The sequence below is a fragment of the Bradyrhizobium sp. LTSP885 genome (genome assembly GCF_000938305.1).
In the GTDB taxonomy this organism is placed as follows: Bacteria; Pseudomonadota; Alphaproteobacteria; order Rhizobiales; family Xanthobacteraceae; genus Bradyrhizobium.
Genome location: NZ_JYMT01000024.1, coordinates 1 through 51,815, shown reverse-complemented (window position 1 = coordinate 51,815; position 51,815 = coordinate 1). Strand labels below are relative to the sequence as shown.

At 64.5% G+C, this 51,815-nt stretch carries 52 protein-coding genes and 2 tRNA genes; 21 read left to right on the top strand and 33 right to left on the bottom strand.

The features are described from left to right. The 5 genes from UP09_RS16725 to UP09_RS16705 form a co-directional block, all read right to left on the bottom strand. On the bottom strand, positions 1-521 hold a 521-nt coding region (locus UP09_RS16725; protein ID WP_044539340.1), incomplete at its 3' end, for a phosphatase PAP2 family protein. Between the two features lie 39 nt (positions 522-560). Further along, positions 561-1,049: a hypothetical protein gene (locus UP09_RS16720; protein ID WP_044539339.1), complete on the bottom strand. Its 489-nt coding sequence runs from the start codon at positions 1,047-1,049 to the stop codon at positions 561-563. Between the two features lie 120 nt (positions 1,050-1,169). Continuing rightward, the gene (gene rlmN / locus UP09_RS16715) at positions 1,170-2,366 is read right to left on the bottom strand and encodes a dual-specificity RNA methyltransferase RlmN (RefSeq protein WP_044539351.1); all 1,197 of its coding nucleotides are present in this window, start codon (positions 2,364-2,366) and stop codon (positions 1,170-1,172) included. A 139-nt stretch (positions 2,367-2,505) separates the two neighbouring features. Then, positions 2,506-3,114 (bottom strand): invasion associated locus B family protein, encoded by a 609-nt coding sequence (locus tag UP09_RS16710; protein WP_044539338.1) that lies wholly within the window; start codon positions 3,112-3,114, stop codon positions 2,506-2,508. Positions 3,115-3,251: 137 nt separating this feature from the next. After that, positions 3,252-4,091, bottom strand: coding sequence for an SDR family oxidoreductase (locus UP09_RS16705; RefSeq protein ID WP_044539337.1), 840 nt, complete (start codon positions 4,089-4,091; stop codon positions 3,252-3,254). A gap of 104 nt (positions 4,092-4,195) precedes the next feature. Between UP09_RS16705 and UP09_RS16700 the strand changes: the two genes are divergently transcribed. Continuing rightward, on the top strand, positions 4,196-5,176 hold the full coding sequence (locus UP09_RS16700) for an NADPH:quinone oxidoreductase family protein (RefSeq protein ID WP_044539336.1): 981 nt from the start codon (positions 4,196-4,198) through the stop codon (positions 5,174-5,176). 104 nt (positions 5,177-5,280) lie between these two features. On the opposite strand, the gene UP09_RS16695 is transcribed toward UP09_RS16700, so the two are convergent. Then, positions 5,281-5,658 carry a YkvA family protein gene (locus tag UP09_RS16695; protein WP_044539335.1) on the bottom strand — a complete coding sequence of 126 codons (378 nt, stop codon included), beginning with the start codon at positions 5,656-5,658 and terminating at the stop codon, positions 5,281-5,283. Positions 5,659-5,747: 89 nt separating this feature from the next. After that, a complete protein-coding gene (locus UP09_RS16690) occupies positions 5,748-6,053 on the bottom strand; it encodes a 4a-hydroxytetrahydrobiopterin dehydratase (protein ID WP_044539334.1) in 306 nt (101 codons plus the stop codon). 287 nt (positions 6,054-6,340) lie between these two features. On the opposite strand from UP09_RS16690, the gene UP09_RS16685 reads away from it, so the two are divergent. Beyond that, a complete protein-coding gene (locus UP09_RS16685) occupies positions 6,341-7,678 on the top strand; it encodes a TAXI family TRAP transporter solute-binding subunit (RefSeq protein ID WP_349643913.1) in 1,338 nt (445 codons plus the stop codon). 357 nt (positions 7,679-8,035) lie between these two features. Beyond that, a complete protein-coding gene (locus UP09_RS16680) occupies positions 8,036-9,598 on the top strand; it encodes an alkaline phosphatase D family protein (protein ID WP_044539349.1) in 1,563 nt (520 codons plus the stop codon). A 175-nt stretch (positions 9,599-9,773) separates the two neighbouring features. Here UP09_RS16680 and UP09_RS16675 read toward each other — a convergent pair whose 3' ends face one another. Next, positions 9,774-10,163 carry a response regulator gene (locus UP09_RS16675; RefSeq protein WP_044539332.1) on the bottom strand — a complete coding sequence of 130 codons (390 nt, stop codon included), beginning with the start codon at positions 10,161-10,163 and terminating at the stop codon, positions 9,774-9,776. Positions 10,164-10,367: 204 nt separating this feature from the next. Here UP09_RS16675 and UP09_RS16670 point away from each other — a divergent pair, with 204 nt between their 5' ends. From UP09_RS16670 to UP09_RS16645, 6 genes are all read left to right on the top strand, one after another. Then, positions 10,368-11,132, top strand: coding sequence for a Crp/Fnr family transcriptional regulator (locus UP09_RS16670; RefSeq protein ID WP_044539331.1), 765 nt, complete (start codon positions 10,368-10,370; stop codon positions 11,130-11,132). A 179-nt stretch (positions 11,133-11,311) separates the two neighbouring features. Beyond that, positions 11,312-12,031 carry a prolipoprotein diacylglyceryl transferase gene (locus tag UP09_RS16665; RefSeq protein WP_044539330.1) on the top strand — a complete coding sequence of 240 codons (720 nt, stop codon included), beginning with the start codon at positions 11,312-11,314 and terminating at the stop codon, positions 12,029-12,031. Further along, on the top strand, positions 12,012-13,457 hold the full coding sequence (locus tag UP09_RS16660) for a radical SAM protein (RefSeq protein WP_044539329.1): 1,446 nt from the start codon (positions 12,012-12,014) through the stop codon (positions 13,455-13,457). The genes UP09_RS16665 and UP09_RS16660 overlap by 20 nt, the downstream gene beginning before the upstream one ends. Further along, complete coding sequence (locus UP09_RS16655) at positions 13,454-13,741, top strand: hypothetical protein (RefSeq protein ID WP_044539328.1); 288 nt, start codon at positions 13,454-13,456, stop codon at positions 13,739-13,741. Before UP09_RS16660 ends, UP09_RS16655 begins: the two co-directional genes overlap by 4 nt. A gap of 295 nt (positions 13,742-14,036) precedes the next feature. Then, positions 14,037-15,863: a translational GTPase TypA gene (gene typA / locus UP09_RS16650; protein ID WP_044539327.1), complete on the top strand. Its 1,827-nt coding sequence runs from the start codon at positions 14,037-14,039 to the stop codon at positions 15,861-15,863. 98 nt (positions 15,864-15,961) lie between these two features. Then, positions 15,962-17,209, top strand: coding sequence for a flavin monoamine oxidase family protein (locus tag UP09_RS16645; RefSeq protein ID WP_044539326.1), 1,248 nt, complete (start codon positions 15,962-15,964; stop codon positions 17,207-17,209). 94 nt (positions 17,210-17,303) lie between these two features. Here the strand turns inward: UP09_RS16645 and UP09_RS16640 are convergent, their stop codons facing one another. The 4 genes from UP09_RS16640 to UP09_RS16625 are packed head-to-tail and all read right to left on the bottom strand — an operon-like array spanning position 17,304 to position 20,399. Next, positions 17,304-17,711, bottom strand: a complete 408-nt coding sequence (locus UP09_RS16640; RefSeq protein WP_044539325.1) for a thiol-disulfide oxidoreductase DCC family protein — start codon at positions 17,709-17,711, stop codon at positions 17,304-17,306. Beyond that, entirely contained in the window at positions 17,708-19,027 is a 1,320-nt protein-coding gene (locus UP09_RS16635) for an SDR family oxidoreductase (RefSeq protein WP_044539324.1), read from the bottom strand. The genes UP09_RS16640 and UP09_RS16635 overlap by 4 nt, the downstream gene beginning before the upstream one ends. A gap of 8 nt (positions 19,028-19,035) precedes the next feature. After that, complete coding sequence (locus UP09_RS16630) at positions 19,036-19,503, bottom strand: DUF2269 family protein (protein ID WP_044539323.1); 468 nt, start codon at positions 19,501-19,503, stop codon at positions 19,036-19,038. Continuing rightward, positions 19,500-20,399, bottom strand: coding sequence for an alpha/beta hydrolase family protein (locus tag UP09_RS16625; protein ID WP_044539322.1), 900 nt, complete (start codon positions 20,397-20,399; stop codon positions 19,500-19,502). The genes UP09_RS16630 and UP09_RS16625 overlap by 4 nt, the downstream gene beginning before the upstream one ends. Positions 20,400-20,675: 276 nt before the next feature. Here UP09_RS16625 and UP09_RS16620 point away from each other — a divergent pair, with 276 nt between their 5' ends. Further along, on the top strand, positions 20,676-21,185 hold the full coding sequence (locus UP09_RS16620; RefSeq protein ID WP_044539321.1) for a GNAT family N-acetyltransferase: 510 nt from the start codon (positions 20,676-20,678) through the stop codon (positions 21,183-21,185). A 140-nt stretch (positions 21,186-21,325) separates the two neighbouring features. Next, complete coding sequence (gene ppa, locus UP09_RS16615; RefSeq protein WP_044539320.1) at positions 21,326-21,856, top strand: inorganic diphosphatase; 531 nt, start codon at positions 21,326-21,328, stop codon at positions 21,854-21,856. A gap of 116 nt (positions 21,857-21,972) precedes the next feature. Here ppa and UP09_RS16610 read toward each other — a convergent pair whose 3' ends face one another. Genes UP09_RS16610 through UP09_RS16600 form a run of 3 tightly spaced genes read right to left on the bottom strand, consistent with a single transcriptional unit; the run spans position 21,973 to position 23,506 of the window. Next, on the bottom strand, positions 21,973-22,857 hold the full coding sequence (locus UP09_RS16610) for a bifunctional methylenetetrahydrofolate dehydrogenase/methenyltetrahydrofolate cyclohydrolase (RefSeq protein WP_044539319.1): 885 nt from the start codon (positions 22,855-22,857) through the stop codon (positions 21,973-21,975). Position 22,858: 1 nt separating this feature from the next. Beyond that, entirely contained in the window at positions 22,859-23,206 is a 348-nt protein-coding gene (locus UP09_RS16605) for a DUF167 domain-containing protein (protein ID WP_044539318.1), read from the bottom strand. A 9-nt stretch (positions 23,207-23,215) separates the two neighbouring features. Further along, a complete protein-coding gene (locus tag UP09_RS16600; RefSeq protein ID WP_044539317.1) occupies positions 23,216-23,506 on the bottom strand; it encodes a YggT family protein in 291 nt (96 codons plus the stop codon). Positions 23,507-23,695: 189 nt separating this feature from the next. Here UP09_RS16600 and UP09_RS16595 point away from each other — a divergent pair. Beyond that, positions 23,696-23,771: transfer RNA gene (locus tag UP09_RS16595), tRNA-Ala, on the top strand. 140 nt (positions 23,772-23,911) lie between these two features. On the opposite strand, the gene UP09_RS16590 is transcribed toward UP09_RS16595, so the two are convergent. From UP09_RS16590 to UP09_RS16560, 7 genes are all read right to left on the bottom strand, one after another. Beyond that, positions 23,912-24,721 carry an enoyl-CoA hydratase gene (locus UP09_RS16590; RefSeq protein WP_044539316.1) on the bottom strand — a complete coding sequence of 270 codons (810 nt, stop codon included), beginning with the start codon at positions 24,719-24,721 and terminating at the stop codon, positions 23,912-23,914. A gap of 120 nt (positions 24,722-24,841) precedes the next feature. After that, positions 24,842-25,645 (bottom strand): glutamine amidotransferase, encoded by an 804-nt coding sequence (locus UP09_RS16585; RefSeq protein WP_044539348.1) that lies wholly within the window; start codon positions 25,643-25,645, stop codon positions 24,842-24,844. 132 nt (positions 25,646-25,777) lie between these two features. Next, entirely contained in the window at positions 25,778-26,557 is a 780-nt protein-coding gene (locus UP09_RS16580; protein WP_044539315.1) for an SDR family NAD(P)-dependent oxidoreductase, read from the bottom strand. Positions 26,558-26,895: 338 nt separating this feature from the next. After that, the gene (locus UP09_RS16575; RefSeq protein WP_044539314.1) at positions 26,896-27,399 is read right to left on the bottom strand and encodes a tellurite resistance TerB family protein; all 504 of its coding nucleotides are present in this window, start codon (positions 27,397-27,399) and stop codon (positions 26,896-26,898) included. Positions 27,400-27,624: 225 nt separating this feature from the next. Further along, a complete protein-coding gene (locus UP09_RS16570) occupies positions 27,625-29,034 on the bottom strand; it encodes an adenylate/guanylate cyclase domain-containing protein (RefSeq protein WP_044539313.1) in 1,410 nt (469 codons plus the stop codon). Positions 29,035-29,103: 69 nt separating this feature from the next. Beyond that, entirely contained in the window at positions 29,104-30,489 is a 1,386-nt protein-coding gene (locus UP09_RS16565; protein WP_044539312.1) for a cytochrome P450, read from the bottom strand. A gap of 57 nt (positions 30,490-30,546) precedes the next feature. After that, positions 30,547-31,908, bottom strand: a complete 1,362-nt coding sequence (locus UP09_RS16560) for a hydrolase (protein WP_044539311.1) — start codon at positions 31,906-31,908, stop codon at positions 30,547-30,549. 138 nt (positions 31,909-32,046) lie between these two features. On the opposite strand from UP09_RS16560, the gene UP09_RS16555 reads away from it, so the two are divergent. Continuing rightward, entirely contained in the window at positions 32,047-33,726 is a 1,680-nt protein-coding gene (locus tag UP09_RS16555; RefSeq protein ID WP_044539310.1) for an MFS transporter, read from the top strand. Between the two features lie 36 nt (positions 33,727-33,762). On the opposite strand, the gene UP09_RS16550 is transcribed toward UP09_RS16555, so the two are convergent. Together UP09_RS16550 and UP09_RS16545 are read right to left on the bottom strand one after the other, a co-directional pair. Continuing rightward, on the bottom strand, positions 33,763-33,975 hold the full coding sequence (locus UP09_RS16550; protein WP_044539309.1) for a cysteine rich repeat-containing protein: 213 nt from the start codon (positions 33,973-33,975) through the stop codon (positions 33,763-33,765). A gap of 161 nt (positions 33,976-34,136) precedes the next feature. Beyond that, positions 34,137-34,418, bottom strand: coding sequence for a hypothetical protein (locus tag UP09_RS16545; protein ID WP_044539308.1), 282 nt, complete (start codon positions 34,416-34,418; stop codon positions 34,137-34,139). 216 nt (positions 34,419-34,634) lie between these two features. Between UP09_RS16545 and UP09_RS16540 the strand changes: the two genes are divergently transcribed. Continuing rightward, complete coding sequence (locus UP09_RS16540) at positions 34,635-35,687, top strand: polysaccharide deacetylase family protein (RefSeq protein WP_044539307.1); 1,053 nt, start codon at positions 34,635-34,637, stop codon at positions 35,685-35,687. Between the two features lie 255 nt (positions 35,688-35,942). On the opposite strand, the gene UP09_RS16535 is transcribed toward UP09_RS16540, so the two are convergent. The 3 genes from UP09_RS16535 to UP09_RS16525 form a co-directional block, all read right to left on the bottom strand. Further along, positions 35,943-36,347: a hypothetical protein gene (locus tag UP09_RS16535; protein WP_044539306.1), complete on the bottom strand. Its 405-nt coding sequence runs from the start codon at positions 36,345-36,347 to the stop codon at positions 35,943-35,945. 64 nt (positions 36,348-36,411) lie between these two features. Then, entirely contained in the window at positions 36,412-37,524 is a 1,113-nt protein-coding gene (locus UP09_RS16530) for a metallophosphoesterase (RefSeq protein ID WP_044539305.1), read from the bottom strand. Between the two features lie 359 nt (positions 37,525-37,883). Further along, entirely contained in the window at positions 37,884-38,114 is a 231-nt protein-coding gene (locus UP09_RS16525) for a hypothetical protein (protein ID WP_044539304.1), read from the bottom strand. 73 nt (positions 38,115-38,187) lie between these two features. Here UP09_RS16525 and UP09_RS16520 point away from each other — a divergent pair, with 73 nt between their 5' ends. Both UP09_RS16520 and UP09_RS16515 read left to right on the top strand, forming a co-directional pair. Further along, entirely contained in the window at positions 38,188-38,559 is a 372-nt protein-coding gene (locus UP09_RS16520; protein WP_044539303.1) for a hypothetical protein, read from the top strand. 157 nt (positions 38,560-38,716) lie between these two features. After that, positions 38,717-39,490 carry a hypothetical protein gene (locus UP09_RS16515; protein ID WP_044539302.1) on the top strand — a complete coding sequence of 258 codons (774 nt, stop codon included), beginning with the start codon at positions 38,717-38,719 and terminating at the stop codon, positions 39,488-39,490. A gap of 183 nt (positions 39,491-39,673) precedes the next feature. Here UP09_RS16515 and UP09_RS16510 read toward each other — a convergent pair. The 4 genes from UP09_RS16510 to UP09_RS16495 form a co-directional block, all read right to left on the bottom strand. Beyond that, positions 39,674-39,749: transfer RNA gene (locus UP09_RS16510), tRNA-Thr, on the bottom strand. 100 nt (positions 39,750-39,849) lie between these two features. After that, a complete protein-coding gene (locus UP09_RS16505; RefSeq protein WP_044539301.1) occupies positions 39,850-41,595 on the bottom strand; it encodes a heme biosynthesis protein HemY in 1,746 nt (581 codons plus the stop codon). 20 nt (positions 41,596-41,615) lie between these two features. After that, complete coding sequence (locus UP09_RS16500; protein ID WP_044539300.1) at positions 41,616-42,830, bottom strand: hypothetical protein; 1,215 nt, start codon at positions 42,828-42,830, stop codon at positions 41,616-41,618. 119 nt (positions 42,831-42,949) lie between these two features. Beyond that, positions 42,950-43,684 (bottom strand): uroporphyrinogen-III synthase, encoded by a 735-nt coding sequence (locus UP09_RS16495; protein ID WP_044539299.1) that lies wholly within the window; start codon positions 43,682-43,684, stop codon positions 42,950-42,952. 129 nt (positions 43,685-43,813) lie between these two features. Here UP09_RS16495 and tsaD point away from each other — a divergent pair, with 129 nt between their 5' ends. The 4 genes from tsaD to UP09_RS16475 all read left to right on the top strand — a co-directional run bounded on the left by tsaD (position 43,814) and on the right by UP09_RS16475 (position 47,642). After that, positions 43,814-44,887 carry a tRNA (adenosine(37)-N6)-threonylcarbamoyltransferase complex transferase subunit TsaD gene (gene tsaD / locus UP09_RS16490; RefSeq protein WP_044539347.1) on the top strand — a complete coding sequence of 358 codons (1,074 nt, stop codon included), beginning with the start codon at positions 43,814-43,816 and terminating at the stop codon, positions 44,885-44,887. A 13-nt stretch (positions 44,888-44,900) separates the two neighbouring features. Further along, positions 44,901-45,878 (top strand): NAD(P)H-dependent glycerol-3-phosphate dehydrogenase, encoded by a 978-nt coding sequence (locus tag UP09_RS16485; RefSeq protein ID WP_044539346.1) that lies wholly within the window; start codon positions 44,901-44,903, stop codon positions 45,876-45,878. A gap of 132 nt (positions 45,879-46,010) precedes the next feature. Continuing rightward, entirely contained in the window at positions 46,011-47,123 is a 1,113-nt protein-coding gene (locus UP09_RS16480; protein WP_044539298.1) for an alpha/beta hydrolase, read from the top strand. Between the two features lie 105 nt (positions 47,124-47,228). Further along, the gene (locus UP09_RS16475) at positions 47,229-47,642 is read left to right on the top strand and encodes an EVE domain-containing protein (protein WP_044539297.1); all 414 of its coding nucleotides are present in this window, start codon (positions 47,229-47,231) and stop codon (positions 47,640-47,642) included. 155 nt (positions 47,643-47,797) lie between these two features. Here UP09_RS16475 and UP09_RS16470 read toward each other — a convergent pair whose 3' ends face one another. Both UP09_RS16470 and UP09_RS37020 read right to left on the bottom strand, forming a co-directional pair. Further along, on the bottom strand, positions 47,798-48,943 hold the full coding sequence (locus tag UP09_RS16470) for a DNA topoisomerase IB (RefSeq protein WP_044539296.1): 1,146 nt from the start codon (positions 48,941-48,943) through the stop codon (positions 47,798-47,800). Positions 48,944-49,220: 277 nt separating this feature from the next. Beyond that, the gene (locus UP09_RS37020; RefSeq protein ID WP_052833121.1) at positions 49,221-49,733 is read right to left on the bottom strand and encodes a DUF2059 domain-containing protein; all 513 of its coding nucleotides are present in this window, start codon (positions 49,731-49,733) and stop codon (positions 49,221-49,223) included. Between the two features lie 199 nt (positions 49,734-49,932). On the opposite strand from UP09_RS37020, the gene acs reads away from it, so the two are divergent. Beyond that, on the top strand, positions 49,933-51,815 hold a 1,883-nt coding region (gene acs, locus UP09_RS16460), incomplete at its 3' end, for an acetate--CoA ligase (protein ID WP_044539295.1).

Genomic DNA, 51,815 nt, shown 5'->3' with positions numbered 1-51,815 from the left:
AGATAGGCGAGCGGCCGCCAGGCGGGCGGCGCCAGGGCGGCCGGCGCATAGGTCCAGAACGCGGTCGCACCCTCGCCGGAGAAGAACGAGCAGTTGCGCGCGCAGGTGCCGCGCGGATCCCACCACGGCACGAACGGCTTGTCGCCGCCGAACAAATTGACCGCCACCGGCCGCGGCCGGCCCCAATAGCTCTTGAAGGTGAGGTTGGTGAGGACGCCGGCCGACAAGAGCATCGTCACCAGCAGAAAGACCGCCGCGCGGCCGGACATCAGCATCGGCCGTTCCGGACGTGCGAACTTCACCACGATGGTCACGAGCGCCGGCACCACGAACGCCCAGGCGATCCACATCGCCGCATCGCGCGCGAAGGCGGCGACCGCGTCGAGCTTCAATGGAAAGACGTTCTGCGCGTTGTCGTAGAACAGCGCCGCCAGCTTCAGGTCGAGCTCGGGATAGACCCCGAAAAGGAGGCCGATAACGAGCACGAGGCCGAGCGCGATGACAAGTCCGGTCCGGTTCATGGCGCGCGGTTTAGCGGAGGCTGTGGGGCATGGGAAGCATCACGGTTGCGGCCGTGATTGCGACGGTAACGGAGGCGGCGGTAACCGGCGCGGCGGCTCACGCCAGGCACCGGCGGTGCGGCCGGCGACCAGCCAGTAGACCAGGCCCGCGACGATGCCGGCGCCGGTCATGATCTCCATGTGCCGGCGCACGATGCCATCGAAGTGCATTGTATTGGGGTCGAACGGGATTAGGCCGAGATAGCAGGCCGCGCCGACGATCGCGCCGCCGACGGCATAGGCCAGCACGCTCCTGATGAAAAAGGCTTCGGTGATCAGCACCACGATCAGCGCCGGCAGCAGTGCGAAACCGGAGATGAAGATGAAACCGAAGCCGAGCACGATGTCGATCCCACTCTGGTCGATCGGCGCGTCGCCGAAATTGCTGATCTCAGGGTAGAGCACCGCGCCGACGACGATGATCCCGGCGAAGAAGCAGGCCAAAAGGAAGGCAAAGGCTATGACGAACAGGCGGCCGATCAGGGCCATGTCAGAAATTCTCCGTCATTGCGAGCGAAGCGAAGCAATCCATCTCACCGCTTGCTGAGACATGGATTGCTTCGTCGCTTCGCTCCTCGCAATGACGAATTGGATACAGCGAGACACTTCTCAATCCGTCATCGCCATCGCGCGCAGCGCCTGGCGCTCGCGTACCGAGAGCTTTTCGGTCTCCGACTTGAGCTGGCCGCAGGCGGCGAGGATATCGCGGCCGCGCGGGGTGCGCACCGGCGAGGAATAGCCGGCGTTGAAGATATATTCGGAGAATTTCTCGATCTGGTCCCAGTCCGAGCATTCGTAAGCCGTGCCGGGCCACGGATTGAACGGGATCAGGTTGATCTTGGCGTGGATGCCCTTGAGCATTTTCACCAGCAGCTTGGCGTCATCGAGCGAATCGTTGACGCCCTTGAGCATCACATATTCGAAGGTGATGCGCCGCGCGTTCGACGCGCCGGGATAGTCGCGGCAGGCCTGCAACAGTTCGGCAATCGGATATTTGCGGTTCAGCGGCACCAGCTCGTTGCGCAATTCGTCGCGCACCGCATGCAGCGAGATTGCGAGCATCACGCCAATTTCTTCGCCGGTGCGCTTGATGTTCGGCACCACGCCCGAGGTCGACAGCGTGATGCGACGTCGGGAAATGCCGATGCCTTCATTGTCGGCGACGATCAGCAGCGCGTCGCGCACCGCGTCGAAATTATAGAGCGGCTCGCCCATCCCCATCATCACGACGTTGGTGACGCGGCGCGTGCCATCCTCGCGGTCGGCCCAGTCATTGAGACGATCGCGCGCCACCATCACCTGGCCGACGATTTCGCCGGCGGTGAGGTTGCGCACCAGCCGCTGCGTGCCGGTGTGGCAGAACGAACAGTTCAGCGTGCAGCCGACCTGCGAGGAAACACAGAGCGTGCCGCGGTCGGTCTCGGGGATATAGACGCACTCGACCTCGTGCGGCCGCTCGAGCTTGTCGCCGCTCGGCAGCCGCAGCAGCCATTTGCGGGTGCCGTCGTTGGAGATCTGCTCGGCCACCACCTCGGGGCGGTCGACGGTGAAATGCTGCTCCAGCTCGGCGCGCATGTCCTTCGAGATGCTGGTCATCTCGGCGAAATTCTCGGCGCCGCGGAAATACATCCAGTGCCAGAGCTGCTGGCTGCGCATCTTGCGCTGCGAGGGGGCAACGCCGATCTCGCCGAGGCGATCGGCGATCTCGGCGCGCGACAACCCGATCAGCGACGGCTTGGCCGGCGGCACATAGGTTTCGAGCGGAAGCTTCTCGAGCGGCGCGCTGGCGCCGGACTGGCTGGTCATGGTGTCGGTCATGAAACCTCAAATAGGCCTTCCAGACCGTGCTGGAAAGCCTCGAAATGCCTCGATTTTAGAGCACCGGAGCGTTTTCGAGCGAAGTGGATACCGGTTCGCGCTGGGAAAACGCGTCAAAACAAAGAGACTAACGCCGGCAGTCCTGCCCCAGCCGGTCGAGCGCCTGCGCCAGGCCCTTCAGCGCGAACGTATCCGTGGTCTCGGTGCCCTTGGCCGAGATGCCCTTCACCGTGGCGTCGGCCGATTTGCGCATGGCGTCCACCAGCCGCTCTTCCTCGGCCGCGTTCTTGATCCAGAGGCCGTCGCCCTGGGTGTACATCGCGTAAGTACCGCCGCCGACCTGGAGTGTCGATTCGGAGCCCGGCTTCAGCGTGTAGCCGATCATGATCGAGATTTCGTTGACGACCTTTTCCGCCGGGCGGGTCGAGACGAAGGCATAGGCCGGATCGCGCGGCCGATTCGCCGGGTTCGACTTCGACGACGACGGCTTGGCCAGCGCGAAGCAGACCTTCTTGCCGTTGGGCATCGCAGTATAGGCGCCCCAGGTGCCGAATTGGCCGATCAGCGTCGGCTCGGCGCCGCCGGCCGCAGCCACCGCTGCCGGCGAAGCCGCAGGCTTGGCCGCGGCTGCGGGTTTCGCCGCGTCCTTCTTCGTCCCTTGCGCCTGCGCAAGGGACGTGATCCCGCACACCACGGCACAGGCAACCAGCGATGTCAGTATTTGCCGCACGGACAACTGGTTCCCCCATCATTGTGACTGGAAGATGGCCCGGCGATCCCCGTCCGCCGGTGCGGATGGATAGCGGGGAAATGTCTGTTTGGGAAGGCAGTTAGCCCTGGATGCAGCGATCGCCGCAGCGCGTCATTGCGCGATCACCCTTTGGCGCGCGCCGCCCGCTGTTTCTCCCACTGCGCGTCGGTCCATTGCAGCAGGTCCTCGGCGCCGGAACTGCGTAAATGCGAGCCGCCGTCCTGCACCACCATCTCGCCATTGATATAGCCGGCCTGGTCGGAGATCAGGAAGCTCGCGAGGTTGGCCAGCTCCGAATGCTCGCCGGAGCGGCCGAGCGGATTGCGATGTGCCCAGCTCTCGCCGCGGCCTTCGGGACGCAATTGTCCGGTCGCGCCAGGCGTCGGGAACGCGCCCGGCGCAATCGCCACGGTGCGGATGCCCTTCGGTCCCCATTCGACCGCAAGGCTTTTGGTCATCGCCAGCACCGCGGTCTTGGCCATCGACGACGGCACGGTGAAAGCGCGCCCGGTGATGGTCGAGGTCGAGAGGATCGAGAGCACCACGCCCCTGTGCTGGCCCTCGATCCAGCGCCGGCCCGCGGCAAGCGTGCAATACATCGTGCCGTGCAATGTCGGCGCCAGGATCGCGTCCGCCGCACGGAATGACAGATGTTCGCTCTGCGCGATGAAGGTTGCGGCAGCATTGTTGACGAGAATGTCGATCGGCGCGTCCTGCCAGACTTGGTCCATCATCGCCTCGACCGCGGCGCCGTCGCGGATGTCGCATTGCGCGGTGGAGACTTTGCCGCCAAACTCGCTGCGGATTTTGGCCGCGGTATCATCAAGCAATTCCAGCCGCCGGCCGCAGATGATCAGTTCGGCGCCGAGCTCGGCAAAACGGTGTCCCATCGCCGCGCCAAGGCCGGAGCCGCCGCCGGTAATCAGGATGCGTTTTGTCGCCAGCAGGCCTTTTTCAAACATAGTTTGATCCCTCCGCGTTGTATTGTCGCTCAGCCGTAAATCCGGCATGAAGCTTTCAACCTAAGACTCTGCAACCCTTCTGCGTCCGAAACTCAGGTGTGTCCATGAAAGCCATCCTCTGCTCGCAATACTGTCAACCCGACGATCTCGTGCTGGCTGATGTGCCGGATCCCGTGGCCGGTCCGGGCGAAGCCGTGATCGCGATCAAGGCGGCGGCGCTGAATTTCTTCGACATCCTGATGATCCAGGGCAAGTACCAGATCAAGCCGCCGTTCCCGTTCTCGCCGGCCGCCGAAGTCGCCGGCGTGATCGAGAGCGTCGGCGAAGGCGTCACCGATCTGAAGGTCGGCGACCGCGTTGCCGCATCCTGCGGCCACAACGGCGCGCGCGACAAGATCGCGCTCTCGGCAAACTCGATCGTGAGAATTCCCGACAATCTCGACTACGACCGCGCCGCCGGCATCTTCATCATCTACGGCACCGCGCTGCATGCGCTGGAAGATCGCGCCAGCCCGAAGCCGGGCGAGACGCTCGCGGTGCTCGGCGCCGCCGGCGGCACCGGACTTGCGGCCTGCGAACTCGGCAAGCTGATGGGCCTCAAGGTGATCGCCTGCGCCTCGTCGGATGAGAAGCTCGCATTCGCCAAACAGCACGGCGCCGAGCTGACGCTGAACTACGCCACGGAAGATTTGAAGGAAGGCCTGCGCCGACTGACCAATGGCAAGGGCGCCGACATCGTGTTCGATCCGGTCGGCGGCTCCTACGCCGAAGCCGCGCTGCGCTCGACCGCGTGGGAAGGCCGCTTCCTGGTGATCGGCTTTGCCGCCGGTGAGATTCCGAAGATCCCGCTCAACCTCGCGCTGCTGAAGGGTTGCGACATCAGAGGCGTGTTCTGGGGCGCCTGGGCGCGGCTCAATCCGGAGAAGAACCGCAGCAACCTGCAGAAGCTCGTGCAGTGGACCGCGGAGGGCAAGATCTCCTCGCATGTCGACCGCACCTTCCCGCTGTCGCAGACATCAGAGGCGCTGAAAGTGCTCGCCGGCCGCAAGGCGATGGGCAAGGTGATCCTGCATCCGGGAAGCTGAGTGACTGTAGCCCGGATGGAGCGCAGCGAAATCCGGGAAGGTCCATCCACTGGCGAGAAAGCCCCCGGATTGCGCTTCGCTTCATCCGGGCTACGCAGAGGCCCTTACTCCTCCCCGAAGGTGCCGCGCTTCAACCTCGCGCGCGCCGCCTCGCGATGCTCCGGCGTGATGTGGTTTGCCACCAGGCGGATCGCGGTGGCGAGAACCGCGGCATCGTCGGTGAAGCCGAGGATCGGCAGCATGTCGGGAATGAAGTCGAACGGCAGGATGAAATAGGCGATCGCACCCAACAGCGCCGCCTGAACGTGGCGCGGCGTCTGGCGGTCGAACGCGCAGTAATAGGCGGCGAGCAGGTCCTCGGCGAAAGGCAGTTTCGCCACCACCTTCTTGAACTTGATCCAGAAGCGGCGGCGTACGCTGTCGCGGTCCTGCGCCAGCCGGTCGGCGGGCTCGAATCCCACGCTATGTTCGGTCGTTGCCATTGCCAGGCTCCTCGCCGCACGTCTGTCCGGCGGCGGATGCTGCGAATCTGGTGATGTCGGCCAACCAGCGCAAGGTTGCAATGGATCCGTCAGCCGACCCCGAGCTGCCTTGCAATCGCGTTCATGGACTTGGCAAGGTCGATGTCGCGCTTGGTCAGCCCGTCGACATCATGGGTTGCCAGCACCACCTCGACGGTCTTGTAGACGTTCTTCCATTCGGGGTGATGGTCGCGCTTCTCCGCGATCAAAGCGGCGCGGGACATGAACCCGAAGGCCTCGTTGAAGTCCTTGAATACGAAGGTCTTGGTAATGGCCTCGCGTCCTGGCGTCTCCGCCCAGCCCGCCAACTCCCCAAGCGCGGCTTCCCTTGCTTCCGCTGACAGCCGTTCGATCATGGCGCGCCTCCCGTTTGAACCTGACTTTAACCTAACCACCAACCCGCGGAATGGGATCCATGCCGAAATTAAGGCCGAAATCGCGTCCTATGGCCGCTGGTAACCATGACGCAGATGTAACCCCGGCTGTCTCAGGAATTTGCTACAATTGGTACTGTAAGCGCGTTGGTAGTTTTGAAAATTGAGCCCCAAACGATTATTTTGCGAGATCGATGACCGACGGCCCCGGCCCCGCCGACATAAAGCCTAGTCCGCGCCGTTCCGCGCGGCAGCGGCTTGCTTTCGTGATGATCGCAGGCCTGCTGGCCATCGTCGGCGCGCTGGCCGCAGGCTACTATTTTGCTATGCGTCCGGTGACCCTAAGAATCGCGGTGGGACCTGCCAACAGCGACGACATCAAGGTGGTGCAGGCGCTCGCACAGGCCTTCCACAATCAGCAGCATAGCCAGGTCCGGCTGCGGTTGGTGCCGACCGATGGCGCCCCCGCAAGCGCGCAGACGCTCGCCGACGGCAAGGCCGATCTCGCCATCATCCGTGGCGATCTCGACGTGCCGAAGAACGCTCAGGCGGTCGCGACCCTGCGCAAGAATATCGTGGTGATATGGGTTCCCCCCGCCGCGAAGGGCAAGGGCAAGAAGGCCGCGAAGATCACCAAGATCGCGCAGCTTGCCGGCCACAAGATCGGCGTCGTCGGCCGCACCCCGGCCAATGTCAATTTGCTGAAGATGATCCTGCAGCAATATGGCGTCGATCCCCTGAAGGTCGACATCGTCCAGTTCCCGGCCAATGAGGCCGTCGAAGCCATCCGCAATCAGAAGGCGGATGCCTATCTCGCCGCCGGCCCTGCCAACAGCAAGATCACGATCGACGCGATCGCGGCATCGACCCGCGACGGCGGCGCGCCGACCTTCCTCGCCATCGACGCCTCGGAAGCGATCGCACAGAACCACCCCGCCTATGAGGCCGCGGAAATCCCCGCCGGCTCGCTCGGCGCCGCCGACCGGCCCGATGACGAGGTCAAGACTATCAGCTTCTCGCATCACATCGTCGCCCGAAAGAGCATCTCGGATTCGACGATCGCGGCGTTCACGCGGCAATTGTTCTCGATCCGGCAGTCGCTCAAGACCGATTTCCCGCTCGCGGCCAAGATCGAGACCCCCGACACCGACAAGGACGCCACCATCCCGGTGCATCCGGGGGCTGCCGCCTTCGTCGACGGCGAGGAGAAAACCTTCCTCGACCGCTACAGCGATTACATCTGGTGGAGCCTGATGGCGCTGTCGGCGATGGGCTCGGCCGGTGCATGGTTCGCCGGCGCTCTCAAGCAGGACGAGCGCAACACCAACTCCTCGCAGCGCGAGCGCCTGCTGGAGATGCTGAGAACTGCGCGGCACTCGGATTCGACCGACGAGCTCGACCAGATGCAAGCCGAAGCCGACGACATCCTGCGCGATACGCTGGTGTGCTTCGAGCACGGCGCGATCGAACAAGGCACCCTGACCGCGTTCAACATCGCGCTCGAGCAGTTCCACAACGCAGTCGCCGACCGCAAGGCGCTGCTGATGAGCATGCCGCAGAATTTGCAGCGCACGGCGACGCAGTTCAGGGCGGCGAGCACGGCCTGAATCTTATCCGACGTCACTCTAACCCGCTAAGGGACTCTCTCCGTTCCCTCCCCCCTTGTGGGGGAGGGTCAGGGAGGGGGTGCCGCTTGCTCCGCTGCTGATTGAGCACACGAGCATGGCTGCGAGCCTCTGCCGTCCGATTGCTGCTGATCAAGTGTTTTCGTATCTCTGGTGTCGGAGCCCGGGGCTACCCCTCCCCCACAAGGGGGGAGGGAGCCTGACCAGCGTGCTCACCTCACTAGTCCGCCACGCTTTCATGTCTCTGCGCCCACCTCTGTAATCTCTCCGTCATAGAATTTTTCTAGTCCTTGCCACGCTTGCGGCGCAGTGTCGCGCTGCGACCCTGAGGAGGCCCCCATGACGATCCGGTTTTCGCGCAAGCTCACCCGCCGACGCTTTCTGTCCACCACGGCTGCAACCGGCGCCGGAATCATCGCGATGCCGTATCTGTCGCGCGCCGCCGACCGGCCGGTGATCACCCATGGCGTGCAATCCGGCGATGTCGGCGTCGACGGTGGCGTGGTCTGGGCCCGTGCCGACCGGCCCGCGCAGATGATGGTCGAGGTCGCGACCACCGAATCCTTCAAGGATGCCCGCGCCCTACCGCCGATCACGGCGCTGCCGGAAAGCGACTTCACCGCGAAAATGCTGCTGGAGAACCTGCCCTCCGGCCAGGACATCTTCTATCGCGTTCGCTTCCGCGACCTCTCCCATATCGATGTCGTCGGCGAGCCGGTGGTCGGCCGCTTCCGCACCGCGCCGAGCGATCGCCGCGACGTCTCTTTCGTCTGGGGTGGCGATGTCGCCGGCCAGGGCTGGGGCATCAATCCCGATGACGGCGGCATGGTCACCTTCGCCGCGATGAAGAAGCACAGGCCGGATTTCCTGCTGCACTCCGGCGATACGATTTATGCCGACGGCGTGATTCCGTCCGAGGTCAAACTTCCCGACGGCAAGATCTGGAAGAACATCACGATCCCCGAAAAGGCCAAGGTCGCCGAGACGCTCGACGAATACCGCGCGGCCCACAAATACAATTTCCTCGACGACAATGTGCGCGCCTTCAATGCCGAAGTGCCGATCTTCGTGCAATGGGACGATCACGAAGTGACCAACAACTGGTCGCTGTCGAAGCAGCTGCCGGCGACCTACAAGGAGCGCGACATCACGCTGCTCGCCGCCCGCGCGGCGCGCGCCTTCCACGAGATGTATCCGATGCGCGAGAGCATCGTCGAGCCGGGCCGGGTCTATCGCACGCTGAGCTATGGCCCGCTGCTCGACGTCTTCATGCTCGACGAGCGCAGCTATCGCGGCCCGAACGGCCCGAACCTGCAGGAGAAGTACGGTCCCGACGCCTATTTCATCGGGCCGGACCAGCTCGCCTGGCTAAAACGGGGGCTGCTCAATTCGCGCGCCACCTGGAAGGTGATCGCCTCCGACATGCCGCTGTCCCTGATCGTCTATGACGATGCGGCCAACAGCAAGGGCTCGGAAGCCTTCGCGCAGGGCGACGGCCCGCCGCGCGGCCGCGAGCTCGAGATCGCCGACATCCTGCGCTTCATCAAGACATCGGGCGTCGTCAACACCGTGTGGCTGACCGCCGACGTGCACTACGCCGCCGCGCACTACTACAACCCGAACAAGGCCCAGTTCCAGGAGTTCGACCCGTTCTGGGAATTCGTCTCCGGCCCGCTGCATGCCGGCACATTCGGCCCGAACGAACTCGACAACACCTTCGGACCCGAGGTGAAGTTCATCAAGGCGCCCGGGCTGGAGAACCAGAACCTGCCGCCGTCGGCCGGCATGCAGTTCTTCGGTCACGTCAAGATCGACGGCAAGAGCGGCCAGATGATCGTGACCCTGCGCGACCGCGCCGACGTCGCGCTGTGGTCGACGACGCTTGATCCGAAGCCGGTGTAGTCGACGCGCCTTCCCCTAGAACTCGTCATGCCCGGGCTTGTCCCGGGCATCCACGTCTCGTGTCAGGGGTAGGAAGACGTGGATGGNNNGGGACAAGCCCGGCCATGACGGATGTGGACGCGTTATCGCCAAATCCGTCATCGCTGCAGGTCGAAACGACGCCTCTAACCCGACTTCATTCCGTCTGCTTGCCACGCCATCCCCGCAGCGCGGCCTCCAGCGCTTCGGTCGAACATGGCTTGGTCAGCCGCGGCTTGTCGGCGAATTCAGGCGGAAGCCTGACGTCCGCGCCAAAGCCGGTAATGAACACGTAGGCGACCCCAAGTGCGTTCAAACGCTCGGCAATTGCGAACGTCTTTTCACCTCTGAGAAGGCCGACATCGAGCAACGCGAAATCCGGTGTCTTTTCGGTAATCAGCTCGAGCGCGCGCACCACGCCGCCTGCCGTGCGCACGGTCTTCACGCCGAAGCCCAGGATCGTATCTTCGAAATCGATGGCGATGATCGGATCGTCCTCAACGATCAGGACGTCGCTGGGCATGCCGTTGCTAAGGGCGGGTTCCATGTCTCGCCGGGGTCCAGTTTTCAGGGATGAATAAAGGCCCGGATCAGGTCCGGACGGACGGCGCACAGCCGGCGCCTCGGATGAGCGCACCGACTGTTCCAATGATGAAACCACCACATTGGAACCGGCGCCGTCTGTTCACTAGTGCACATAAAAACGGGAACTTTTCGATTATTGTCGGCGTTGTGGGCACGGGGATTTTCAATGCTTGTCAAACGCACCGAGTTGGCCGGAACCACAGACCGGCCCTTCAACAATTTGCTGCGCCGGCTGAATGCGGCCGATTACGCGCTGATCGCGCCACACCTCGTGCAGGTCGACGCCGAGGCTAACGACCTGCTCTACAACCCCGGCGACGATGTCCAGACCGTGCATTTTCCGTGCGGGCCGAGCCTTGCATCCTATTTGGTCCCCAACGAGGATGGGCGCGATGTCGAAACGATCCTGGTCGGTCGCGAGGGCGCCGTCGGCGGCATCGTGAGCCAGGGCTTTCTGCCGGCCTATACCCGCATCACTGTCAAATTCAGCGGGCCGTTCGCGCGGCTGCCGATCAGCAAACTGGATGCCGCGAAGATCAGCTCGGTCTCGGTGCGCAACATCTTCGCGCGCTATGCCGACTGCATGCTGGCGCAGATCTTCCAGTCGACCGCCTGCAACGCGATCCACTCGATCGAGCAGCGCGCCGCGAAATGGATCATCTCGGCGATCGAGCGCACCAATGGCGATGGCGTGGTGCCGCTCACCCACGAGCAGCTCTCGACCCTGCTCGGCGTCGGCCGCAGCTACACCAGCCGGGTGATCCAGAACTTCAAGGCCGAGGGCATGCTGGAAACCCGCCGCGGCTCGATCCTGGTCCGCAACCCGGACAAGCTGCGGCTGCGCTCCTGCCTGTGCAACGAGGCGGTCAAGGACCACTTCGAGAACGTTCTGCGCGGGGTTTATCCGAGCGAGGATAACCCGGCGAATTAGCGAGGCGGGCTTTCACACCGGCGCTTCCTCATCGTCATGGCCGGCCTTGTGCCGGGCATCCACGTCTTGGTTTCCGTGCAGAAAGACGTGGATGGNGGGACAAGCCCGGCCATGACGAGCTGGTGGCGAACGGGGAGAGGGAGTATCGCGCATCGTAAAATCCACGCTACACTCGCGCCATGAGCGGGGCAGCGCTTCACACTGGTTTCGACATCGCGGCATGGTGCGCCGCTGCAGCCGCCATGTGGTGGCTGTCGCGGGTGCGCGGCCTGCAATTCCCCAGCCAATCCTTCGAACTGCCCTATGTCGCCGCGCTGGTGTTCGGCGCCGGGATCAGCGCCTATCTCTTCGGAACGCTCAACCTGTGGTTCTCGGGCGTGCCGGGCATCGCCCGCTCGGTCGAAGGCGCGCTGGCCGGTGGCATCATCGCGATCGAACTCTACAAATGGCTGCACGGCATTTCACTGCGCACCGGCGCGCGGTTCGCGCTGCCGCTTGCGGTCGGCGTCGCGGTCGGGCGGCTCGGCTGCTACTTCGCCGGCCTCGATGATTTCACCTATGGCACGCCGACGACGCTGCCATGGGGCCACGACTTCGGCGACGGCATCCCGCGTCACCCGGTGCAACTCTATGAAAGCTTCGCGATGGCGGCATTCGCGGTCTTTTACGTGCTGGCAGTGTTGAACCGGAATGCCGCTGTCATCACCAATGGATTCTACCTCGCCCTGCTCTATTACGGGCTGCAGCGCTTCGTCTGGGAATTCATAAAACCCTATGGCGCGCTGATCGGCCCGTTCTCGCTGTTCCACCTGCTGTCGCTGTTTGTCATGGTCTATGCCGCCGTCATGCTGGCGACGGCACCAAATGCGAGTGTGAAGCATGAACGCGCCGCTGCGTAAGGCCCGCCCTTACATCTTCTGGGGCCAGACCCAATCGCTTTGCGAAACCTGCCTGACCCTGGTGCCGACCAAGATCCAGATCCTCGGCAACGAGGTCTGGTACGAGAAGCGCTGCAAGCAGCATGGCGTGCAGTCGACGCTGGTCTCGACCGATTCAGCCTATTGGCGGCTGTGCAAGGATTTCATCAAGCCCGGCGACCGGCCACTGGCGTTTCAGCGCCACACTGAGTTCGGCTGCCCCTATGATTGCGGGCTGTGCCCGGACCACGAGCAGCATTCCTGCCTGGCACTGATCGAGGTCACCGAGCATTGCAACCTGACCTGCCCGGTGTGTTTCGCCGACTCATCACCGGCGCGGACCAGCTTCACGCCGCTGGCCAAGATCGAGCGGATGCTGGACGCGCTGGTCGCGAGCGAGGGCGAGCCCGATCTGGTGCAGATCTCAGGCGGCGAGCCGACGCTGCATCCGGATTTCTTCGCCATTCTGGACGCGGTGCGGGCCCGGCCGATCCGCCATGTCATGATCAACACCAACGGCCTGCGAATCGCGCGCGAACCGGAATTCGTCGCCAAACTGGCCGAGAACAAGCGCGGGCTCGAGGTCTACCTGCAGTTCGACTCGCTGCAGCGCGAGGCGCTGGTCAATCTGCGCGGCGCGGATTTGCGCAAGATCCGCCAGCAGGCGCTGGAGACTCTCGAGCACCATGGCATCTCGACCACGCTGGTCGCCACCATCAAGCGCGGCGTCAACGACAGCGAGATCGGCGACATCGTCCGCCACGCGTTACAATGGAAATGCGTGCGCGGTGTCACGCTGCAGCCGGTGCAGGACGCCGGCCGCAATGAGAATTTCGACAAGGATACCGACCGCATCATGCTGTCGGAGATCCGCAACCGCGTGGTCGAGACCGGCATATTCGGCGACAAGGACATGATTCCGCTGCCGTGCAATCCCGAGAGCATCTCGATCGGCTACGGCCTGCGCAACGGCGAAAAGGTGCTGCCGCTGACCTCGCTGATTCCGCAGGAGCAACTGATCGCTGTGATGCCCAACACCATCAGCCCGGAGAAATATCCGATGCTGCGGGAGAAATTCGTCGATTTGTTCTCGCTGTCGTCGGGGCCGCTGAACACCAGCGACCGGGTCTGCGAATTGCTGTGCTGCCTGCCGAGCTTCCAGGTGCCCGACGGGCTCGCTTACGAGAACATCTTCCGCGTCACCATCGTGCAGTTCCTCGATCGCTTCAATTTCTGCGTCGGCAACGTCAAGCGTTCCTGCATCCACTTCGTGACCGAGAACGGCGCGATCATCCCGTTCGACACCTACAATCTGTTCTACCGCAACGGGAAGATCGACGGCATCCGTGCGGCGCTGGCCGGGCAGACCTATCGCGAGAATAGGCAGAGCGAGGAGGTGCCACGATGAGCCTGTCAGATCCACCCCTCGTGCCGCCTCCGCCGCCCCAAATGCCCGACGAATCCTACCGCCCGCCGCCTGTGCCGCCGCGAAGCGGCTGCGCGACGGCGTTCATGGTGCTGTTCGGGCTGATCCTGCTGTTGCCCGGCCTCTGCGCCATCCTGTTCGGGGTCGGCTCTTTGACCGATTCGAGCATGGATCCCACGCTGCTGTTCCTGGTGCTGCTCGGGCTTCTGGTCGGCTTTGCCGGCGTGATGCTGATCCGCGCGGCGATCAAGGGGCCAACTCGGTAGTCTTTCCTGGTCGGCAGGCCGGAATCGGCGGGAACCGGCCCTTCCGGCCCGAAATTCGGTCACCTAAACCGCCAATAAATCGTTGATTTTTGGCGTTTTCTGACTATATTGCGCCGCAACGCGCAAGGTGCCCGGTCATTTGACCGGGCTTCCTTTTTGGGGCGATGCGTCCCCGTCAAAATTCTTAGGTAAGAGCGTGATCCGGGCCCGGAGTGGGCCGCGTGAGCGAGCGGCCGGCCCCAATGGTCCGGCGAGATCGCGCATCAGACCTTTTGCACCGACCAGAAGAAGAGCCATGAACCTTCGTAACGTCGCCATCATCGCCCACGTCGACCACGGCAAGACCACCCTCGTCGACCGCCTGCTGCAGCAATCCGGCACCTATCGCGAGAACCAGAAGGTGACCGAGCGCGCCATGGACTCCAACGATCTGGAGCGTGAGCGCGGCATCACCATTCTGGCCAAGGCGGCCTCGGTGCAGTGGAAGGACACCCGCATCAACATCGTCGACACCCCCGGCCACGCCGATTTCGGCGGCGAGGTCGAGCGCATCCTCAACATGGTGGATGGCGCGCTGGTGCTGGTCGATGCCGCCGAAGGCCCGCTGCCGCAGACCAAGTTCGTGGTCTCGAAGGCGCTCAAGGTCGGGCTGAAGCCGATCGTCGTGATCAACAAGGTCGACCGCCCGGACGCGCGCCCGACCGAAGTCATCAACGAGGTGTTCGACCTGTTCGCGGCCCTCGATGCCACCGAGGAGCAGCTCGACTTCCCGATCCTGTACGGGTCGGCCAAGCAGGGCTGGATGGGCGACAGCCCGGAAGCCTCCCATGACGCCGGCATGCAGCCGCTGTTCGACCTGATTGTGCGCCACGTCGCGCCGCCGACGGTCGAAGAGGGGCCGTTCCGCATGATCGGCACCATTCTCGAAGCCAACCCCTATCTCGGCCGCATCATCACCGGCCGCATCACCTCGGGCTCGATCAAGCCGAACCAGGCCGTGAAGGTGCTCGGCGCCGATGGCAAGACCATCGAGCAGGGGCGCATCACCAAGATTCTCGCCTTCCGCGGCATCGAGCGCACCCCGCTCGAGGAAGCCGACGCCGGCGACATTGTCGCGATCGCGGGCCTCACCAAGGGCACCGTCGCCGACACCTTCTGCGACCCTAGCGTCGAGGCGCCGCTGGTCGCACAGCCGATCGATCCGCCGACGGTGTCGATGTCGTTCATCGTCAACAACTCGCCGCTCGCCGGCACCGAAGGCGACAAGGTGACCTCGCGCATGATCCGCGACCGCCTGCTGCGCGAAGCCGAAGGCAATGTCGCGCTGCGCGTCGTCGAGGCCTCCGACAAGGATTCCATGGAAGTTTCGGGCCGCGGCGAATTGCAGCTCGCGATCCTGATCGAGACCATGCGTCGCGAGGGCTTTGAGCTCTCGGTGTCGCGCCCGCGCGTCGTGCTGCAAAAAGACGAGACCACCGGTGGCTGGCTGGAGCCGGTCGAAGAGGTCGTGATCGACGTCGACGAGGAGCATTCCGGCGTCGTCGTGCAGAAGATGAGCGAGCGCAAGGCCGAGATGATCGAGATGCGCCCGTCCGGCGGCAACCGCCTGCGGCTGGTGTTCTACGCGCCGACCCGTGGCCTGATCGGCTATCAGGGCGAACTGCTCACCGATACCCGCGGCACCGCGATCATGAACCGCATCTTCCACAACTACCTTCCCTACAAGGGCGAGATCCAGGGCCGCCGCAACGGCGTGCTGATCTCCAACGACCAGGGCGAGGCGGTGGCCTATGCGATGTTCAAGCTGGAAGACCGCGGCCCGATGATGATCGAGCCGGGCTGGAAGGTCTACAAGGGCATGATCGTCGGTGAGCACACCCGCGACAATGATCTCGAGATCAACGTCCTGAAGGGCAAGCAGCTCACCAACATCCGCACCACCTCGAAGGACGAAGCGGTGCGCCTGACCCCGCCGATCCGGATGACGCTGGAAAAGGCGCTCGCCTATATCGAGGACGACGAGCTCGTCGAGGTGACGCCGAAGTCGATCCGCCTGCGCAAGAAGCACCTCGACGCGAACGAGCGCAAGCGCGCCGAAAAGGCCAAGGAAGCCGTCGCGTAAGCCTGCGAATGGCGAATAGGGAGTAGCGAATAGGGACGTTTGGCCTCTGGCGGCGTTTCCTATACCCTACTCGCCATTCGCCACTCACCATTCGCCCGCTGATGTCTCTTCCCTCCACAGTCGACGTCGCCATCATCGGCGCAGGTGCCGCGGGCCTGGGGGCTGCGCATGCGCTGAAAGACTCCGGCCTCTCCACCATCGTGCTGGAAGCTCGCGATCGCGTCGGCGGCCGTGCGCATACGATTCCTGCGTCGCCTGACGTCGTGTTCGACCTCGGCTGCGGCTGGCTACATTCGGCTGACCAGAACAGCTTTGTGGCTATCGCCGGCCAACTGAATTTCGAGATCAACAAGGACCTGCCGCCGTGGCGCGAGCGCGCCTATGGCAAGGCGTTCCCGCAAGCCGAGCGCGACGAGTTCGTGCTGGCGCTCGACGAATTCTACGATCGCATCGAACAAGCCGCACGCGGCGGCAAGGACAGCCCAGCGAGCCGCTATCTCGATTCAGGCAATCGCTGGAACCCGATGATCGACGCGATCTCGACCTATGTGAACGGCTGCGAGCTCGACCAGCTCTCGATCCTCGACTTCGACGCCTACGAGGACACCAACTTCAATTGGCGGCTGCGGCGCGGCTATGGCGCGCTGATCGCGGCCTATGGCGCGCAAGTCCCGGTCGCGCTGAACTGCGAGGTCCGGCTGATCGATCACTCAGGACAGCGCGTGCGCATCGAGACCTCGCGCGGCACGCTGGAGGCGGACAGGGTGATCGTCACGGTGCCGACCAATCTGATCGCCGACGAAGCGATCCGCTTCTCGCCCTCATTGCCGGACAAGGTCGACGCCGCGCGCGGCCTGCCTTTGGGTCTGGCCGACAAGGTGATGCTGGCGCTCGACGAGCCCGAGGCGCTGCCGAAAGAAGGCAATCTGCGCGGCGCCACCATGCGCACCGAGATGGGCACCTATCACATCCGCCCGTTCGGCCAGCCCTGCATCGAAGGCTTCTTCGGCGGCCGCTTCGCGCAAGCGCTCGAGGACGCCGGCGACGGCGCGATTGCCGCCCACAGCATCGATGAGATCGTCTCCTTCATCGGCAACGACATCCGCCGCAAGCTGAAGCCGCTGAAAGAATCCCGCTGGTCGCACGATCCGTTCGCGCGCGGCTCCTATTCGCACGCGCTCCCGGGCCACGCCGACAAGCGCGCCGTGCTGGCCGCGCCGGTCGACGGCCGGCTGTTCTTTGCAGGAGAGGCGACCTCGCCGCACTTTTTCTCGACGGCGCATGGGGCGCGGGACAGCGGGGAAAGGGCGGCGAAGGAAGTGCTGGCCGTATCGCCGCACAAGTAGTTGCACCGTCATTGCGAGGGAAGCGAAGCAATCCATCGCACCCCGCATTCGGATAGAATGGATTGCTTCGCTTCGCTCGCAATGACGAAGGTGGCTACTCCAGCACCCTCGCGCGCATGTCGGCGTCGGGCACAAAACACGTCTCGTACTTCCCGAAAATCTTGTACCGGTTGCGTGCGATCAGGCTGTACACCGCATTGCGCAGGGGCTTCGGAACCATAAACAGCGCGCGGGTCCAGCCCCAACCCGGCAGCAGGCTCAGCACGGTCAGCGCCGCATCCGACTTCAATCGCGCGACACCGCCATGAACCACGGCGTTGGTGTCGGGATCGTCAGGATCGATGCCGAACGCCTTTGCCAAGCGCGTGCCGTAGTCGGACTGGATCGGCGTGAACCGGAAGCGGCGGGCGGGATCGCGCGCGATCACGAACTGGACCCAGCGCGAGCAGAAGATGCAGACACCGTCGTAGAGGATCACATCGTCGTCGGGCCAGGTGCTCATCGGTTATCCAGTGTCGTAAGCGCGACCAGCATTAGCACGATCGCAGGTCCGGTCTTGACCAGTGCACCAAGCGGTTCGATCCAGAGATCCGGGGTCAGGATCGCCGCAACAACCATATAGCCGAGCGAGGCGATGATGCCTGCGATCAGGCCGAACGCCACGGTGCGGCGGAAGGCGATCAGGACGCCGATGCTGATGTCCATCAGGCTGGTCAGCACCGTGACCGGCGCGACCAGCGTAGGCGGGAAATGGTGCGCGCTCAGGATATCAGCGGCGGCATCATAGGAGATGACCAGCGCGATGAAGCCGGAGGCGACCCAGAACAACACGAGGCTCGCAATGATCAACGCCTTGATCAGGAACAGCCGGGCAAACCATTTGTCCTGGATGGTCGCGGGATGCCCGCCGACGGCCTGCGCGATCGTCTTCGGCACGATGCCGGTCGTCGCCATCCAAGCGGCGGGGTCGCCGGTGACGCCGCGGCGCAGCTCGGCGATCGCGGTTGAGCGCAGCGGTGGCGTCCAGCCGAGGCGGCTCGAGAGATCGCCGAGGCGGGCGCCGAGATCGATCAGGAAGGAAGGCGGCGTGATCCGCAGCTGCTTTGCCGTGCCGAACGACCACCGAAACTGATCGATGACGCCGCCGAGCGAAATCGGCTGCGGCTGCATCAGGTCCCATGTCACGGCGCGCACGCTCTCATCCGCGACGTCGCGGCCGGCGAGCCAGGCGATGGTCGCAGCGATATCCTCGACCGCAACCGGCTGGAACGGCATCCCGGCTTCACCGGCCGGCAGATCGACCGGCAGCGCTGCCAAGGCGCGCAGCATGGCGCTGCCGCCATAGGCCGCCGGTGCAATGACAAACCCCGGGCGCAGGATCGCGTAGGGAATGCCGGAGGCGGCGATCAACCGTTCGGCCTCGCGCTTGGTGGTGCTGAAGGCGGTGCGATCCTCGTCGGCTGTGCCGGGAATGGAGATGTGGACGAGGCGGATGGTGCGCCCACTGTCGCTGATCGCCTCCAGCAGCCGCGCGACGAAATCGCGGTGCACCGCCTGCGTATCGCTGCCCGGGCCGTCCTGCAACACGCCGAGGCAGTTGACGATGAGGTCGACGTCATGCGTGCGGAGAAGTTGCGCCAGCGCCGCCGCATCCATCGACATGACAGGCAGTTCGAGATCGAGCGCGCTGACCTTCTGCGAGGACGAAAAATGCCGCGCGACGCCGACCACCTGAAAGCCGCGTGCCCGCAGCTCGTCGGTGACGTAACGGCCGATCAGGCCGGACGCGCCGAGCACGAGGATGTTTGTTGCGGGCATGAGCTTCCCTAGAATGGCTTCGCGATCATCAGCCAGAGGATGATCATGACGGAGCCGAAGCCGGGAATACCGAACAGGAACCAGCGGCGGAACAGCGCAAAATAGCGCGGCGGCAGCTTCTCGTTCTTCTCCACTGCGATCAGCGCCAGATCACGCATCTCCATCTGCATGAAGATGACCGGGATCCAGAACATGCCGGCGGCGACGTAAAGCGCGAGCGACGCCAGCAGCCAGCGCTCGGCAAAACCTGTCCCCTGCAGCATCATCAACAGTCCGCCGCTGACCGGCTGCAGCAGCACCGCTGATAGCGTGAAGATCATGTCCGCGATCACGACGGTCGCTGCCGTGCGGGCAATGAAGGAGGCATCACTGGTCCGATGCGCCATCAGCATGAAGAAGGCGATGCCGGTTCCGGTGCCGAGGATCACGATGGCGCCGAGCACATGGAGATATTTGACGAGGAAGTAGAGCGTCATCGCTTGCCGCCCGCAACGGGGCGCGGCGGCTTCAACGCGCGCGCGAGTTCGGATGCCGCCGCCTTCACGCCGTTCTCCGTTTCGGCCAACCAGTGGCCCTCGCTGCCATAGGCCGGAAGTGCACGAAAATCCACTTTGTCACCAGCCCTGGAAAAGGCATCGGCGAGCTGACGCGAAAACGCCGGCGCGAAATAGCTGTCATTGGCCGCGACCAGCCATGTCACGGGAATCCGCGCTTGCGCGCCGAACTCGGCGGCGGCTGCGAGCAGCGTGTGCGGCGCGCAGATCTGGTTCGGGAAATCATTGGCGCGGCCGCCGCGGCCCGGCGCGAACAGGATGATGCGCGACACGCCGGCGGGGTTCTCGCCGGCCAGCGCCAACGCGCCCCATCCGCCCGCGGAGTGGCCGACGATGACCGTGCCCTCGGCGCGGATGAAGGCCTGCTGGCGCAGATAATCCATCGCGGTCGCGATCTCGCTCGCCGTGGCGCGCCCGGCGCGGGAATAATCCGCCTCGTCGCAGCCGCGTTGGTCCTCGACATAGGGGCCTCCGGTGGCGCCGTGGCCGAGCCTTTCAGGGACCAGCACGGCGAAGCCGTGCGCAACCAGCAAGACGGCGAGCGCGCGATATTCCGGCTGCGGCATCTGCGCCCGGCGCAGCACGTTCTGCGTCGATGCATGCGCGATCACGGCGAGCGGAAACGGGCCGTTACCGGCGGGGCGAAACAGCAGCGCATGCGCTGATGTCGCTGGATCGGGTGACGGCACCAGCCATTGCTGGCGCCGGTCCGGCTCACCCTCCGGGCCTTGCGCGCCAAGCGCCGGCTGCGCCGAAACGACCCGCGCGCCGAGCATCGCAAGGACAATGGCCGCAACCAGGACTTTCACCGAATGCATTAAGCGCCCCTGACGCCGCTGCGCCGCGATGGGATTCGTCCTTAGAATACCGACAGCGAATCAATCCAGGTGCATTTTTCCGTGACGCCCCGCACCGTCACGACGTGTTGCCACCACATCCTGCGCGCGAGCCCATCAGCGAAATTGCCCGTTGCGGCAGTGCCTTGTCCTCTTTCGGTACAAATCTTCATGACACTGATGCAAAAAGTCCACAGGTTAACCGATAATTAACGAAGGACCTTGAAGGCGGCCCCCTGACTTGCTTTGATTACATCCATGAGCACAACGCTAATCGAGGTCCGGCCGGCCAAAGCTGCAGACGCAGCCGCAGTAGCGTCGACGCATGACGAGGCCTGGCGCTCGGCGTATCAGGGCATCATCCCGGGCGCCGAACTCGAAAAGCTGATCAATCGCCGTGGCCCGCAATGGTGGGACAGCGCGATCCGCAAAGGCAGCCGCGTCAGCGTGCTGGTGTTCGGCGACAAGATCGCGGGCTACGCCAATTACGGCCGCAACCGCGCCCGCAGCCTGCATTTCGAAGGCGAGATTTACGAGCTCTATCTGCGGCCGGAGTTCCAGGGCCTCGGCTTCGGTCGCCGCCTGTTTGCCTCCGCCCGCCGCGACCTGTTGCAGAGCGGCCTGAAGAGCATGGTGATCTGGGCGCTCTCCGACAACGATGCGGCGACGGAATTCTACCGCGCGCTCGGCGGCCGGATGGTGGCGCGCTCCTCGGAGCGATTTGGACCGAAGTCGCTCGACAAGGTCGCTTTCGCTTGGGCGAACTGAAAATCCTGCTTCTCTCGCAGCTGCAGCAAGGCTAAACCAGCCTGAGCGTCAGGCCGGGGTTACGCTGCTTCGCGCGTCCCGTCGGCGCCAAACAAGAAAATTCCATCGTTTCAACTTCCAAAGGTCACGCGGAGCAATCCATGCGTATCGACGCCATATCGATCGGAAAAAATCCGCCCCACGACGTCAACGTCATCATCGAGGTCGCCGTCGGCGGCGAGCCGATCAAGTACGAAATGGACAAGGAAGCCGGCACGCTGGTGGTGGATCGGTTCCTCTACACGCCGATGCGCTATCCCGGAAATTACGGCTTCATCCCGCACACGCTCTCCGGCGACGGCGATCCCTGCGACGTGCTGGTCGTCAACACCCGCGCGATCATTCCCGGCGCCGTGATCAGCGTCCGCCCGGTCGGCGTGCTCTTGATGGAAGACGAGGCCGGCGGCGACGAGAAGATCATCGCGGTGCCGTCATCGAAGCTGACCCAGCGCTACGACAAGGTGAAGAACTACAACGACCTTCCCGACATCACGCTGCAGCAGATCCAGCACTTCTTCGAGCACTACAAGGACCTCGAGAAGGGCAAATGGGTGAAGGTGCTGCACTGGGGTGACGCCGAGGAGGCGTACAAGCTGATCCTGGAAGGGATCGAGCGGGCGAAGGGGAAGTGACGGCGTAGTCGTCATTCCGGGATGGTCCGAAGGACCAGACCCGGAATCTCGAGGTTCCCCGGTGCGCAATAGCGCACCTGAGGTTCGATGCTTCGCGAGCCCCGGAATGACAACGTTCACACCGCCGGCGCCGGCAGGCCGTGGATCGCACAGGCGGCGCGCAGCGTGTTCACCAGCAGGCACGCCACCGTCATCTGCCCGACGCCGCCGGGCACCGGCGTGATCGCGCCGGCGACGTCGAGGGCTTCCTGGAAAGCGACGTCGCCGACCAGCTTCGGCTTGCTACCTGCCACCGGGATGCGGTTGATGCCGACATCGATCACGGTGGCGCCCGGCTTCAGCCAGTCGCCACGCACCATTTCAGGCTTGCCGACCGCGGCATAGACCAGGTCGGCCCGAGCACAGAGTTTGGGCAGATCGCGCGAGCGTGAATGCGCGATCGTCACCGTCGCATTCTCGTTCAAAAGCAATTGCACCAGCGGGCGGCCGACCAGATTCGAGCGGCCGATCACGATCGCGTTCATGCCCTCGATCGAGGCATGCACGCTCTTGGTCAGGATGATGCAGCCGAGCGGCGTGCAGGGCGACAGTGCGGCGAAGCCGCCGGCCAGCCGTCCGGCGTTGTTCGGGTGCAGGCCATCGACATCCTTGGCCGGGTCGATCGCGTTGATGATTGTTTCGGTGTGCAGCGATTTCGGCAACGGGAGCTGGACCAGGATGCCATGCACCAGCGGATCGCGATTCAGCCGCGCGATCAGCGTCAGCAGATCATCCTGGGAGACGTCGGCCGGCAGCCTGTGCTCGAACGAGGCCATGCCGGAGCTTTGCGTCTGGGTGTGCTTGCTGCGGACATAGACCTCGCTGGCCGGGTCGTTGCCAACAAGCACGACGGCGAGCCCCGGCGTGAGCTGGTGGTCGCGCTTGACGCGAGCGACCTCGTCGGCGACGCGGCCGCGCAGCTCGGCGGCAATGACTTTTCCATCGATGATGCGGGCGGTCATGTCATTCCCCAGTACTTGCCCCTGAATCTTGCTCCGGCGTCGTGGCGGTCAGCTTCCTCAAGATATTGCCAAGCTGCCTTGGATCGCCATCCACCGCCACCTGCTTGAGCCGCGAGGTGATGCCGGACAGGATCTTCACCCTGGCCTTGGGCACGCCGAGCGCCTTGGCGAGCAGCTCGGTCACCGCGCGGTTGGCCTCGCCGCCTTCGGCAATGGCGCGAACCCGCACCTTCACCACCGACCGGCCGTTGGCCAGCGTTTCGATCCCGTCGATGTCGTCACGGCCGCCCCGGGGCGTCACGCGCAAGGCGAAGCTGATGCCCCCGGTGGAGTAGCGCCAAGGGTCCACGCTTCGTCTCTATGGGACGTAGGGGTAGACGTACTCGCTGAGATAAAGCTGGATCAGCCAAAGCGCAAAGAACGCGATGATTGGCGAGATATCCAGGCCGCCGAAATTGGGCAGACGCCGGCGAATCGGGCCGAGCACGGGCTCGGTGATTCGGAAGAGGAACTCCGCGATCGCCGCGACGAATTGGTTGCGCGTGTTCACGACATTGAAGGCGACCAGCCAGGAAAGGATCGCCGAAGCGATCAGCAGATACATATAAAGATTTATGATCTGGATCAGGATGAATACGATTGGCTTCATAGGCTGGGCTTGTCCGGGAGAGAGCTCGGTGCGGCTGCCCGGTAGATATCGGTTCATCCCCCCGCAAACAAGGGAAGTTCCGGGCCAATCGGGCCGAAAACCGCAGTTTCAGCGTTCTTGACTTGCCCTTGGGCGGGACTGTAAATGGCGCCCGATTGTCGGCCGGATACTCAGCAAACCGGTCGCGATGGGGCCATAGCTCAGCTGGGAGAGCGCGTCGTTCGCAATGACGAGGTCGGCGGTTCGATCCCGCCTGGCTCCACCAGCCTTCGCTCGCTTCGCGAGCTACGGCTCGGCAGGCCCGGACAGTCTTTCGTAGCGAAGTGAGCGAAGGCTGCCGCGGCGTAGCCCGCAGGGCGAAGCCGGGCTAAGGCACAAGCCCTCCAAAGCCGCTCCCACTCCCCCTCACGTCCCCGTAAACCTCGGCGGCCGCTTCTCCACGAAGCTCGCGACGCCCTCCCTGAAATCATTCCCTTTCAGCGCGATCTGCATCTCGCGGTTGGCGTCGATGGTGGCCTCAGCCAGCGTCTGGAACGGCACGTCGTAGAGCTGGCGCTTGATCACGGCGATCGCACTCGGCGAGACGAAATCGGCAAGGTCGCGGGCATAGGCATAGGTTTCCTCGCGGAGCTTCTCGGGCGCGTAAAGCCGGTTGACGAGGCCGATACGCAGCGCCTCCTCGGCGGAAACCCGCCGCGCCGACATCAGGAGATCGAGCGCGTTGGCATGACCGACGAGGCGCGGCAGCATCCAGCTGATGCCATGTTCGGCGATCAGGCCGCGCCGTGCGAAAGCCGTCGTGAACACCGCAGTATCAGCCGCGAAGCGAACGTCGCAATACAGCGCATGCACCAAGCCGATGCCGGCGGTGGCGCCGTTCAGCATGCCGATCACGGGCTTCGGAATCGAAGGATAATAGGCGTAGCGGGTCTGCCAGTCGGCGCGGCGGTTCATGTCGAACGGAATCGTCTCGCCGCGCCTGATCTCGTTGGGATCGATTCCCTTCAGCGCCTCCATGTCGGCGCCGGCACAGAACCCGCGGCCCGCGCCGGTCAGCACGATGACGCGGACATCGTCGTCACTGGCCGCGGCCTCCATCGCGTGGCGCACATCGCGCTCCATGATCGCCGTCCACGCATTCATGCGGTCGGGGCGATTGAGCGTGATAGTCGCGATCCCATTGCTGACGTCGTAGAGGATGTGTTCGTAGGTCACGGCGATCTCCCTTTGCCTTGTTGTTATGACTTCGCGCGACCATGCGGCCGCGCGCGGCAGTTGCCGCGACACTAACACAACAATGAAAATGAGAAGCCTCGCGAAAATTCCGCGTGGCGGCTATTCAGCCGCCTGCAGCATCACCTCGCGCGGCGTTTGCGCGATCCAACCGTCGAGGAAATGCTTCAGCCAGGCGCGCTCGGCGGCATCGTGCACGGCGCGTTCGGCGAAGTGCAGATGACGCGGCTGCGCGCCCGGTTGATCCATCCGCACGCAACCGCGCGTGGTCCAGCGATGCATCATCGCGTAGGTCACGTCGGGATGAAACTGCAGGCCGAAGGCGTTACCGGACCGGAACGCCTGCATCGGGAAGTCGTCGCCCTGGGCGAGCAGCTCGGCGCCGTCAGGCAACTGAAACCCCTCGCCATGCCAGTGATAGACGCGCGCCGGCCAATCCGGGCAGAGCGCGCGACCGGCTTCGGTCGGCCTGATCGGATAATAGCCGACTTCGACGCGGCCTTCTGCGTGTGGGGCCACCGTCGCACCGAGTTGCCGCGCCAGCATCTGGGCGCCCAGGCAGATGCCCAGGAACGGCCGCTGCTCGCGCAACGGAATCGCGATCCAGTCGATCTCGCGCCGCAAATAGTCATCGGGGTCGTTGGCACTCATTGGGCCGCCGAAGATCACCGCGCCCGCATGATTGTCGAGTGTGTCAGGCAGTGCGTCGCCGAAGCGCGGGCGGCGGATGTCGAGGGGATAGCCGAGCGCGTGCAGGGAATTTCCGATCCGCCCGGGAGTCGACGTCTCCTGGTGCATCACGATCAGCACCGGGCGCTTCAGGACCGGATCCGAAGGCGTGGCCGCAGCCGGCCTTCGGCTCGCGAAGGGCACCACGGCACTGGCTTGGTCCGACCGGAACAACATCGTCCTTGCTTCGATATTCGGCACGTCGGGCGAGATGATAGCTAAGTAATTCTTAATATCGCGTGAGCTGGCGCACACCCGCCCAGCCTTCGAAGCAAGTCGCGGGCCAGAATAGGCTTTATTGACGATGGATTAGCGCTTGCGGAGCTGAAATCCGCCGACCGCGGTCAGGATGAAGGAGCGCGGGAACAGGCGGAGCAGGAACGGCACCATCTTGATGAAGGCGCCGGGCAATACGGCGCGCTTGTTGGCCATCAGCCCGCGATAGGCCTGGCGAGCGACCTCGGCCGGTGGAACGTCGAGAATGGCGGAATCGAAGCCGGGCGAGAAGCCGGCGCGCGCCTGGAATTCCGACGGCACGGGGCCGGGGCACACCACGGTGACGCGGACGCCCTGCGGGGCCAGCTCGCAGCGCAGCGCTTCGGAGAACGACAGCACATAGGCCTTGCTGGCGTAGTAGACGGCCATGCCGGGCCCCGGCAGGAAGCCGGCGATCGAGCCGAGATTGAGGATGCCGCCCTGATTGCGGATCAGCTGATCGGCAAAGCGCAGCGACAGATCGGTCAATGCCCGGATGTTGACCGCGATGATGTTGAGCTGTTCGGCACGGTCGCGCTTGACGGCGAGGCCGAACACGCCAAAACCGGCATTGTTGACGAGATATTCGACCTCGACGCCGGCCTCAGCCAGAGCCGCCGCGATCTTGTCGCCGGCATCGATCTCCTGGAGATCGCAGGGAATCACGATCGGCGCCGCGCCGCCCTTGCCGGCGAGCTCGTCGGCCAGCTCCTTGAGACGATCGGCACGCCGCGCCACCAGCGCCACACGGTGACCGTTCGCTGCAAAAACGCGCGCCAGTTCGGAGCCTATGCCCGCCGATGCCCCGGTTATCAGCGTCACACGCTCGGTCACGATTCAAACTCTTATTGCAAATTCCAGAGGTCTCGAACGGCGGCGACGAGAGCATAGGCAAGCGGTGGGATGCAAGCCACCCGTAAGCTTGTCGACAGGCGGCGGCGCGCAGATTTCGAGGTGAAACGCCAGATTTTCAGGCGCATCGCCCACGATGGCAGCAGATCGCACCGCACATTAAAATTTGGTCATCCGGGATGCTGGCGCGACGAGAGCGTTTTCGAGCGAAGTGGGTGCCGGTTCGCGTGAAGAAAACGCGTCAAGACAAGAATCTGGAGCTCCGTTCCGATTCCATCGGAACGGAAATAGCTCTAGGCCGCGCTTGCACGGCAGGCGTGTCAGATTGCCGCGTCGGCCGTGCCCCAGGGCCCCTTGGGCAGCGCCGCCTGCTTCTCGGCGACACGGTGCTTGAGATCGATGCGGTCGCGCGAGGAAATGCCGAGCAGATCGGCGGCACGCCAGACCACATTGTCCTCGAACTCGCTGACCTGGCCGTCGGCATAGACCAGCTCCCACATCATCTCGACGATGCGCAGCCGTCCTTCCTCGTCCACCGAGCGCATGATCACGCTGGTAAAGTGATAGAGATCGACGGCCTCGCCCTCGACCCGCATCGCCGACGCGATCAGCCTGTCGGCCGTGCCGGGATCGAGCTGGAAACGGCTCTCGATCAGGCTGTGCAATTTACGCGTCTCGACCGCCGTCGGCTCGCCGTCCAGCGACACGACGTGGACCAGCAGCGCGGTCGCAGCGAGACGATAATCGCTATCGCCGAAGGTCCGGTCAGCCTGCGCGTCTGATGAGACGATATCGGCAATGAATTGGCGAAGTCCGTCGAGCATTGCTCTCTCTGTCGAATGAAGCCTGTTGCAAGCTATATGGCGTGGAAACAGAACCGGCGCAATCGGCGGTGGTTCCGGCACGCGCATTACGTTTCGGCAATCTATCAACGCGTCATTCCGGGATGGTCCGTTAGGACCAGACCCGGAATCTCGAGATTCTCAGGTGCGCAATTGCGCACCATAGTTCGATGCTTTCGCATCGCCCCGGAATGACGGAGTACTGGATCACGGTATCTCGTACACCACGAGCTTGTCGGCAATGCCGCGCAACGCCGCTTCCTTCTGGATCGGCCTGATCGACGCGCGATCCAGAATGCCGGCAACCTCCGCCGATTCCATCACCGGCTGGGTGAGGTGGATTTCCTGCGACGTCGACAGGCTCTGCACCCTTGCCGCGATATTCACGGTCTGGCCAAAATAGTCCTGCCGCTCGTTCAGCATCACCGCAAGGCAGGGTCCCTCGTGGATGCCGATCTTGACGACCAGATCCTCCTTGCCGCGCTCGTCGTTGAGTGTCTTCATCGCCGTGCGCATGCGCAGGCCCGCGGCCAGCGCGTGTTCGGGACGGACGAAAGTCGCCATCACGGCGTCACCGATCGTCTTCACCACCGCCCCACGCTCGGACGCGATGATATCGAGCAATGCGTGGAAATGCGCGCGCACAAGATCGAAGGCGGCGAGGTCGCCGACGCGTTCGTACAGCGCGGTGGAGCCCTTCAAATCCGTGAACAGGAAGGTCAGCGAGGTGATCTTGAGCCGCTGATCGAGCGTGAGATTGTCGGCCTTGTAGACGTCGCGGAACGTCTGGTTGCTCAGGATGCGTTTCGCCGTCAGGAACGGCTTTCGCTTGCCGATCAGATGATGCAATGCCTCGGCGGCGACGAACACCGACGGCAACACCCGAACGCCGGCCTGGTTGTCGAGCGACAGCCGCAGCGGACCGGGCCGCAGGGTCATGTTGCCGGTCGGCGCATGAACCTTGTTGTACATCAGCGACAAATGCTGACGGTCCTTGGTCGGTTCGCCCTGAACGTCGATGAAGTGTGCCGAATGCGTCACCGGCTCGAACACGATGATGAATTCTTTCGGGAGTTGCAGCGACAGCACCGCCTTCTCGCCGGCCGGGAGCTCGAGCGCATCCAGCACGACCTGATCGGAAAGCTCCTCGAAGGACTCCTTGTTGAAGTCGACGCCGGAGCTCCAGAAGATCTGCTTGAAATAATCCCAGATCGGCAGCGTGTTCGGATCGTGCGCCGCGATGCGGCGGACGCGCGGACTCACGGTGAAGGCGACCTCGACCTGCTCGTCGACGGAGGCCTCGTAGCCGCAGGCGCAGAGGCCGCACTGATAGTCGTCATTGCGCAGCGATTTCAGCGTCGAATGCGCATCGAGCACGCCGCTGCAGCCGGGGCAGAGCACATTCCATGTCAATTCGAACAGGCCGAGCCGCGAGGCATGCAGGAAGCCGGAAATCACCTGCTCCTCACCGAGCCCGGTGCGCTTGGAGAAATCCAGCGCATTGACCCGGTTGAGTTCGTGGTCCTCGCCCTTCTCGATCAACTGCACGATGGCGTCGGCGACCGCGGGATCCGTGGTCTGCCGCAATACTGAAAACTGTGCCTGCACGTCGCTCATGAGGGACCTAAGATGAGGTGGGCCGCGCCAAGGCGCAAGCCCCAGGTACCGAGGCTCACCGAGGCTCAATTACCGCGGCGTGATCGCAAACATCGGCGAACGGTTGGGCTGCGTCGTCACCACACCGATCGGGATCACCGGATCCTTGTCTACCAGTGCGACGCGGAACGCGCCGATCAGCTTCGCCAGCGCCAGCGTCGCCTCGACGAGCGCGAAATGCGCACCGATGCAGACGCGCGCGCCGACGCCGAACGGCAGATAGGCGAAACGATCGGGCGGCGTCCCCGTCATGAACCGTGCCGGCACGAACGCGTTCGGCTCGCGCCACAGCTTTTCATGCCGGTGCAGCAGCCATGGCGCGATCAGGATTACGTCATGCTTCCTGACCGGACGGCCGGCGATCGTGTCGGAACCAGCAGCCGCGCGCGCAATCAAAAACGCCGGCGGATAGAGCCGCATCGTCTCGTCCATCACGGCGCGGGTGAATTTCAGCTTCTCGATGTCGAGCGCGCCAGCTGCTGCCACGCTTTTCACTTCGGCCGCCAGCTGTTCCTGGGTCGCCGGATCCAGCGCCAGCAGATAGAGCGCCCAGAACAGCGCCGTCGCCGTCGTCTCGTGTCCGGCCAGGATCATGGTCGCGATCTGATCGCCGAGCTGGGCGTCGGTGAAGGCCTCGCCGGTCTCGGGGTCGCGCGCGTCGCCCATCAGATCGAACAGATCGCGGGCCGGTGCGCCATCGTTCTTGCCGGCGGCGCGGCGCTCGGCCATCAGCTGGCCGACGAACGCGGTCCAGCGCTTGCGGAAGCGGGCGCGACGGAAATCATGCGGGGTCGGCCAGCCGAGCGGCAGGACGAGGTCGAGGATGCTCGGCCGCGCCAGCGTCCCGCCATACTCCATCACGAAGTCGCGCAAGGCTGCGCCGTGGCGCTCCATGCCGAACGAAAACATGGTGCGGCCGGCGATCTCCAAGGTCATCCGCTGCATCGCCTCGCGCAGATCGACGGGGCCGCTGCTCGCGGATTTCAGCTTGGCAATCGTCTCGTCGGTCGCCGCGATCATGTAAGGCACCAGCGTCGTCACCGCGCGCGGCGTGAAGGCCGGCGCCAGCGTGCGGCGCTGATGCTTCCAGGCACGGCCCTCGGCGATCAGCAGCCCCTCGCCGAGCATCGGACGCAGCACGCGGATGCCGGCGGCCGTGCGGGTGTAATTCTCGTAATTGTCGACCAGCACATGCCGGATCGCATCCGGCGTGTTGAGGATGAAGCTGGAGTGGCCGAGGAAGCGGCCCTGGATGATGTCTTCCTCGTAGGCGCGCCGGCCCCAGGTCTCGATCGGAGAGTTGCGCATCGCCCGCATTCGCCCGAACGCGGTCATGTCGTCGGGCGCGCGCGGAGGGGTCGGCGGCACCAAAGGCGGCCGCGTGACTGTCGTGTCGTAGACTTCGGCGATGCTCATGGCTTTTGCTCCAGCCTCTCGCGACAACGAATTCAGGCACGCGAACCTGTATAAGACCTAATAAGTCAGCTCGGCGACCGCAATCCGGTTTTCCGATGCCGGCCAGGCGCGCGCCACGATCCGCTCCTGGTTGAAGATGCCGACCACCGGACGGCCGATCTCGGCCGCTGGGAGCCGCAACGTCGTCACCGCGTCCGTCGGCACGCCCGGCTTCACGTCATCAGGCTCCTTGCCGTCGAACAGCACGACATCGCGCGGCAGGCCGAAATAGCCGCGCGGCCGCGACATCAGGACGACAGCGCCCGCGCCGGCATCGGCTGCTGCGAGCGGACGTGCTGCGCGCAAATGCACGATGTCCGACGAGCGCGGAAACGGCGAGCGATAAAAATGCGTCGTCACCGCGCCCGGCGAGGTCAGCACGATCTCGAGAGACCAGGACGGATCAACCTGCGCCGGCCCCCAGCGGCCGTCGGCGCCGGTCTGCGAGCTGTGCACCGGTCCGCCGATGCGCTCTCCGGTGTCATCAGACACATGATAGATATCGACCGATGCGCCCGACACCGGACGATTGGTCTGCAGACCGCCCGGCGTGCCGGTGACGAGGCCACTCAGCTTCACGGTCGCCTCTGATACAATCTCGATCCGCGACGGCTCGCGTCCGGCGATGAACTTGTAGATCTCGCGGAAGGCGCGCGGATGATACGCGGTCTCGCGATGATCGACCGCGCCGATCACCAGATTGGTGGCGCCCTTCAGCGCCGGACCTTCTGACGTGACGTTGGTCGGCGTGCCCGGCTTGCCGGCGAAGCGGCCGTCGGCCTGCGCATATTTGTCGAGGCCGTCGCTACGCAGCGTCAGGAATGCGGTGCCTGCCGTCACCTCGCTGTCGCCGTCGTTGAGGCCGCGCAGGAACGGGCCGCGGCCGTTGAACTCGTTGCCGAGCCCGTCGTCCCAGGCATAGACGCCATGGTTGGGCGTGCCGCACAGCACGGCGTGGCTGACATCGCCGCCACCGCCGTTCTTGATATAATTGCGGATCGCATTGCCGCCGCGCGAATTGCCGACCAGCGCGACGCGCGCGGCGCCGGTTGACTGCTTCAACGCCTTGATCGCCTCGCCGAGCTCGCGGCGCGCGTCCTCGGTCGAGGAGCGATTGGCCTGCTCGACCTTGTCGTCAGTGCGCGCCAGCGGATCGGTGAAGTTGATCGCGAGCAGCCGATCGCGCGGCACGCCGTTGGATTCCATCCGCCAGATCGTCGTGACCCAGAGCGCCGCGTGGTCGCCATTGCCGTGCACGAACAGGATCGGCGGGATATCGGCAGCAGGCCCCGTCTGCGCCAGGGCCGGCGTGCCCAAACGGCCCGCCAGCAAGGACAGCGCCGCTCCTCCCTGCAAAATCGTCCGCCGCGACAGCTTCATGTGTCCCCTTCCCCAACTCTTTCAACGCTTTAGCTGGCCAATCATAGCGTAATGGCTGGACAGCACCCGCTTTTCGCAGGCATCAGTTGGTCTAGCCGGAATCATCACCCAGCCATAGCAGGCCAAACGGAACCGGATATGACCGATTCGCCGAAGCGCGCCGACAGTATCACTGCACCATTGCGGCACGCGGTCTTCCGACGGATCTGGCTCGCCAGCCTGCTCTCCAATCTCGGCATCCTGATTCAGGGTGTCGGCGCCGCCTGGGCGATGACGCAGATGACGGCGCAGGCGGACAAGGTCGCGCTGGTGCAGACCGCGCTGATGCTGCCGGTGATGCTGATCTCGATGCCGGCCGGCGCCATCGCCGACATGCATGACCGCCGCATCGTCGCGCTGGTGTCGCTGGCGATCGCGCTCTCCGGCGCCACCACGCTGACGGTACTGGCCTGGCTCAATCTGGTGACGCCGAATATCCTGCTCGCGCTGTGCTTCGTGGTCGGCAGCGGCATGGCGCTGTTCGGCCCGGCCTGGCAATCCTCGGTCAGCGAGCAGGTGCCGACCGAGACGCTGCCGGCCGCGGTCGCGCTCAACGGCATCAGCTACAACATCGCGCGCAGTTTTGGGCCCGCGATCGGCGGCATCGTGGTCGCATCCGCCGGCGCGGTTGCGGCGTTCGCGGCCAACACCGTGCTGTATCTGCCGCTGCTGGTGGTGCTGTTCCTGTGGAATCGGGTCAGCGAGCCGTCGCGGCTGCCGCGCGAGCGGCTGAACCGCGCCATCGTCTCGGGCGTGCGCTACATCACCAATTCGCCGTCGATCAAGATCGTGCTGACCCGCACCATGGTCACCGGCATCATCGGCGGCTCGGTATCGGCGCTGATGCCGCTGGTGGCCCGCGATCTCCTGCATGGCGGCGCGCAGACCTACGGCATCATGCTCGGCGCCTTCGGCATGGGCGCCGTGATCGGCGCCCTCAACATCAGCGAGGTGCGCGCCCGCATGAGCGGCGAGGCGGCGGTGCGCGCCTGCGCGCTGTCGATGGGCTGTGCGATCGCAGCCGTCGCTGTTAGCAGGGAGCCGGTGATCACGGCGGCTGCACTGGTGGTCGCCGGCGCGGTGTGGATGCTCGCCGTGGCGCTGTTCAATATCGGCGTGCAGCTCTCGGCGCCGCGCTGGGTGGCGGGCCGCTCGCTGGCGGCCTTCCAGGCCGCGATCGCCGGCGGCATCGCGATCGGAAGCTGGATCTGGGGCCATATCACCGAAATCGCCGGCGTCGAGACCGCGCTTCTGATCTCCGCCGGCCTGATGCTGCTGTCGCCCATCCTCGGCATCTGGCTGCGGATGCCGCCGATCGGCGCGCGCAACGAGGCCGCCAGCGAGACGCTCGCCGATCCCGAGGTGCGGTTGCAACTGACCGGGCGCAGCGGGCCGCTGGTGGTCGAGATCGAATACCGCGTGGCGCAGGACAATGCCCGCGCCTTCCACAATGTGATGCAGGAGGTGCAGCTCAGCCGTCAGCGCAACGGCGCCTATGGCTGGTCGATCGCGCGCGACATCGCCGATCCCGAACTGTGGATCGAGCGCTATCACTGCCCGACCTGGCTCGATTATCTGCGCCAGCGCAACCGGCCGACCCAGTCCGAGCGCGAACTGCACCAGAAAGCGATCGACTTCCATATCGGCCCCGATCCGGTGCGGGTGCACCGCATGCTGGAGCGTCCATTCGGCTCGGTGCGCTGGAAGGACGAGACCCCGGACCGCGCCGCCCACGAGGTCCTGCCTGTGGTCGCGACCGCGGCGGGAAGCAGTACCTAGCCCCCGCCGTCATTCCGGAGTGACGGCGTTAGAAACTCACTGCCCGTTATCGGTCAACGTCTGCTGGCAAGCCTTGCCGAGGCGGGCACGATGTTCCTTCAGGCAGGCCAGCACGGCCTGGTCGCCTTCACCGAGATGGGGGCGGCAGAAGCGCGAGGCGTCGCGGGAGCAGGCATCGTGGCCCTGCTGCGCTGACGCGGACGACGCCAACAGAACCAACGGAACGACGGCGAGCAGAAATCGGGTCATTTCAAAGCCTCTAATGAATGTGACGCCGTGCTTTACAGCCTTTCAGCGCACCGAAGAAGCTTGAAACGGCCGGGACGGCGGCAGGTTCCTGCCCGGCCCGATCGTCCCGGACGGCCTGCGTCTTGTCGCCGCAGGCACGGCCCGGGATGCAGCGCGCAAAATTACTCGGCAGCGACCTTGCGCGATGGGCCGGCCATATCGCGGTCGAGCACCACACGGCAGCCGCTGCTCAGGTCGGAGCGGTGCTTGATCATGCAGGCGGTGATCTTCGGAATGTTCGGGATTTCCGAGCTGCACAGCCGGAACGCGTCGCCCGTGCACATCTGCTGCGCTTCGGCGCTGAAAGCAAAGCTCGCGGTCGGGGACAGCGCGGAGAAGGCGACCGCAAAAGCCACCGCGACGCTGGCCTTGCGAGCACAATTCTTGAGAATTTGGCTGGTCATGATCGGCTCCCATTGGCACCGCTGTTGCGGGCCCGTTGTTCGATGGGCCGATCATTGCGCCTCTGCGCGCCGCCTGACTGTGACGGTCATCACGCAAGCCTAAGCCGCTCTTTTTCTTGCGCTCCCGCCGCCGTGTTGGGACCGCGTTAAGACCTTGTTGGCACTAATCAGATGTTGCGGCTGTGGCGTACCCGAGTTCCCAGGAAGTGTGTAGCGATGCGTAATCCGTTGGGCCTGATGCTGGCCAGTGTTGTCATGGCGGTGGTGATCGCCGGAGTGTGGTTCTGGACCTCCTCCCCGCGCGCCGATGCCGCTCCTCCCCAAACCATGGCCGCCCGCGCGGCCGATCCGCTTCCCGCGCCGTCGGCGGCTGCCAAGGACGATGTCAACGTGACCGCCGCGCTGGGCAAGCGCGCCGACGCCACGACAGCGGCTGCGCCGGCCCCGGCTCCTGCGCCGATGCCCGCACCGGTCGCGGCCACACAAAAATGCGCCAATCCCGATGCGCTCGGCATCAGCCGCACCGTCGTGGTCGACGCCACCGGCGGACCTGGTTTTGGCTTCCTGCAATACAAGCAGTTCGACTTCCTGACCGACCACGAGATCGTGCTGACCTTCGACGACGGTCCGTGGCCGACGACGCCCGCCGTGCTGAAGGCGCTGGCGGACGAGTGCACCAAGGCAGTGTTTTTCCCGATCGGCCTGCACACCACCTATCACCCGGACATTCTCCGGCAGGTGGCGGCCGCCGGCCACACCATCGGCTCCCACACCTGGTCGCACGCCCATCTCGCCAGCAAGAAGATGACCGAGCAGATGGCCAAGGACGAGATCGAGAAGGGCTTTAGCGCGGTCAAGCTCGCGCTCGGCGCCAATCCCGCTCCGTTCTTCCGCTTCCCGGCGCTGGCGCACACGCCGGCGACGCTCGCCTATCTGGAGAGCCGCAACATCGCGAGATTCTCGGTCGACGTCGACTCCAACGACTTCAAGTCCAAGAGCTCGGAGGAAGTGATCAAGAACGTGATGACCGGGCTCGACAAGGAGCACAAAGGCATCATCCTGATGCACGATCTGCAGAAGCACACCGCCCAGGCGCTGCCGACGCTGCTGCGCCAGCTGAAGGCGGCCGGCTACAAGGTGGTCTGGATGAAGGCCAAGACCCAGGTCGAGACACTGCCCGACTACGACGCGATGATGCAGAATACCGTGAAGGTCCCGACCGCATCGGCCCGCCCGGTGAGCAGCGTCATCCAGACGGTCGCGGAGTAGGCTTCTACGCTACGTCAAATTTCGAAACGTCGTCATGGCCGGGCTTGTCCCGGCCATCCACGTTTCTGGAGCACATGCCTGCCTCCGCAGGAGCGCACTGCCAAAATATCGAAAACAACCCCATGCAAAGTAGCCGGCTGCCGGCGCTCGACCCGACGACTTGACATGTCGGGCAACTCAGCGGCATAATTCCATTATTCCGAAGTTGCGCAAGCGCCCTCCCGCAAGCGAGAGGGAGCACAGTCCCTTTCGGCGTTACCAATAAATCCCGTAGCGATGCAGCTCACCGATGATGCGGCCCGCGCTCCAGTGCCGCGCGTAACGACGATGGCTCGACTTGTGCGCGGTGGCCTGCTTCTGCTCCACGGGCTTCACAGCCGGCGTTGATGACGGTTGAACACTGGCCGGCTGCGCTTGTGGCAGCGGCACTGGTGCCGGTGCGGCAGCAGCCGGCCGCTCGACATATTTCGGAACCTCGGGCGGCTTCGGCGCCTCGACCGCCGGCGTCACTGGCCCATCGGCAACCTTGTCCGACGCGTTGACCGTGCTGGATGCCGCAGCCGGCAACGAATCTCCCCTGCCCAACGTCAAGCTTCGATCGCCGGCCTGCGCGGAAGCAGAAGCCAAAACCATCGCCGTGATCAGGATGAGTTTGCGCATTGTCGCGTCTCCCGTTGATGACCGGGAGGTTAGGCCAGCGGCGGCGATCGAGGTGTGAGGTGCATCACGTCGCCCGGCGCAGCGTGATACGCGTCAGCTCTGACGGGCGGCCGAGCCGCAGCGCGAAGCCGGGCCAAAGGCCAGTACCGTTGTTGACGTAGAGCGTCATCCCGTCGACCTCGTACCGCCCCGAAACGAAGCCGTTGTTGGCGCGCGCGGCCAGGCGGTCGAGTCCGACGATCATTCCGCCATGCGTATGTCCCGACAGTTGCAGCGCGACACCATGCGCGGCAGCGTTCCGCGCGTTCAACGGCTGGTGGTCGAGCAAAATGACGGGCGCACCGTCGGGAGCGTTGGCGATGGCTGCGGCAAGGTCCGGGCCAGGGTTGCCGGTTCGCGGCGCCGACTTGTCGGTGACGCCGGCAATGACCAATTTTCCGCCGTCGCGATCGAGCACGACATGTTCATTCGAGAGCACGCGCATGCCCATATCAGCGTAATGTGCCATCCAGGCGCGGTAGTCGAAGAAGTATTCGTGATTTCCGGGGATCACATAGACGCCATCCACAGCGCGCAGATCCCGCAGCGGCTCCACGTCGGCGCGGCGCGACGCGAGGTCGCCGTCGATCAGGTCGCCCGTGATCAGGATCAGGTTCGCGCCGAGGCCGTTTGCCCGCTCGACGACGGCGCGGGCCCAGGCCGTCGGAAAGAGGCGGCTGATGTGGAGATCGGTGAGCTGCAACATCGTGTAGCCGTCGAACCGGGGCGACAATCCGGCGATGCCGATCTCGATGTCGCGGAGCGGCGGCACGCGCGTCGCCTGACGCACGCCGATCGCAGCCGTCAAAGCCGCGATGACAGCGATCATGTACCTGACGGTATCTGATACGGTCACCCCATACAGCAGCGCTGCGGGCAGTGTGATGACGTCGAGCAGCACCTGCAACAGCGCCAGAAACAGGATCGTCCCGAACGCCCAATTGAAGAGGATGACGATCGCGCGCGGAAACTCGGGTGCGAACATCGATCCCGAAGAGAGCCTGCTCCACAAATGATACTGCGAAACGCCGAGCATCGCGGCAGCCAGGATGATCTTGATCGGTATCGGGAGCGCCAGCGGCCAGATGAAGCGGGTGATGACCAGCAGACTGGGCAGGGTCACTATGAGGTTGGGAATTGGATGCTCCTTGCAGAACGCTTTGTGGTTCGAGGCGAGTCTACGGCCTTCGTCCGCGAAATCATCGTCTGCCGTTGTCGCCTGACAAGCTGTTCGTCGCCTCGCGTGATCCCCGGTACGCGAATAGGCTGCCGGCTGTCCAGCACACGAAGATCGTCAAGGCGATGAACATGGATGTGGTGCGACAGGCACACGAATGTGCTTTGGGGCCGCGATGATGCTCAGGCGGCGTTCGTGCGTAAGCACATGTGCACGGTGCCCGACCGCGTGATCGTGACCGAAGAGACGCGCCGGCAAGGCCTCGCAGCGGCACGCGGGGTGAAGTCTGCGGCAAGCGCATAGGCCGGGGCGCGCCCGCTCTAAGCAAACTCTGAACAATCGTACTGGCCAGCCAGCCGCTGGACGAACGGCAGCGCTGCGCCGGCCGTGCGCGGGCCGTCCGTAACGAAGTTCGCAAGCCAATTGGCCTGCGGGGCCGGCCGATGGCTCGCGTCAATCGATACGTCGAGAATGTGGCTCCAGTCCGGATGCTTACGCACTTCCTCCTTGATCAACGCTGCCAGTTCGTCGGCGCTCTTTTTCGGTCTCATCCGTGGTTTCCCTCTCTTCCCAAACCTGGGTTCCATTGTACATTCCCGGCAACTTGAACGCGAGGAGGACGCGATGGCCAGAGCGCCGACAAGCGGGATTAGTCTGGGCTACCGGGAAACGTGCGTCGTGAAGGGCATGCTTGCTCGCGGCGATCGACAGCACGACATCGCGTCCTATTTCGGCGTCAATGGCGGACGCATCGGTGAGATCGCTACCGGTGACAATGCGTACCCGAACGCGCAACCCACGCCAGAGGCCGACTTGCCTCCGCCCGGTCCCTACATGACGCGGTTTGCCGTGCAGTCCGTAATCGATAGCCTCACCGAGGCGCTTGAAGCGCTCGACTTGGCTCATGCTGAAAACGAACTTGCCGACGTGAAGGCCGCGTTGCTACTCGCTCGGGACACCATCCAAAAGAAGCTCGACGCGCTTGAAGAGGTCTGAAGCCATGGCGAGGACGTGAAGAGTGGTGCCACGTCTAAGAAAGAGACGAAGACCGGAGGCCCGTAAGGTAACGGAGCCTGTTACGACAGTGCGCCTTCATCCGACCCAACTGCACACGATCGAAAAGGTCAGGAAGCTTCGATCGGAGGCTAGTGCATTGCGGATACGGGTTTCTGCCGGTTCTTACGGAGACGACGAGCGCGAGCGATTTTACAAGCTTGCGAACAGCGCCTCCGACGTCCTCAACATTTCGAACCCCGAGCTAGCACAGCGTGCCGAGTTGGGAGATGCGTTCTTCGCAACCCTGATCAGAGACAGGCGGTATCCGAAGCTTGAAAATTTTCTTCGGGCGCTCACTGCGATGATTGAAGTTGCCAACGAACGGCTTTTCGATGTCGATCGCAATCCCGCTGCCCCCAACACTCTCCAAGTCTCCGCCAAGATCACTCAGCGCATCCAGCAAGACCGTCAAGACTTGCTTGTTCTATCAAAATCGCTTGCGCAGATGGCGTTGAATGAAATTGATCGGCTCGACGCGGAACGTCCGAACGATCCGGACAGGGTGAAAGACTATGAAAAGCAGCGCGAGCTTCTGAAAATCTTCGCTGACGGGTTCGCTCGAATAGCAGATGCGTTAGCGGCGCTCGAAGCTGATCGCAATCATCCCGTAAGGCTGAGTAAAGCCGTTAAGGCCATCGAGAGCGTCGGCGATGGAATTAGTCGGTGGTGGAAGGCAAACGAGGACGAAGCAATCGACTGGGCATTTAGGATACCGGTTCTGACGGCTGGGGTTGCTGCACTCGGATGGGCCGGAGCTAATATGACTGTGGGCACCACCGTCGTCGCCGCACTGGTTGGCGGTACGCGAGTTCTCAAGGCAATCGGCAAGCGTGCCTCGACCACAATCCGAAAACGTGCAGGGAAGCGATAATGGGCGGTGCGCGATCAGCGCCTCAGTTGCGGCCTGCTCTGATCAAACTGCCAGCTACGTACTCCTCGTCCGGCAATCGCGCATTCGTTTGAACCCGGTTAGGCGAAGTGATCCAGCATGGCCGGCCGTTTGCCGTTGCTACCCTCGATGACTTTTCGAAAGTGCCTAAAACCGGCTAAGTGCTGGTGCCGCAAACAGGACTCGAACCTGTGACCCCGTCATTACGAATGACGTGCTCTACCAACTGAGCTATTGCGGCGGACCAAACGCAGCGCCGTTTGATACTCTCAAACGCGTGCCACCTGATATCGGGCATGGCCCCGATTGGCAAGAAAAAGCCGGGCCCGTGTGAACCCTGACTAGCTCCCCCACCGCGACAAAAATCCCTTCCAGCCGCCGGCCTGGGCCTTGGGCGGGCCGATTTGTTCCGCGAATTCGTCAACCGGGCCATCCTCGTCGATCCCGGGGTCGTCGGGGGCGCGGATGATGGGGATGACGGCGGGAATTGGCGCTGGGGCGGCCTTGGGCAGGTCGGTCCGGGAGCGGAACAAGGGGGCTGGTGCCGGAGGGGCTGATTCTGGGGGTGGGATTGATACGGCCGGGGCTGGTTCGGCCTCGAGAACCGGCACCGGGGCGTTGTCCTGGGCGGCTGGCGGCTCCGGCTCGATCGGCTTGACCTCGACCGGCTCAACCGGCGCTGCCACCGGCGGCTCGCTGGCCAATTCCCTAGGCGGTTCCTTGGATGCCTCCCTGGGCGGCTCGACCCGGCGCGGGGCCAGCATCGCCTCCTCGAAGGGCGAGGGCTCGATCGTGCTGCCCTTGTCCGATGGGAGCGCCGCGACCGGGGTCTGCCACTGGAAGGCATCGAGCCGGCCGCTGACCGGGGAGACCGGGCGCCAGCGGTCCGAGACATAGCCGTCCGCGGTCCAGACCGGATCGTGCAGCGCGCGCACCGCGCGCATCGTCCAGGCCCGTGCCCGGCCGCTGTCGCCATGCTCGGTGCGCTCGAGATCCGCCATCAGCAGCGCGACGCGCTGGGTCGGCGCGCCGATGAACGGCTCCAGCACCGCCCGCGCCTTGGCAAATTCCGAGGCGTCGATCGCGGCGCGGGCGATCGCCAGCGCGCCTTCGATATGGCCGGATGTCTTGGCCGCCAGCGTCTCGACCCGCACCAAGCGCTGGCGCGCGGAATCGCCGAGCCGCACATGCGCATAGGCGTCGGCCAAATCAGGATGCGGCTGCGCCAGCCACGCGGTCTCGACGAGGCGCATCGCGCGGCGCACCTGATGCGCCTCGCTCTCGAATTTGGCAGCCAGCACCGCCGCCGGAATCAGCGTCGGCGCCAGCTTCACCGCCTCCTTCGCGCTTTCGCGCGACAGATCGCGATCGAGAGTTTCCAATTCCAGCGCGCGCGCCGTCAGCAGCACGCCTCGTTGGCGCCGATAGGCCGCCTTGTCGATCAAGCCTGAGCTCTGATTGTTGTCGAGGATCGACAATGCGCCGGCCCAATCGCCCTTGGCGCAACAGAAGCCGAGCACGGCGTGCGACGCCCATGACGATGACGGCGAGACCTTCAGCGCCTCTTCCGCGATCATTACGGCCGAGACCGGATCGTCGGCGCGCTGCGCCTCGATGAAGAGGCCGCGCAGGCCCAACAGCCGCGTGTCCGGGCGCTCGGCCATTGCGCGGAAGGCGCGCTGCGCACCGGCACGGTCGCCATCGAGCTGCGCCGATTGCGCGTGCAGCAACAGCGCCAGCGGATCGTTTGCGGCGTGGCGTCGCGCGGTTTCGGCATGAGCGCGGGCGGCGGTGGAATCGCCATGGCCGATCGCAAGCAGGCCTTGCGTGATGGCGTGGCGGCCGCGGGCGTGACGACGCTCGCGCCTGCCGCGGCGGACGTGCCCCGGCACGTTCCAAATCATGCGCAGGATCGCGCCTGATATCATCGCGACGACGATGATGATGCCAAGCAGGATCACCGGCTGCTTGGACGACAAATGCAGGCCGCCCCATGACATCACGAGGTCGCCGGGCTGATCGACCACCCAGGCCCCGCCGGCCGCAGCAAGCGCAATCAACAACAGGAACAGAACGATCCGGATCATCAAAGACCTATTGCAATGACCTACTGATTAACCGAGGCGAGCGCCGCCATGGCATTGTCGGCGAATTTTCGCGAGGCGGCGAGCGCCGCACTGCGCGCGTCCACCCTCTCGATCCACGGCTGCGCCGCGGTGCGATCGGCCGGTGGCAGCGACTTCAACTCGCGCTCGGTCAGCGCGAGATCATTATGCACGGCGGCCGATGTCACGCGCGCGACGATGCTGCCGCGATCGGTGCCAGTGGCATCGGTCCGCTCGATGCGGATCAGCTTGGAGGCGCTGGCCTGCAGACGATCGACCAGGCCTGCACCACTGGCCGTTGCGGTTTCCGGCGGCACGAGCTGCGGCACGATCTCGATCAGCTCGCGGCAGAGCCTGTTCGTATCAGGCACGCCAGAGGTCGCAAACGCCTCGAGCGGCTTCAACGCCGCGGGATCGTCGGAGAGCGCCTTGGCCGCGGCGAGTGCTGAGACGAAGGGATCGCCGTGGCGGACCGCGGCGTCGAGCAGCGTTGCCGCGACGACGCGGCGCAACGGTGCGTCATCGGCCGGCTTTACGTCTGCCTTGGTGTCCTGCTTGGCGATCTCGGCGTTTTGCGCCTTTATCGCGCCTTCGATCCCGTCGATGCGCGCCGTGATTCCGGACAGGTCGGGCGCAGCCCCACCCGTGCGGGGCGCGGCCTTCACATCATTCACGGCGGCTGCGAGCTTGTCGGATTGCGCGCGCGTGGCAGCGAGATCGCTGCGCAATGCTGCGAGCGATTTATCCAGCGCCTCCAGCCGCGCTGTCGCGGCAGGATCGACCACCGCTGCGACCGGCTTGCCGGCTTTCGATTCGAGGCCGGCGACCCGCGAGGTGAGGCCGTCGAGCGCGGCCGCATTGAGCTGCGGCGCAGGAGCGGGCGCGACCTGAGGCCAGCCGAGCAGCCAGCCGATCCCGATCACCAGCGCGGCGGCCACCGCGCCCGAGATCGGCGCGACCACCCAGGGCGAGACCCGCCGCGGCGGTTCGGGCACATGCCCAGACGCCGGCGCCGCCTCGGGCCCAGCCGCGGATTCTGGCTCAGATTTGGGTTCGGGCTCCGGCTCGGCCGCGACTTCAGGCGAAGCCGCCTCGGCGGAGGCGTGCGGCGGTTCGCTCGAGACGTCGGTCGCCTCGAGATCGATGGTCGGCGGCGCACGCCTAGGCCGGGCGGAATCCGGCGAAGGGTCGCTATCCTCGGGCCTGTCTTCAGCCATCGCGGGGGGTCCTCAACTCGATCAGCTGTATACTCTAACAGAATCGGCGACGGTTCTTAGAGCACGATCCAAAAAATCGGGCACTGGCTAACATCATGTTCAAACGAAAGAATAATGAATCATCGGGAAGGCACGGCACGGCCGAGCGTGTCAAGCAGGGCATTCTCGTCCGCTGAGGCCGCCACCGTCACCTTGATAGCGCCGGCATCGTGCAGAACAGAGGCCACCGATGCCGAGATGCAGCATTGCGGCAGCGCCAAGGCGGAAATCTCCAGCCCATCGGCCCTGACAGCATCGAGGAAGGCCTGCGCGCTACGGCGGGAATAATGCAGCACCGCCGTGATCCCGTTCGCCATGAACGCATCCGAGACCTCCCGCGGGAAGCTTGCGACCGGCGTCATCCGGTAGGTGGTGTGGCTGACGACGGTCAAGCCAGCATCGCCCAGCTCGCCCGCGAGATCGCGCGCCAGGTCGGCGCCCGCGAGGTAGAGAAGTGTGGCAGCCTTCTTCAATTTCCCGGCCTTGACGCGCGCCAGCACGAGATCGCGCAACGCATCGGCATCGCCCTTGGCCGTGATCACCTTGCCGAAGCCGGCGGCCTGCGCGGCATCGGCGGTGTGGGCCCCGACCGCGAACAGCGGCAGGCGCAGCAGCCGGCTGCCGGCGAGATCGACCGCGCGCAGGGCGTTGGCGCTCGTCAAAATGATAGCGTCATATTTGGCGACATGATCGTCATGGAACGGCAGCGGCTCGAAGCGCAGCATCGGCGCCAGCAGGGCGACAAAACCCCGTGCGCGCAGATTTTCCAGCGTCGCCGCATTGTCGGGAGACGGGCGTGTGACAAGGATCGCCACAGGTCAGGACTCCCGCCGCATGAAATGTGTCATCGCACCCGATTGCACTTTGAGACCTCGCAATGCTACCCCGGAAGAGCCATTTTAATGATGATCGCGCAAGGGCCGAAATTGGATCACGAACCGCCGATGCTGGTGTTGGGAATCGAGACGACCTGCGACGAAACCGCGGCTGCCGTGGTCGAACGCGATGCTGACGGGTCGGCGCGGATTCTCTCCAATATCGTGCGCTCGCAGACCGAGGAACACGCCCGCTTCGGCGGCGTGGTTCCGGAGATCGCGGCGCGGGCCCATGTCGACCTGCTCGATGGCATCGTCGCCACAGCGATGAACGAAGCCGGCGTCGGCTTCGCGCAATTGTCCGCAGTCGCGGCTGCCGCGGGCCCCGGCCTGATCGGCGGCGTGATCGTCGGCCTGACCACCGCGAAAGCGATCGCGATGGTGCACGACACGCCACTGATCGCCGTGAACCACCTCGAGGCGCACGCGCTGACGCCGCGCCTCACCTGCGCGCTGGCGTTCCCCTATTGCCTGTTCCTGGCCTCGGGCGGCCACACCCAGATCGTCGCGGTGGTCGGTGTCGGACAATATGTGCGGCTCGGCACCACGGTCGATGACGCGATGGGCGAGGCGTTCGACAAGGTCGCAAAAATGCTGTCGCTGCCCTATCCCGGCGGGCCGCAGGTCGAGCGCGCGGCCGAGGGCGGCGATCCCAAGCGCTTTGCCTTTCCGCGCCCGATGCTCGGCCGTCCCGACGCCAATTTCTCGCTGTCGGGATTGAAGACCGCCGTGCGCAACGAAGCGAGCCGGCTGACGCCGCTGGAGCCGCAGGACATCAGCGATCTCTGCGCGAGTTTTCAAGCCGCGGTGCTGGAATCGACGGCCGACAGGTTGAACGTCGGCCTCAGACTGTTCCACGAGCAGTTCGGCACGCCGCGCGCGCTGGTCGCCGCCGGCGGCGTCGCCGCCAACCACGCGATTCGCGGCGCGCTGCAGGATGTCGCAGCCCGGGCACAGACCACGCTGATCATCCCGCCGCCGGCGCTCTGCACCGACAATGGCGCGATGATCGCATGGGCCGGCGCCGAACGGATGGCGCTCGGACTGACCGACACGATGGACGCACCGCCCCGCGCCCGCTGGCTGCTGGACGCCAATGCCAAGGCGCCGGCCGGATATGGCAACAGCCGCGCGGGACATTGATCCGAGGATTATGATGGCTGCGTATATGTCAGTCAGCGTGATCGGCGCCGGCGCCTGGGGCACCGCACTGGCCGATGTCGCGGCGCGCGCTGGACGCAAGGTCACGCTGTACGCCCGTGATCCCGCGCACGCTGCGCAGATCCAGGCGACGCGCATCAATCCAAAGCTGGCCGGCGTGCGGCTCGATCCCGGCATCGACGTGACATCTGACATCGCCGCCGCCGCGCGCGCCGACATCATTCTCGCCGCAACCCCGGCGCAGCATCTGCGCGCGGCCGTCAGCCATCTTGCTCCGCATGTCAAACGCGGCACGCCCGTGATCGCCTGTGCCAAGGGCATCGAGCATGGCACGCACAAATTCATGACCGAGGTGATCGCGGAAGCCGCACCGCAGGCGGTGCCCGCCATCCTGTCGGGGCCGAGTTTCGCCGATGATGTCGCGCGTGGACTTCCGACCGCGGTGACGCTCGCTGCGAAGGATGAGGCAATAGCGAGCGCGCTGGTGCAGGCGCTCGGATCGGCGACCTTCCGGCCCTATCACACGTCAGACGTGCGCGGCGTCGAGATCGGCGGCGCGGCGAAGAACGTGCTGGCGATCGCAGCCGGCATCGTGGTCGGCCGCGACCTCGGCGCCTCCGCGCTCGCCGCGCTGACCACGCGCGGCTTCAGCGAACTCGCGCGATTCGGCCGCGCCTGCGGCGCGCGACCGGAGACCCTTGCCGGCCTGTCGGGATTGGGCGACCTGCTGCTGAGCTGCTCGACCGCGCAATCACGCAATTTCGCACTCGGCATCGCACTCGGCCGCGGCGAGGCGCCGCCGCTGGGCAAGCTCGCCGAGGGTGCGTTCACCGCACCGGTCCTGGTCGAGCTCGCCGCCTCGCAAAAAGTCGATATGCCGGTATCACATGCGGTCGCGGCGATCCTTGCGGACAAACTCACGATCGATGCCGCGATCGAGGGCCTGCTGACGCGGCCGTTCAAAGCGGAGTGAGCGTCATCGCCGCGTCGCTGGCGGCCCTTCACGGCCTGTGCGCGCTGTAATAGCGTGGCGGCGAACCGCCGGGTCCCGGTCGAACAATCAAGAAACGGATCCTTTCAAGAAACGGATCCTTGGGGATAACGCATGCGTCAACCGCATCACGCCATCGTTTCGATCAGCATTCTATTGGCCGTCGCCGCCTCAACTGCCACCGCCCGCGCGCAAACAGCCGTCCCATACGACGACCTCGCCAAGAGCGAGGCCGCGGCCAATGCCGACAATGGCAAGCGGGTCGCCCCGCTCAAATCGATAGGCAATCCCGCTAATGACGTGTCGCCCGAGATGCAGGCGATGGTCGGCGCGCCCTATCCGCCGCATTTCAACGCGGACCCGAAGACTCCGGCGGAATGGAAGGAACTGATCGATCGCCGCGCCAAGCTCTCGATCGCGGGTATCCCGGCGATGAAGGCGAAGCTCGGCGTCAAGGTCGAGGAGACCAAAATCGCCGGCGTGCACTGCTTCATCGTCACGCCGAACAAGATCGAGCTCGAGAACCGGCGGCGCCTGCTGATTCACGTTCACGGCGGCGGTTACGTGTTCGGTCCCGGCGAGGCGGCCTTGCCGGAAGCCATCATGATGGCGGGCTTCGGCGGCTTCAAGGTGATCTCGGTCGACTACCGGATGCCGCCCGACTTCCCCTACCCGGCGGCGATGGACGACGCGATGGCGGTTTACAAGGCCGTCCTGAAATCGCACGAACACCATCGTGTCGCTATTTTCGGCACGTCGACGGGCGGCGCCATGACGCTCGCGATGGTATTGCGGGCGAAGGATGAAAAGCTGCCGCTGCCGGCCGCCATCGCGCCGGGCACGCCGTGGTCGGATATCGACAAGATCGGCGACAGCTATGCCAGCAATGAGTGGGTCGACAATGTGCTGGTGACCTGGGACGGCTGGCTCGGCCGCGCCGCCAAGCTCTACGCCAACGGCGCCGACCTGAAGACGCCCTACATCTCGCCGATCTACGGCGACTTCAAGGGCTTCCCGCCGACGATCCTGACGACAGGCACGCGCGACCTGTTCCTCAGCAACACGGTTCGTACCCATCGCAAATTGCGCCGTGCCGGCGTCATTGCCGATCTCAACGTCTACGAGGGGATGTCTCACGCCCAGTACCAGTTCAACGTCGATGCGCCCGAGACCCGGGAAGCCTTCACCGACATCGCCAAATTCTTCGACAGGTATCTGAAGCAATAAGGCCGTCGCAAACGATGTGCGGCGATGCTTGTCTATGATCTCTGCGTGCCTATAACATCGCGGCGCGATCGGCGTTCGAGAATGACAAGAACAGGGTAAGTTGCGATGAACTACTGGCTGGTGAAATCCGAACCGTCGGTCTGGTCGTGGGACCAGCAGGTCGCCAAGGGCGCGAAGGGCGAAGCCTGGACCGGCGTGCGCAACTTCACGGCGCGGCAGAACCTCGTCAACATGAAGAAGGGCGACAAGGCGTTCTTTTATCATTCCAACGAGGGCAAGGAGATCGTCGGCATCGCCGAGATCGTCAAGGAGGCCTATCCCGATCCGTCCGACAAGACCGGCAAATTCGTCTGCGTCGACATCAAGGCCGACAAGCCCTTGAAGACGCCGGTGACGATGGCCGCGATCAAGGCCGACAAGAAGTTCGCCGAGATGGCGCTGGTGAAATATTCGCGGCTGTCGGTGCAGCCGGTGACGGCGGAAGAATGGAAGGCCGTCTGCAAGATGGGTGGGCTTTGAGCCCTCTCCCCCTGTGGGAGAGGGTCGCTTCGCGAAGCGAAGCGGGGTGAGGGGTATCGCGCCCCCTGGGCACAGCCTCACAAGCGGAGAGAACCCCTCATCCGTCGCGGACTACGTCCGCGCCACCTTCTCCCACAAGGGGAGAAGGGAAGAGATTACGCCCCCGCCGCCATCACCACCTGCGCCAGCAATTGCTCGCGCTTGGACTGGGTGCGGTAGCCCTTCATCGTCGCGGCGAAGCGTTCGAGGATGCCGTCTTCGAAGGCGGTGACGATGGTGTCGTGGACGTAGCTCTTGCGGCAGATCGCCGGCGTGTTGGAAAGCTGGTCGGCCGCGGCGCGGATCGCATCCAGCACCTGGCGCTTGCGGCCGCGCTCGCTGGTCGCAGGCGTGACCCGCGACAACGACTCCACGACGACAGCCGATGCCATCAGCGTGCGGAAATCCTTCAGCGAGATCTTGATGCCGGCGATCTCGCGCAGGAACGCGTTCACTGCCGTCGTCGAGGCGGCGCGGACGACGCCGGAACGGTCGTGGTACTGGAACATGCGCTTGCCCGGCACGGCGCGTAGGATGCCGATCGCGCGCACCAGCTTGGCGGCGTCGCATTCCTTGCGCACGGCCTTGCCACCCTTGGCCTTGAAGGTCAGCACCAGGCTGTCGTCTTCCAGCGTGACGTTGGACTTCAGCAGCGTGGTGGCGCCGCGGGTGCCGTTGAGGCGGGCATAGGATTCGTTGCCGGGACGGATCGCGGTGCGCGCGATCAGTTCGATCGCGGCCGACAGCGCGAATTCGCGCGTCGGCTCGTCGCCGGACAGAAACGCCGAGATTTTGCGCCGGATTTTTGGCAGCGCGGCCACGAGCTTGGCCAGGCGATGCGCCTTGCGCTGCTCGCGGACCTTTTCCCAATCGGCATGGTAGCGGTATTGCAGCCGGCCGGCGGCATCGCGGCCCACCGCCTGCAGATGCGTGCTCGGATCGCTGGAGTAGCGCACCTGGCGATAGGCCGGCGGAACCGCCATCGAGTGCAGCCGCCGGATGGTTCTGACATCGCGGATCCGCGAGCCGTTGGCGCGAACGAATGAATAGTTCTTGCCGCGCTTGATGCGGCGGATGGTCAGCTCGTTCTGGTCGCCGAGCCGCAAGCCGAGGTCGCGGGCGATGTCTTCAACCGAGGTCTTGATGGCGGCGGTGGCGAGTTTCGCTGGCTGCTTCGGCCACTGGCCCAGCGCCTTCGCCAGGGCAACAGCAGGATCGGCGGAAACGGGCCGCACAGCCGCGCTATTCTGCTGATCCATCATCTGCTCAAGACGCCCTGTTCTGCCTGCTCTCCGGTAATGCCGCTTCTTCTGGCTTCGTTCCGGATGGACCGTCTGGCCCCGGGGAGGCCATTTAGGGGGTGTTGGCCGACTTTGCGAGTCACGAATCATCCGGTAACGGTTTCTAATTACCTTTCATGGGTGCCATTCGGCCGATAACGTTGACGTCAGCCTGACCTCGACACGGCAAATTGACGGCTGGAACCGCTCAAATGGCGCCTGCCCGACGCTCCCGGCCACAAATGGCCGCGCGATCAGGTCAGAGGTCGTGTCCCTTCTTGCGCAGTTCCTCGATGATCCGCTGCCGCATGTCCGCCGCCACCGACTGGCCGAACTTCTGGCCAGCCAGCAGGGATTGCTGCGTCACGACAGGTGTCTTCTGCAGGAATTTCTGGCCGACCGGGCTCTTGTAGAAGGCGATCAGGGCCTGCAGATCGTCCGGGGTGAAATTGTTGGCGTAGATGATCGCGACCGCCTCCGACAATTCGTCGTAACGGGCCTGGAACCCCTCGAGCAGCACCGGTGTCAGCGCGTCGTAGTCGCGGTCGACGTCGCTGCGGCCCTGAACGATGGCGGGCTTGAGGCCCTTCATGATCGTCGGCATCAACGCCTTGAACTGGTCCGCGAGGTGGATGGTAGCAACCAATTCCTTCGCGACCGCCAGCGCCTCCGGCGACGGCGACGGCGCGGCCGTCTGGGCGCGGGCCAGCGGCGCTGCGAGCGCCATCACTACGACCAAGAGACCAGTGACCCGGAGCAGGCGATGGAGCATAGGTTTCTCTCGTCGATGCGTTGCGGTATGCCGTTCTATCACACGCAGGAACAGGAGGGACGCGCCTGATCGTTTCTGCACGACAAAACTGGTGGCCCTTTTTCCTTGCCCGTCCGGAATGCGGCAACGCATAATCCGAGCAATGATCAAGCCGGCTTGCCGCCGCGTCGTTTGCGAACGGCAATGAGTGGAGGAAACGATGTCCGAGAAGATTTATGACGTGTCGCCCGACTGGGCCAAGCGCGCCTATGTCGATGACGCCAAATATCGCGAGATGTACGCGCACTCGGTCAAGAACCCCAATGGCTTCTGGGGCGAACAGGCCAAGCGGATCGACTGGATCAAGCCCTTCACCAAGGTTGAAAACGTCTCCTTCGCGCCCGGCAACATCTCGATCAAATGGTTCGAGGACGGCGAGCTGAACGTCGCCTGGAACTGCATCGACCGCCATCTGGAGACGCGCGGCGACCAGACCGCGATCATCTGGGAGGGCGACGATCCCTCCGAGTCCAAGCACATCACCTACCGCGAGCTGCACGACGAAGTCTGCAAGATGGCCAACATCCTGCGCACAAGGAACGTCGAGAAGGGCGACCGCGTCACGATCTATCTGCCGATGATTCCGGAGGCCGCCTACGCGATGCTGGCCTGTGCGCGGATCGGCGCCATTCACTCGGTGGTGTTCGGCGGCTTCTCGCCCGACAGCCTCGCCCAGCGCATCAAGGACTGCGAATCCAAGGTGATCATCACCGCCGACGAAGGCCTGCGCGGCGGCAAGAAGGTGCCGCTGAAGGCCAATGTCGACGCGGCCATTGCCAAGAGCGGCGGCGTCGACTGGGTCGTCGTGGTGAAGCGCACTGGTGGTGCGATCGATATGAACCCGACGCGCGACCTCTGGTATCACGAGGCCGCCGAGATGGTGACCTCGGAGTGCCCGTGCGAGCCAATGAACGCGGAGGATCCGCTGTTCATTCTCTACACGTCAGGCTCGACCGGTACGCCGAAGGGCGTGCTGCACACCTCCGCCGGCTATCTCGTGTTCGCCTCGATGACGCATCAATACGTCTTCGACTATCACGACGGCGACATCTACTGGTGCACCGCCGATGTCGGCTGGGTCACCGGCCACAGCTACATCCTCTACGGGCCGCTCGCGAATGGCGCGACCACGCTGATGTTCGAGGGCGTGCCGAATTACCCGGACAACTCCCGTTTCTGGAACGTGATCGACAAGCACAAGGTCAACATCTTCTACACCGCGCCGACCGCGATCCGCGCGCTGATGCAGTTCGGCGACGATCCCGTGAAGAAGACCTCGCGCAAATCGCTGCGGCTGCTCGGCTCGGTCGGCGAGCCGATCAATCCGGAAGCCTGGGAATGGTATCATCGCGTGGTCGGCGACGAGCGCTGCCCGATCGTCGACACCTGGTGGCAGACCGAGACCGGCGGCATTTTGATTACGCCGCTGCCCGGCGCAACCAAACTCAAGCCGGGCTCGGCAACCCGGCCGTTCTTCGGCGTGGTGCCCGAAATCGTCGATGCCGACGGCAAGGTGCTGGACGGCGAGACCTCCGGCAACCTCTGCATCGCAAAATCCTGGCCGGGCCAGATGCGCACGGTCTATGGCGATCATGCCCGGTTCGAGCAGACCTATTTCTCGACCTACAAGGGCAAGTACTTCACCGGCGACGGCTGCCGCCGCGACGCCGACGGCTATTACTGGATCACCGGCCGGGTCGACGACGTCATCAACGTCTCCGGCCACCGCATGGGCACCGCCGAGGTCGAGAGTTCGCTGGTCGCCAATCCCGCAGTCTCGGAAGCCGCCGTGGTCGGCTACCCCCACGACATCAAGGGCCAGGGCATCTACGCCTATGTCACCCTGATGAAGGGCACCGAGCCGTCCGAGGCGCTGCGCAAGGAGCTGGTCGCCTGGGTCCGCAAGGACATCGGGCCGATCGCCTCGCCGGACCTGATCCAGTTCGCGCCCGGCCTGCCGAAGACCCGCTCCGGCAAGATCATGCGCCGTATCCTGCGCAAGATCGCCGAGGACGAGCCGTCGACCCTCGGCGACACCTCGAC

What these genes read in the sequence shown, in the direction of transcription:
- UP09_RS16720 (WP_044539339.1), bottom strand. Translation starts at nt 1,049, where the DNA reads ATGGCCCTGATCGGCCGCCTGTTCGTCATAGCCTTTGCCTTCCTTTTG.
- rlmN (WP_044539351.1), bottom strand. Translation starts at nt 2,366, where the DNA reads ATGACCAGCCAGTCCGGCGCCAGCGCGCCGCTCGAGAAGCTTCCGCTC.
- UP09_RS16705 (WP_044539337.1), bottom strand. Translation starts at nt 4,091, where the DNA reads ATGTTTGAAAAAGGCCTGCTGGCGACAAAACGCATCCTGATTACCGGC.
- UP09_RS16700 (WP_044539336.1), top strand. Translation starts at nt 4,196, where the DNA reads ATGAAAGCCATCCTCTGCTCGCAATACTGTCAACCCGACGATCTCGTG.
- UP09_RS16695 (WP_044539335.1), bottom strand. Translation starts at nt 5,658, where the DNA reads ATGGCAACGACCGAACATAGCGTGGGATTCGAGCCCGCCGACCGGCTG.
- UP09_RS16690 (WP_044539334.1), bottom strand. Translation starts at nt 6,053, where the DNA reads ATGATCGAACGGCTGTCAGCGGAAGCAAGGGAAGCCGCGCTTGGGGAG.
- UP09_RS16685 (WP_349643913.1), top strand. Translation starts at nt 6,341, where the DNA reads ATGATCGCAGGCCTGCTGGCCATCGTCGGCGCGCTGGCCGCAGGCTAC.
- UP09_RS16680 (WP_044539349.1), top strand. Translation starts at nt 8,036, where the DNA reads ATGACGATCCGGTTTTCGCGCAAGCTCACCCGCCGACGCTTTCTGTCC.
- UP09_RS16675 (WP_044539332.1), bottom strand. Translation starts at nt 10,163, where the DNA reads ATGGAACCCGCCCTTAGCAACGGCATGCCCAGCGACGTCCTGATCGTT.
- UP09_RS16670 (WP_044539331.1), top strand. Translation starts at nt 10,368, where the DNA reads ATGCTTGTCAAACGCACCGAGTTGGCCGGAACCACAGACCGGCCCTTC.
- UP09_RS16665 (WP_044539330.1), top strand. Translation starts at nt 11,312, where the DNA reads ATGAGCGGGGCAGCGCTTCACACTGGTTTCGACATCGCGGCATGGTGC.
- UP09_RS16660 (WP_044539329.1), top strand. Translation starts at nt 12,012, where the DNA reads ATGAACGCGCCGCTGCGTAAGGCCCGCCCTTACATCTTCTGGGGCCAG.
- UP09_RS16655 (WP_044539328.1), top strand. Translation starts at nt 13,454, where the DNA reads ATGAGCCTGTCAGATCCACCCCTCGTGCCGCCTCCGCCGCCCCAAATG.
- typA (WP_044539327.1), top strand. Translation starts at nt 14,037, where the DNA reads ATGAACCTTCGTAACGTCGCCATCATCGCCCACGTCGACCACGGCAAG.
- UP09_RS16640 (WP_044539325.1), bottom strand. Translation starts at nt 17,711, where the DNA reads ATGAGCACCTGGCCCGACGACGATGTGATCCTCTACGACGGTGTCTGC.
- UP09_RS16635 (WP_044539324.1), bottom strand. Translation starts at nt 19,027, where the DNA reads ATGCCCGCAACAAACATCCTCGTGCTCGGCGCGTCCGGCCTGATCGGC.
- UP09_RS16630 (WP_044539323.1), bottom strand. Translation starts at nt 19,503, where the DNA reads ATGACGCTCTACTTCCTCGTCAAATATCTCCATGTGCTCGGCGCCATC.
- UP09_RS16625 (WP_044539322.1), bottom strand. Translation starts at nt 20,399, where the DNA reads ATGCATTCGGTGAAAGTCCTGGTTGCGGCCATTGTCCTTGCGATGCTC.
- UP09_RS16620 (WP_044539321.1), top strand. Translation starts at nt 20,676, where the DNA reads ATGAGCACAACGCTAATCGAGGTCCGGCCGGCCAAAGCTGCAGACGCA.
- ppa (WP_044539320.1), top strand. Translation starts at nt 21,326, where the DNA reads ATGCGTATCGACGCCATATCGATCGGAAAAAATCCGCCCCACGACGTC.
- UP09_RS16610 (WP_044539319.1), bottom strand. Translation starts at nt 22,857, where the DNA reads ATGACCGCCCGCATCATCGATGGAAAAGTCATTGCCGCCGAGCTGCGC.
- UP09_RS16600 (WP_044539317.1), bottom strand. Translation starts at nt 23,506, where the DNA reads ATGAAGCCAATCGTATTCATCCTGATCCAGATCATAAATCTTTATATG.
- UP09_RS16585 (WP_044539348.1), bottom strand. Translation starts at nt 25,645, where the DNA reads ATGTTGTTCCGGTCGGACCAAGCCAGTGCCGTGGTGCCCTTCGCGAGC.
- UP09_RS16575 (WP_044539314.1), bottom strand. Translation starts at nt 27,399, where the DNA reads ATGCTCGACGGACTTCGCCAATTCATTGCCGATATCGTCTCATCAGAC.
- UP09_RS16570 (WP_044539313.1), bottom strand. Translation starts at nt 29,034, where the DNA reads ATGAGCGACGTGCAGGCACAGTTTTCAGTATTGCGGCAGACCACGGAT.
- UP09_RS16565 (WP_044539312.1), bottom strand. Translation starts at nt 30,489, where the DNA reads ATGAGCATCGCCGAAGTCTACGACACGACAGTCACGCGGCCGCCTTTG.
- UP09_RS16560 (WP_044539311.1), bottom strand. Translation starts at nt 31,908, where the DNA reads ATGAAGCTGTCGCGGCGGACGATTTTGCAGGGAGGAGCGGCGCTGTCC.
- UP09_RS16555 (WP_044539310.1), top strand. Translation starts at nt 32,047, where the DNA reads ATGACCGATTCGCCGAAGCGCGCCGACAGTATCACTGCACCATTGCGG.
- UP09_RS16550 (WP_044539309.1), bottom strand. Translation starts at nt 33,975, where the DNA reads ATGACCCGATTTCTGCTCGCCGTCGTTCCGTTGGTTCTGTTGGCGTCG.
- UP09_RS16545 (WP_044539308.1), bottom strand. Translation starts at nt 34,418, where the DNA reads ATGACCAGCCAAATTCTCAAGAATTGTGCTCGCAAGGCCAGCGTCGCG.
- UP09_RS16540 (WP_044539307.1), top strand. Translation starts at nt 34,635, where the DNA reads ATGCGTAATCCGTTGGGCCTGATGCTGGCCAGTGTTGTCATGGCGGTG.
- UP09_RS16535 (WP_044539306.1), bottom strand. Translation starts at nt 36,347, where the DNA reads ATGCGCAAACTCATCCTGATCACGGCGATGGTTTTGGCTTCTGCTTCC.
- UP09_RS16525 (WP_044539304.1), bottom strand. Translation starts at nt 38,114, where the DNA reads ATGAGACCGAAAAAGAGCGCCGACGAACTGGCAGCGTTGATCAAGGAG.
- UP09_RS16520 (WP_044539303.1), top strand. Translation starts at nt 38,188, where the DNA reads ATGGCCAGAGCGCCGACAAGCGGGATTAGTCTGGGCTACCGGGAAACG.
- UP09_RS16505 (WP_044539301.1), bottom strand. Translation starts at nt 41,595, where the DNA reads ATGATCCGGATCGTTCTGTTCCTGTTGTTGATTGCGCTTGCTGCGGCC.
- UP09_RS16500 (WP_044539300.1), bottom strand. Translation starts at nt 42,830, where the DNA reads ATGGCTGAAGACAGGCCCGAGGATAGCGACCCTTCGCCGGATTCCGCC.
- tsaD (WP_044539347.1), top strand. Translation starts at nt 43,814, where the DNA reads ATGCTGGTGTTGGGAATCGAGACGACCTGCGACGAAACCGCGGCTGCC.
- UP09_RS16485 (WP_044539346.1), top strand. Translation starts at nt 44,901, where the DNA reads ATGGCTGCGTATATGTCAGTCAGCGTGATCGGCGCCGGCGCCTGGGGC.
- UP09_RS16480 (WP_044539298.1), top strand. Translation starts at nt 46,011, where the DNA reads ATGCGTCAACCGCATCACGCCATCGTTTCGATCAGCATTCTATTGGCC.
- UP09_RS16475 (WP_044539297.1), top strand. Translation starts at nt 47,229, where the DNA reads ATGAACTACTGGCTGGTGAAATCCGAACCGTCGGTCTGGTCGTGGGAC.
- UP09_RS16470 (WP_044539296.1), bottom strand. Translation starts at nt 48,943, where the DNA reads ATGATGGATCAGCAGAATAGCGCGGCTGTGCGGCCCGTTTCCGCCGAT.
- UP09_RS37020 (WP_052833121.1), bottom strand. Translation starts at nt 49,733, where the DNA reads ATGCTCCATCGCCTGCTCCGGGTCACTGGTCTCTTGGTCGTAGTGATG.